43 protein-coding genes, 1 riboswitch and 1 other annotated feature are annotated in these 45,599 nt (G+C 31.8%); of the genes, 39 read left to right on the top strand and 4 right to left on the bottom strand.

Features of this window, described 5'->3' with window-relative positions; all coding sequences use genetic code 11:
- Positions 1-415, bottom strand: a 415-nt coding sequence (locus GMA06_RS05100; protein ID WP_163561909.1) for a helix-turn-helix domain-containing protein, incomplete at its 3' end; no start/stop codon positions are given.
- A 175-nt stretch (positions 416-590) separates the two neighbouring features.
- Here GMA06_RS05100 and GMA06_RS05095 point away from each other — a divergent pair.
- The 17 genes from GMA06_RS05095 (at position 591) to GMA06_RS05015 (ending at position 15,346) form a co-directional block, all read left to right on the top strand.
- Complete coding sequence (locus GMA06_RS05095) at positions 591-1,886, top strand: helicase-related protein (RefSeq protein ID WP_163561908.1); 1,296 nt, start codon at positions 591-593, stop codon at positions 1,884-1,886.
- A gap of 173 nt (positions 1,887-2,059) precedes the next feature.
- Entirely contained in the window at positions 2,060-2,359 is a 300-nt protein-coding gene (locus GMA06_RS05090) for a hypothetical protein (RefSeq protein ID WP_163561907.1), read from the top strand.
- Positions 2,346-2,870, top strand: coding sequence for a hypothetical protein (locus GMA06_RS05085; protein WP_163561906.1), 525 nt, complete (start codon positions 2,346-2,348; stop codon positions 2,868-2,870). Before GMA06_RS05090 ends, GMA06_RS05085 begins: the two co-directional genes overlap by 14 nt.
- A 96-nt stretch (positions 2,871-2,966) precedes the next feature.
- The gene (locus tag GMA06_RS05080) at positions 2,967-3,311 is read left to right on the top strand and encodes a GNAT family N-acetyltransferase (protein WP_345940875.1); all 345 of its coding nucleotides are present in this window, start codon (positions 2,967-2,969) and stop codon (positions 3,309-3,311) included.
- 73 nt (positions 3,312-3,384) lie between these two features.
- Positions 3,385-4,074, top strand: a complete 690-nt coding sequence (locus GMA06_RS05075) for an adaptor protein MecA (protein WP_163561904.1) — start codon at positions 3,385-3,387, stop codon at positions 4,072-4,074.
- 20 nt (positions 4,075-4,094) lie between these two features.
- Positions 4,095-4,475: a VOC family protein gene (locus GMA06_RS05070; protein ID WP_163545170.1), complete on the top strand. Its 381-nt coding sequence runs from the start codon at positions 4,095-4,097 to the stop codon at positions 4,473-4,475.
- 220 nt (positions 4,476-4,695) lie between these two features.
- A complete protein-coding gene (locus tag GMA06_RS05065) occupies positions 4,696-5,421 on the top strand; it encodes a hypothetical protein (RefSeq protein WP_163561903.1) in 726 nt (241 codons plus the stop codon).
- A 9-nt stretch (positions 5,422-5,430) separates the two neighbouring features.
- Positions 5,431-6,168, top strand: a complete 738-nt coding sequence (locus GMA06_RS05060; protein WP_163561902.1) for an MBL fold metallo-hydrolase — start codon at positions 5,431-5,433, stop codon at positions 6,166-6,168.
- A gap of 13 nt (positions 6,169-6,181) precedes the next feature.
- The gene (locus tag GMA06_RS05055; protein ID WP_163561901.1) at positions 6,182-7,201 is read left to right on the top strand and encodes a lipoate--protein ligase; all 1,020 of its coding nucleotides are present in this window, start codon (positions 6,182-6,184) and stop codon (positions 7,199-7,201) included.
- Positions 7,202-7,466: 265 nt separating this feature from the next.
- Positions 7,467-7,838: a hypothetical protein gene (locus GMA06_RS05050; protein WP_163561900.1), complete on the top strand. Its 372-nt coding sequence runs from the start codon at positions 7,467-7,469 to the stop codon at positions 7,836-7,838.
- A complete protein-coding gene (locus GMA06_RS08620) occupies positions 7,828-9,381 on the top strand; it encodes an ABC transporter ATP-binding protein (protein WP_163561899.1) in 1,554 nt (517 codons plus the stop codon). The genes GMA06_RS05050 and GMA06_RS08620 overlap by 11 nt, the downstream gene beginning before the upstream one ends.
- A 149-nt stretch (positions 9,382-9,530) precedes the next feature.
- Positions 9,531-10,439 (top strand): tyrosine recombinase XerC, encoded by a 909-nt coding sequence (gene xerC / locus GMA06_RS05040; RefSeq protein ID WP_163561898.1) that lies wholly within the window; start codon positions 9,531-9,533, stop codon positions 10,437-10,439.
- 1 nt (position 10,440) lies between these two features.
- On the top strand, positions 10,441-10,971 hold the full coding sequence (gene hslV, locus GMA06_RS05035; RefSeq protein WP_163545163.1) for an HslU--HslV peptidase proteolytic subunit: 531 nt from the start codon (positions 10,441-10,443) through the stop codon (positions 10,969-10,971).
- Complete coding sequence (gene hslU / locus GMA06_RS05030; RefSeq protein ID WP_163545162.1) at positions 10,971-12,368, top strand: ATP-dependent protease ATPase subunit HslU; 1,398 nt, start codon at positions 10,971-10,973, stop codon at positions 12,366-12,368. The genes hslV and hslU overlap by 1 nt, the downstream gene beginning before the upstream one ends.
- Positions 12,369-12,389: 21 nt before the next feature.
- Positions 12,390-13,199 carry a GTP-sensing pleiotropic transcriptional regulator CodY gene (gene codY / locus GMA06_RS05025; protein ID WP_345940874.1) on the top strand — a complete coding sequence of 270 codons (810 nt, stop codon included), beginning with the start codon at positions 12,390-12,392 and terminating at the stop codon, positions 13,197-13,199.
- A gap of 93 nt (positions 13,200-13,292) precedes the next feature.
- On the top strand, positions 13,293-14,573 hold the full coding sequence (tig, locus tag GMA06_RS05020; protein ID WP_163545160.1) for a trigger factor: 1,281 nt from the start codon (positions 13,293-13,295) through the stop codon (positions 14,571-14,573).
- A gap of 65 nt (positions 14,574-14,638) precedes the next feature.
- Positions 14,639-15,346, top strand: a complete 708-nt coding sequence (locus GMA06_RS05015; RefSeq protein ID WP_163561897.1) for a phenylalanine--tRNA ligase beta subunit-related protein — start codon at positions 14,639-14,641, stop codon at positions 15,344-15,346.
- A gap of 58 nt (positions 15,347-15,404) precedes the next feature.
- On the opposite strand, the gene GMA06_RS05010 is transcribed toward GMA06_RS05015, so the two are convergent.
- Positions 15,405-15,968, bottom strand: a complete 564-nt coding sequence (locus tag GMA06_RS05010) for a class I SAM-dependent methyltransferase (protein WP_163561896.1) — start codon at positions 15,966-15,968, stop codon at positions 15,405-15,407.
- Positions 15,969-16,132: 164 nt separating this feature from the next.
- Between GMA06_RS05010 and GMA06_RS05005 the strand changes: the two genes are divergently transcribed.
- The 6 genes from GMA06_RS05005 to GMA06_RS04980 all read left to right on the top strand — a co-directional run bounded on the left by GMA06_RS05005 (position 16,133) and on the right by GMA06_RS04980 (position 25,244).
- Positions 16,133-17,629: a LysM peptidoglycan-binding domain-containing protein gene (locus tag GMA06_RS05005; RefSeq protein WP_163561895.1), complete on the top strand. Its 1,497-nt coding sequence runs from the start codon at positions 16,133-16,135 to the stop codon at positions 17,627-17,629.
- Positions 17,630-17,671: 42 nt separating this feature from the next.
- Positions 17,672-17,866, top strand: a binding site (T-box leader).
- 61 nt (positions 17,867-17,927) lie between these two features.
- Positions 17,928-20,339: a leucine--tRNA ligase gene (gene leuS, locus GMA06_RS05000; RefSeq protein WP_163561894.1), complete on the top strand. Its 2,412-nt coding sequence runs from the start codon at positions 17,928-17,930 to the stop codon at positions 20,337-20,339.
- Positions 20,339-20,578, top strand: a complete 240-nt coding sequence (locus tag GMA06_RS04995; protein ID WP_163561893.1) for a DUF1294 domain-containing protein — start codon at positions 20,339-20,341, stop codon at positions 20,576-20,578. The genes leuS and GMA06_RS04995 overlap by 1 nt, the downstream gene beginning before the upstream one ends.
- Positions 20,579-20,648: 70 nt before the next feature.
- Complete coding sequence (priA, locus tag GMA06_RS04990; protein ID WP_163561892.1) at positions 20,649-23,024, top strand: primosomal protein N'; 2,376 nt, start codon at positions 20,649-20,651, stop codon at positions 23,022-23,024.
- A gap of 92 nt (positions 23,025-23,116) precedes the next feature.
- The gene (gene clpX / locus GMA06_RS04985) at positions 23,117-24,355 is read left to right on the top strand and encodes an ATP-dependent Clp protease ATP-binding subunit ClpX (protein ID WP_163561891.1); all 1,239 of its coding nucleotides are present in this window, start codon (positions 23,117-23,119) and stop codon (positions 24,353-24,355) included.
- A gap of 31 nt (positions 24,356-24,386) precedes the next feature.
- Complete coding sequence (locus tag GMA06_RS04980) at positions 24,387-25,244, top strand: DUF4300 family protein (protein WP_163561890.1); 858 nt, start codon at positions 24,387-24,389, stop codon at positions 25,242-25,244.
- 329 nt (positions 25,245-25,573) lie between these two features.
- Here GMA06_RS04980 and GMA06_RS04975 read toward each other — a convergent pair whose 3' ends face one another.
- On the bottom strand, positions 25,574-26,413 hold the full coding sequence (locus GMA06_RS04975; protein WP_163561889.1) for a MerR family DNA-binding transcriptional regulator: 840 nt from the start codon (positions 26,411-26,413) through the stop codon (positions 25,574-25,576).
- Between the two features lie 157 nt (positions 26,414-26,570).
- On the opposite strand from GMA06_RS04975, the gene GMA06_RS04970 reads away from it, so the two are divergent.
- The gene (locus tag GMA06_RS04970; RefSeq protein WP_163561888.1) at positions 26,571-27,602 is read left to right on the top strand and encodes a dihydrodipicolinate reductase; all 1,032 of its coding nucleotides are present in this window, start codon (positions 26,571-26,573) and stop codon (positions 27,600-27,602) included.
- 131 nt (positions 27,603-27,733) lie between these two features.
- Positions 27,734-29,557 (top strand): translation elongation factor 4, encoded by a 1,824-nt coding sequence (gene lepA / locus GMA06_RS04965; RefSeq protein WP_163561887.1) that lies wholly within the window; start codon positions 27,734-27,736, stop codon positions 29,555-29,557.
- A gap of 40 nt (positions 29,558-29,597) precedes the next feature.
- Here the strand turns inward: lepA and GMA06_RS04960 are convergent, their stop codons facing one another.
- Positions 29,598-30,206 carry a Pr6Pr family membrane protein gene (locus GMA06_RS04960; RefSeq protein ID WP_163561886.1) on the bottom strand — a complete coding sequence of 203 codons (609 nt, stop codon included), beginning with the start codon at positions 30,204-30,206 and terminating at the stop codon, positions 29,598-29,600.
- A 147-nt stretch (positions 30,207-30,353) separates the two neighbouring features.
- On the opposite strand from GMA06_RS04960, the gene GMA06_RS04955 reads away from it, so the two are divergent.
- The 14 genes from GMA06_RS04955 (at position 30,354) to GMA06_RS04890 (ending at position 45,362) form a co-directional block, all read left to right on the top strand.
- Positions 30,354-31,562, top strand: a complete 1,209-nt coding sequence (locus tag GMA06_RS04955) for an FtsW/RodA/SpoVE family cell cycle protein (RefSeq protein ID WP_163561885.1) — start codon at positions 30,354-30,356, stop codon at positions 31,560-31,562.
- Positions 31,558-34,989: a pyruvate carboxylase gene (locus GMA06_RS04950; RefSeq protein WP_163561911.1), complete on the top strand. Its 3,432-nt coding sequence runs from the start codon at positions 31,558-31,560 to the stop codon at positions 34,987-34,989. The genes GMA06_RS04955 and GMA06_RS04950 overlap by 5 nt, the downstream gene beginning before the upstream one ends.
- A 10-nt stretch (positions 34,990-34,999) precedes the next feature.
- Positions 35,000-35,272: a YlbG family protein gene (locus GMA06_RS04945; RefSeq protein ID WP_163545784.1), complete on the top strand. Its 273-nt coding sequence runs from the start codon at positions 35,000-35,002 to the stop codon at positions 35,270-35,272.
- Positions 35,273-35,302: 30 nt separating this feature from the next.
- Entirely contained in the window at positions 35,303-35,860 is a 558-nt protein-coding gene (gene rsmD / locus GMA06_RS04940) for a 16S rRNA (guanine(966)-N(2))-methyltransferase RsmD (protein ID WP_163561884.1), read from the top strand.
- A 10-nt stretch (positions 35,861-35,870) separates the two neighbouring features.
- The gene (coaD, locus tag GMA06_RS04935) at positions 35,871-36,365 is read left to right on the top strand and encodes a pantetheine-phosphate adenylyltransferase (RefSeq protein ID WP_163545786.1); all 495 of its coding nucleotides are present in this window, start codon (positions 35,871-35,873) and stop codon (positions 36,363-36,365) included.
- Positions 36,362-36,841, top strand: a complete 480-nt coding sequence (rlmH, locus tag GMA06_RS04930; RefSeq protein WP_163545787.1) for a 23S rRNA (pseudouridine(1915)-N(3))-methyltransferase RlmH — start codon at positions 36,362-36,364, stop codon at positions 36,839-36,841. Before coaD ends, rlmH begins: the two co-directional genes overlap by 4 nt.
- A 9-nt stretch (positions 36,842-36,850) precedes the next feature.
- Entirely contained in the window at positions 36,851-37,609 is a 759-nt protein-coding gene (locus tag GMA06_RS04925) for a class I SAM-dependent methyltransferase (RefSeq protein WP_163561883.1), read from the top strand.
- Positions 37,610-37,745: 136 nt separating this feature from the next.
- Complete coding sequence (locus tag GMA06_RS04920; RefSeq protein WP_163561882.1) at positions 37,746-38,765, top strand: S66 peptidase family protein; 1,020 nt, start codon at positions 37,746-37,748, stop codon at positions 38,763-38,765.
- A gap of 170 nt (positions 38,766-38,935) precedes the next feature.
- Positions 38,936-39,025, top strand: a riboswitch (TPP riboswitch).
- Positions 39,026-39,110: 85 nt separating this feature from the next.
- Positions 39,111-39,866, top strand: a complete 756-nt coding sequence (locus GMA06_RS04915; RefSeq protein ID WP_205426234.1) for an ABC transporter permease — start codon at positions 39,111-39,113, stop codon at positions 39,864-39,866.
- A gap of 13 nt (positions 39,867-39,879) precedes the next feature.
- Positions 39,880-40,863: an ABC transporter substrate-binding protein gene (locus GMA06_RS04910; RefSeq protein WP_205426231.1), complete on the top strand. Its 984-nt coding sequence runs from the start codon at positions 39,880-39,882 to the stop codon at positions 40,861-40,863.
- On the top strand, positions 40,844-41,551 hold the full coding sequence (locus GMA06_RS04905; protein ID WP_163561881.1) for an ABC transporter ATP-binding protein: 708 nt from the start codon (positions 40,844-40,846) through the stop codon (positions 41,549-41,551). Before GMA06_RS04910 ends, GMA06_RS04905 begins: the two co-directional genes overlap by 20 nt.
- Positions 41,552-41,750: 199 nt before the next feature.
- Entirely contained in the window at positions 41,751-42,098 is a 348-nt protein-coding gene (locus tag GMA06_RS04900) for a hypothetical protein (RefSeq protein WP_163561880.1), read from the top strand.
- Positions 42,099-42,180: 82 nt separating this feature from the next.
- On the top strand, positions 42,181-42,831 hold the full coding sequence (locus GMA06_RS04895) for an ATP-binding cassette domain-containing protein (protein WP_163545798.1): 651 nt from the start codon (positions 42,181-42,183) through the stop codon (positions 42,829-42,831).
- On the top strand, positions 42,828-45,362 hold the full coding sequence (locus GMA06_RS04890; RefSeq protein ID WP_163561879.1) for a hypothetical protein: 2,535 nt from the start codon (positions 42,828-42,830) through the stop codon (positions 45,360-45,362). Before GMA06_RS04895 ends, GMA06_RS04890 begins: the two co-directional genes overlap by 4 nt.
- Positions 45,363-45,599 lie beyond the last annotated feature (237 nt).

The raw sequence follows: 45,599 nt of genomic DNA, 5'->3' as shown, positions 1-45,599 counted from the left end.
CCGTATGTACAGATACATTGTGTTGTTTAGCGATGTAGGTTTCTGAAATGGTTTCTGTTAAAGTATCCATTATCTTTTGTTTTAAACGGTTTGTGATAAAACAATGCTTATCCACAATAGGTGTTTCAGCTGTAAATGATGATTGACAGGATTTACAATAAAAACGTTGTTTAGTGAGTGATAAATAGGCGTTTAGTCCTGAAATTTGGCATAAAGACAGTCGTGATTGACGTGTCCCATTTTTTACAATGCCATTGGTTGTGTGACAATTTGGGCAACAATCTGGTGTATAGGTTAATTTACCGTATAAGACTAATGATTTTTTATGTCGAATGTCACACTCTGATACGTTTTCATGATCAAATGTGATGTTTTTATCCTTTAATTGTAGTAAGATTTCTGTTATATTAGACATAGGCAATTTCTCCTTATTATTTGGTGGTACTTTTAATTTAAGAGAAAATTGCCTTTTTGTCTACATAAAATTAGGGTTGCTGGCTTATGCCATCAACCCTAAAAATTATACAGCCTTTTTATTGTAGAACAAAGATTTTGTCATAAATGGCATATATTATCAATAGGTGATAAATATGAAAGAAAATGCTTATGGACGTGAGATAGTTATAAAAAAGAAAGATTTATCTCAATTCAAGTCTTTTATTTGTATACCAGCTGTGTCTAATCGAAAATGCTGTCGCTGTGATATGCCTATTAAGTATCAAACACCTTGTTCAATATGTCTGCAATTTTGTGGTTATTGTGTTTCTTGTATAAATTTAGGTCTATTAAAAGAGTGCGACTATCTTGTTTCTTATCCAGAACCAAAAAATAAACATAGACATGTTGTCTTTGATTTTAAGGGTACCTTGTCCAATGAACAAGAAAAACTATCTAAACGTATTGAGCAAGCAGCACTATCCAATGAACAATTACTCGTCTATGCTGTAACAGGTGCAGGAAAAACAGAAATGATTTATAACGGTATTCATCGTATTCTTGAGGAGGGTGGGAGAGTTTGTTTATCTGCACCTAGAGTAGATGTATGTATTGAATTATCTCTTCGCTTAAAAAAAGTTTTTCCTGATGAAAATATTGCTGTTTTATACGGAGCAAATTCCGAATCTTATCGTTATAGCAAATTGGTGATTTGTACCACACATCAATTATTGCGATTTAAACATGCGTTTGATTTATTGTTTATTGATGAAGTAGATTCATTTCCTTTTAGCAATAATCCTATATTAACCAATCGTATTGAGAAAGTATTAAAAGAAAAAAGTAGTTTAATTTTGTTAACAGCAACACCTAGTAAAGATCAACTTAAAAAAATAAAAAAAGGAACCTTATCTTGCGTGACATTACCCGCAAGGTATCATAAGCACCCACTTGTTGTGCCAAAAAGTATGTATATTGGATTTTGGAAGAAAAAACCTAAAGTATTGTTTTCTATTTTGCATCAATTTATAAATAAAAATCAACCATTTCTCGTCTTTTTGCCCAATATTGACGATATGCATGTTTTAGAAAAACAGTTAAAAAAAGCATATCCCAATTTAGCTATTGCATCCGTACATGCACAAGACAGTCATCGCTATGAAAAAATCCAATCCATGCGTGACAATCAATACGACTGTTTGTTGACCACAACCATTTTAGAACGAGGTGTGACCTTTAAACATATTCATGTCATTGTTGTAGATGCACACCAACCAATATTCACAACAGCTAGTCTTGTGCAAATTGCCGGTAGAGTTGGACGAACAGTTGATGCACCAAGTGGTCTTGTATATTTTTTACATAATGGTGCATCACGATATTTAAAAAAAGCGATAAAAGAGATAGAACATATGAATAAACTCGCAAAGGAGAGAGGATTGATTTTATAATGTTGTGTCTTATATGCCAAAAAAGAATATACGAGAAAATAGATATCTTTTCTTTTTCACAAAATAAAAAACAATGGCTATGTGCGGAATGTACCAATAAAGATAAAATAGATGACTTTCATGAACACTACATTGTACAAAACGATTATAGATATCGTTTTGCATTTGCCAGTGTGTACGAAAAAATATTTATTATTTATCGTAAACATCTTGTTTTAACCTTTTATGATAATCAAAGTGTGGTAGACTATACAGCTGGTATTGTTAAAGAAAAGTTACCACAGTGTTTTTCTTTACAAAAGCATGCTGTTAGTATTGTGCCTTATTTTAAATATTGTCTAAGAGAATACAAAAAAATAGTCGTTATTGATTATCATGGATTAAGCGAAGAAATGTATCAATATATACAACATCACAATCATACTACAATAGAGCGTTTAACACTATGGAGGAAATTAGATGGCTACTTTTAAAATAACTGAAAAACAAAATCGAGTATATCTAACACTAATATTAGAACCTCTTGAAGAATATGTTTTCTTTTCAACAGCTGCTCCAGTTTTATCTATGAACCAACTGTCACAAAAAGAATATACTGGAGAATATGTAAACTGTATTTCATTAAAAACATATTTATCTCAAGGTGTTTCTACATATATGTTTTTTGATGTTCTTTTTCAAGTAGTGAATATATTAAAACAATTAGAACATGACTATATAGATACTCATTTTATTTTATGGAATATCAATCAATTTGTGTACCATCAAGATAAAGAATGTATTGCCTTTATTGGTATCAGATTGATTGGAAAAGAGAATACATACAATTTTAAAAAATTAATTTTAGATTGTTTAAAAAATAGTCAATTTTTTAAAGAGGAACCATTAAACAATTTTATTAATATGATTCAAGACATCATACAAGCAGAAGATTGTCAGCAACGAGTACTTGACTATAAAAAGGAAATGGAAGATAGAAGATGATATTTATAGGATTAGTCATTTTTTGTATATATGTATTTCTTTTATATAAAAGAAAGAAAAAGAGCATATTTCATCAAAAAGTGTGTATAAAATGTTATACTATTTATACGACAAGGTATAGAACATGCCCCATTTGTAAAAAGAGAAAGTATTGGAGGATTTATAATGGAATTTGTAAAAAAAGGAAATAGTTTTGTTTATGAAGTTGACGGACAGTTATTAGGAGAAATAACATATGCTTTTGTGAAAGATAATGTGATTGATGTTAATCATACATATGTATCAGAAACATTAAGAGGACAAGGCATTGCTAAAAAATTGGTAGATACAGTTGTTGCATACGCTAAGGAAGAACAGTTAAAAATTATTCCAACATGCCCGTATGTTGTGGCACTTTTTGAAAAAGATGATGTCTATCAAGAAATAATGTTTAAAGAATAGATATATCTTACTTTACAAATAATGAAATTGTTATAAAATATTCATTATAATTTATATAAAAGAGGTGATACGAATGAAAATGGAACACATAAATGAAAATACAATAAAAGTGATGATTGCTAAGTCTGATTTAGAAGAACGAGGTATTACATTTTTTGACTTATTAGGAAGTCAAAAGAAAGTTGAAACATTCTTTTATAGCATTTTGGATGAAGTTGGTATGCGTCATGAATTTGAAGGTATTGATTCTGTGACATTTCAAGTAGTGCCTAAAAGAGACGGTTTTGACTTATATATTACAAAAGGAATGGTCGATAATTTTAAAGAGCACTTAAAAGCATCTATTCAAGATATTGATTTTGATAGTAATAACCCGCTTGATAAAATGATTCAATATTTAGAACAAGAATCAAATGAAGAAAAAAAAGAAAAAGCAATATCTCAAAAACAACTGTTTGAAAAAGAAGAATTAAAAAAAGAATCTACTAAATCACTTGTTTTTGTATTTGAAAAAATTGCTGATTTTGTTTCTTTTGCCAAATATATAAAAGTGGAACATTTAGAAAATCATTTATATGATTATAATGGAGAATATTATTGGGTTATAACATGCTCAACAGCAAATGAGCGTCAACATGTGTTGCACATAGCATTAGAATACGGAGAAATGGCAAAAGTATCACAAGTATTTTTAAATGAACACGCAAATCTTATTATTGAATCAAACGCTTTAGATGTGACAAAAAAATATTTTATCAATTAATATTGTGAGGGATAATATAAATGAAACAACAAATGGTACATACGTGCTATCGTGTCAAAAATTTAGAAGAATCTATTAAATTTTATACAGAAGCATTTGATTTTAAAGTGTCTCGATTAAGAGATTTTCCAGAAAATCAATTTACACTAGCTTATTTAACATTGCCTGAAAGTGATTATGAATTAGAATTAACTTATAATTATGGACATGGTGCGTATGAGTTGGGAACAGGATATGGTCATATTGCAATTGCTGTAGAAGATCTTGAAGCACTACATGAACAACAAAAAAATGCTGGCTATAATGTAACAGACTTAAAAGGATTACCAGGTATACCACCATCTTATTATTTTATTATTGATCCAGACGGATACAAAGTAGAAGTCGTTAGAATGAAATAACAAATAACTATAAATAGGGTCCCCCTATTTATAGTTATTTGTGTTTATTTTTGTGTCTAAAAGTAGAAAACTTGATATATTAAGGGTTTTCTCATATAATGTAATTTGGGTACATGTTGTATTCATATTTTATAAAGGTTAGGGTAATGATATGGATTTAAATACATTTATAAAGCAACTTAAATATTTTGCAAGTCATCCAGTTATAAAATTGTTTATTATGCCATTAACATTGATTTTATTTGGAACATCATTTGGTTCTAAAGGTAATCCTTTGAATTTAGTGGGAGCTATTGTTTTTTATTTCTTTATGTTAATGATGCAATTTATTGAGCAATATTTATTTATCAATGTATCTAAGCGTGGCTATGTAAAATGGCAACCCTTATATATGTTTGAGCTAATTATTCTTATTTTTTTAGTATTACTGTATTATATAACGAATATTATTTTTACAATACTTGCATTTTTATACGTTGTAAGTACGCATTTGATGTATGCACCGTTCAAGTTAAAAGGTACGATTTATTACATCATATTACAAGTATTTTTAAAAGGATTGGTCGTAACGATTTTAGCTTCATTTATTCAAGTAAATTTAATTACTATGAATTTATTTGTAGCCATTTTACCTCTTGTTAGTGGACTTTTAGTATATTACGCAGAATCAGAGAAACTAGACATTGTTAAATATGGAATGGTTGCTTTACCAAAAAATTTATTACGTTATTTATCTATTGCAGGGCTTATTGGTATGGCTGCATTTCCTTTTGCAATAGGAAGAGTGGCATTAACGAATATATTATTTGATGTTTTACTAGTTGGTATTGTTGGATTATTTATACAATTTATGTTTAAAAATAAACATTATTTAAATACTGGAAAAAGTAAAAATTATTTATCAAGTTTATATACATTATATGTGCTTTTGTTAAGTCTATTTTAGGAGGTTGCTATGAAATTAACCATTTTAGGTTGTATGGGAGCCTATCCAACACCGACACAAGCAACATCGTCTTATTTATTAGAGGCAGACGGATTTAAATTACTTGTCGACATTGGAAGTGGCGCTTTTCAACATCTTGCTTCTATTATGGAACCGACAGATATTGATGCATTGCTGATTACGCATTACCATGCAGATCATATTGCAGACTTAGGTGTGTTGCAATATGCTTATCAATTAAAGCCTGCACTAGAACATTTGCCTAAAAAAATATTAAAAATTTATGGACATCAGCATTCAGAAGAATTTTCTAAATTGACGATGCAAAATGTGAGTGAGGGAATTGTTTATAATCCAGAGGAAATTTTAAGAGTAGGTCCTTTTAAAATAACATTTTTAAAAACCATTCATCCAGTTGTGTGTTATGGGATAAGGGTTGAAGATAAAAACACTAAAAAAGTATTTGTTTTTACAGCAGATTCTGGGTATTTAGCAGACTTTATTACTTTTGCAAAAGATGCAGATTTATTACTTGCAGATGCAATGTTTATGAATGGTTCAGAAAATAGTACCGTGCATATGACAGCAGGAGAAGTCGGAAAGATTGCAGATTTAGCGAATGTTAAGCAATTGGTTTTAACGCATTTACCTGTGAATTATCAAAGCGTTTTAAAACAACAAGCAGAAGAAATGGTTGAACATATTCCAGTTTATTTAGCAAAAGATTTTGATACATACGAAATTTAAAGGAGGATATGTCATGTATTTTGTAGATAATAAAGAGATTACAGATCCACGTGTCAATATTGCTTTAGAAACATATTTAGTAGAAAATAAGTTAGTAGATGAACCGATTTTATTATTTTATATCAATGAACCGTCTATTATTATTGGGCGTAATCAAAATACAGCTGAAGAAGTTAATCAGTCGTATATTGATGAAAAAGGTATTCACGTCGTTCGCCGTATGTCCGGTGGAGGAGCTGTTTATCATGATTTAGGTAATTTTTCTTTTTGTTTTATTAAAGATGATGATGGTTCTTTTAGAGATTTTGGCAAATTTACAAAACCTGTTATTGACGCACTTCATAAAATGGGTGTTTCTGGGGCAGAGTTACAAGGTAGAAATGATTTGTTGATTGACGGAAAGAAATTTTCTGGAAATGCTATGTACGCTAAAAATGGTCGTATGACAGCTCATGGTACAATTTTGTTTGATGCTGATTTAGATGCTGTCACGAAAGCATTAAAGCCAAGAAAAGAAAAAATTGAATCTAAAGGTATTAAATCTGTTCGTTCACGTGTTACAAACATTAAACCTTATGTATCAGCACAATATCAAAATATGACAACTCAAGAATTTCGTGACAGTTTATTATTAGAAATTTTTGGTGTATCATCACGTGACGACGTAAAAGAATACCATCTAACAGATAAAGACTGGGAAGGTGTTTATAAAATTCGTGATGAACGCTTTGGAAATTGGGACTGGAATTATGGACATTCTCCACAATTTTCAATGGCTTGTCATCATAAATTCCCATTTGGATTAGTCGAATTTAAATTAAATGTATCAAATGGACACATTGATGACATTAAAATTTTTGGTGATTTCTTTGGTTTAGGTGACATTGTAGATGTAGAAGCAGCATTACGTGGAACTAAATTTGATAAGGAACATGTTCAAAATGTATTTGATACGATTGACGTGAAAAAATACTTTGGAAATATATCATCAGAAGAATTAACCCAATTACTTGTTTTCGGAACAGTTGAATAAGATTGAAAGGAAGATGTTTCTTAGCGTCTTCTTTTTTGTGTGATGTACATGTCGTTCCTCCAGATGATTGGATGTCATATAATATCACACTTTACGTTATTAACAGATTGATATATCAATTTTAAAGATTTATTTTATGAACATAAACAGTGATTATTCACTTTGTGTTAGTTGAGAATAAGGATTATCATATAGGAGGAAAATTTATGAATACAAAAGATGATATATTGACTAGTAAAAAATATGAATAGAAAATGAATGGTATTTGTCAAATAAAGAATACAAAATTTTGTCTCAAAAAATGTTGGAATTACAACATAAGTATTCAAAATATATATCTATAGCTTTATGGGAAGAAAATAGTTCTAAAAAAATATTGAAAAATCTTTCTGAAACAGGCTTAAGTTGTGGAGCAGGTTTAACAGAATGGACAATTACTGAACAAGGTTTTATCAAGCCATGTTCATTTTTTCCTGATAAGTATTTCACTCAATATTTTTATAAAAATTTTCAGGATATTCTTTTAAAGAAAAAGACTAATTCTGCTGTAGAATGTATCATATCATGGGAAAAAGAATTAAATAGTGTAGGTTTAAGCACAAAAAATATTTGTGAGGTGATATATCGTGCCATTTAAAAATAAGTATTTTTATCTTAGTTTAGTATGTCTATTCTTCGTAGCATTGATGAATATTTGTTTTAGTGTGTTAACCAAATTTATTGTAGACACACTGCTCGAACACAATATATCTCAATTTTATCATTTCGTGATTTTATTGGTTGGAGCTACGTTAATTTTATTGATAGCAGAATACGGGCAACAACTCTTTCGTCAAAAATACATCAATAGTATGGGAGAATACTTACACGAAAAAGCCATTTATCAATTATTACATTTACCACATGACACTCTAGGAAGTGACTATATATCAACCATTTCTAACGATATTGAAATGATCAAAGAACTGTATTATGAGGCTCAATTATCGTTGTGGCATGGTTTAATGTCGTTTTTATTTGCGGTTATCGCTATTTTTTCATTAGATTTTATGACGGCATTATTTATACTAACATTATCGCTTTTACCGATTATTATTCCGTATGTATTGAAAAGTCATTTATCAAGATTGCAAAGTGTTATTTCTAAAACAAAGTCGGAGTATACAGTGCAATTATCAGATATTATTGAAGGAGTCGTTATTATAAAGAATAGTTTTTCTCTAGCTCATTTTAAAGAAAAGTTATTCAAAAAATATCATGCGATTAGTCAAGATATTGATGCCAAAACACGTATTGGTAGTATGGGAAATGTGCTGATTGGTTTTTCTTTTTATGCAACAACAATCATGATTTTATGGATAGGAGGGTACCAAGTTTTAAGTGGTGCCATTACTGTTGGTACTATTGTGGCAATTTATTCCATTTCAACAGAGTTAGTACATCCTATCAATTTAATCGCATCTTCATTATCTGATATTAAATCTTCACAAGATATTCAACAAACATTTCTGAAAACAGAGATATATGAAGATAACTTAAATATACAATCAGATTTTCATCATATCATTTGTCATGATTTACAGTATCAACTAAATGATACAAGACTTCTTGATTTTTCTAAACAAATACTTCAATTTGATAAAGGAAAACACTATCTTATAACTGGAAAAAATGGTAGTGGTAAGACGACATTGATAGAGTTATTAACGAAAAATAAAGAGTATACACAAGGAGATATTTTGATAGATAATATTTCAATCCAAAATATGAGTTATCAAAAAGTACAATCTTTCTTTGCTTATGTACCACAAAAACCAATAATGTTTCACGATACCATTTTACATAATATCACTTTATATCAATGTTATGACAGTGAATACATGCTTTCTTTACTAGACATTTTTAGATTAAAAGACCGTTTTCCAACACTAGATAGTTTAGATGAACGTTTCGACCAAAAGAGTACATTGTCTGGGGGTCAACAACAAAAAATCGCATTGATAAGAGCACTCTGTCAAAAGAAACCTATTTTAATTTTAGATGAATCATTAAGTGCAATGGATGAGCAATCTTCCAAAGAGATAGAACAGTATTTACTGTCTTTATCTCATCAAACAATTATTCATATTTCACATAGAAGTCAACCTGAACAGTATGATAACTGTATTCACTTATATTAGTATTATAGAGTGAAAATGACGAGGCGAACCACACTATCAAATTGGTGGTTCGCCTCGTTTTAGTATAATATGTCAGAATTGTACAAAAAAATGCAACAATTTTGAAAATTCTAACTAATTAAGATATAATGGTCTTTGGAGGCGATTTAATGGAACAACATATTATGGATTTTTTAGACATGTTACAGCGTGAAAAAAGATATTCCCTTGCGACAATTCAAGCATATAGACGTGATATTGAAAAATTTGTTTCTTTTTTAAAGCAAGACAAAGAGTCAGATATACTAAATGTAACGATTAGAGATGCTAAGTACTATTTAGCGTATTTGACTGAGCAAGAGTATAGTAAAAATAGTATTTCTCGCTTATTATCGAGTTTACGTGTTTTTTATCAATATCTATTAAGTTTAGACTATGTTGAAGAAAATCCATTTGTATATGTTACCTATAAAAAAAGAGAAAAACGCTTGCCAAAATTTTATTATGAACCTGAAATGGAAAAAATTATCGAGGCGACAAAAGGAACTGAACCACTTGATTATCGTAATATGGCATTGGTAGAACTATTATATAGTTGTGGATTACGTGTGAGTGAATGTGTTTCTGTTACATTAAAAGATGTCGATTTTCGTGCAAAACTTATTTTTATTCTTGGCAAAGGTGGAAAAATGCGTTACGTTCCTTTTGGAGAGTGGGCAGAAGATACATTGCAAGACTATTTGGAAAAAGGACGTCCTGCACTGATGCAAAGACAAAAACATGATGTGTTATTTGTAAATCATTTAGGAGAACCTTTGACACCTGCTGGTGTATCTTATATTTTAAATCAAATCATTAAAAAAAGTAGCTTGACTTTTAATATACATCCTCATATGTTACGGCATACATTTGCAACACATTTATTAAATAATGGAGCAGATATACGTACTATTCAAGAGTTATTAGGACATGATAGTTTAAAAGCAACAGAAGTTTATACACATGTTACAAAAGAAAGTTTGTATCGAAATTATCAACAATTTCATCCTCGTGCAAAAAGAAAAGATAAAGGAGAATAATATGACAACAATTTGTGCAGTAAGTAAAAATGGACAATTTGCAATGGCTGGAGATGGTCAAGTGACAATGGGTCAAAGTGTCATCATGAAAGGCAGTGCAAAAAAAATTCGTCGTTTGTACCAAGATAAAGTTGTTGTAGGATTTGCTGGTTCTGTTGCAGATGCTATTACATTAGAAGAAAAATTTGAAGAAAAATTAGAACAATATAAAGGAAATTTACAAAGAGCAGCTATTGAGCTAGCAAAATCATGGCGTAGTGATCGTATGCTTCAAAAATTAGAAGCGTTATTGATTGTGATGAATGATAAACAAATGTTATTGGTATCTGGTACAGGTGAAGTCATTGAACCTGATGACGGTATTTTAACGATTGGGTCTGGAGGAAATTATGCACTTGCTGCAGCAAGAGGTCTTATGAGAACGGACAATACACTTTCAGCTGGGCAAATCGCTTATGAAAGTTTGAAAATTGCATCAGAAATTGATGTATTTACAAATGACAATATTATTGTAGAGGAGTTGAATGCTTAATGGTAAAAGCATTGGGAAAAACACCCCGTGAAATTGTTAAAGAATTAGACAAATATATTATTGGACAAGATAATGCTAAAAAAGCGGTTGCTGTTGCATTAAGAAATAGATATAGACGTTTGCAATTATCTGCGGATATGCAACGTGATGTGACACCCAAAAATTTAATGATGATTGGTTCTACTGGTGTTGGAAAAACAGAAATTGCAAGACGATTAGCAACATTGGTAAAAGCACCATTTATTAAAGTAGAAGCAACAAAGTTTACAGAAGTAGGTTATGTTGGACGTGATGTAGAGTCAATGGTTCGTGACTTAGTAGATGCGGCTATTCAATTAGTTGATAAAGAAAAGAAAAAAGGTATTTACCAAAAAGCAGAAAAAGAAGCCATTAAACGTATTGCTGCTGCGTTAAAACCAGGAATTTTCAAAAAGAAACAACAATCTTCTGATTTAAGTGCTCTTCAAAATATGTTCCAAGGATTAGGAATACCGAACCATGAAGAAGTGGAAGAAGTGACACCAGAAATTGCAGCAGATAGACGTGTGTTAGAAAAACAAATCCAAGATGGTTTATTGGATAGTAAAGAAGTGACTATAAAATTATTAGAACGTGAAAAAGAAGTTTATGGTGGCGGGCCTGCTATGGAACAACTATCTGCAATGCAGTCGATGATTGGTTCTATGACACCGCGTAAGAAAATCACACGTACCGTAACGGTTTTAGAAGCAAAAGAATTGCTTATTCAAGAAGTTAGTGAAGAGTTGGTCAATAAAGATGATATTCAGTCAGAAGCATTAAAATTAGCGGAGTCTTCAGGTATTATTTTTATTGATGAGATCGATAAAATTACATCAAAATCAGATAATGGTGGACAAGTATCAAGAGAAGGTGTTCAAAGAGATATTTTACCAATCGTTGAAGGAAGTCAGGTGATGACTAAATATGGTCCTATCAAAACAGATCATATTTTATTCATTGCATCTGGAGCCTTTCATGTGGCAAAACCAACGGATTTAATTCCGGAGTTACAAGGACGTTTTCCTATACGTGTTGAGCTTGTTGACTTAACACAGGAAGATTTTGAACGTATTTTAAAAGAACCAAACAATTCATTGTTGAAACAATATACAGCATTATTAGAAACAGAAAATATTGAATTGATTTTTACGCAAGAAGCGATTGCTAAAATGGCAGAGATTGCGTATCAATTAAATGATGAAACGGATAATATTGGTGCTAGACGTTTACATACTATTTTAGAAAAATTATTAGAAGATTTACTATTTGAAGCACCAGATATGCCTGGAGGTACGATTACCATTACACAAGCATACGTTGAAGAAAAAGTTGGCGTTATTTCACATGATGATAAATTAAAACATTATATTTTATAATGAATGGTTGGGGGAATGATAGTGGAACAAGTTTTAAGTAAATTAAGAGAATTGATGACATTACTTCAAACAGACCGTGATTTCAGTGACATCGAAAATATAGCACAAACGTATAAAGATTTACCTTTCAAACGAGTGGCTAAAATTTTATCAGGTATTACAGACTCAAATATTTATATCGTGGATAATAACGGTATTATATTAGGTTATGATGAACTTTATACAATGGATAGCCCACGTTTTACAGCTTATTTAGAACAAAGACAGTTTCCTGATTTTTACATTCAAGAATTAAATAAGATTACAAAAACATATGAAAATATCACAGTTGACGAGTCGTATACAGCTTTTCCCGTTGAGAATAAGGATATTTTTGGTAATGGTGTGACGACCATTATTCCAATTTTTGTATCAGGAAAAAGACTTGGAAATCTTAGTTTGGCACGAATTGGAAAATTGTTTGAAACGAGTGATCTAATTTTAGCAGAGTACAGTGCAACGGTAGTTGGATTAGAATTGTTATACTATATTAACCACAAAGAACAAGAAGAAATTAGAGAGAAAGAGAGAATTTCTTTAGCGATAAGCAGTCTTTCGTATAGTGAAAAGGAAGCAATTCGTTGTATATTCAGTACCATTTCAACTTTAGAAGTACGCATCACAGCATCTAAAATTGCAACTGATTATAATATTACGAGATCTGTTATCGTAAACGCGTTAAGAAAATTAGAATCAGCAGGTTTATTAGAAGCTCAGTCTTTAGGGATGAAAGGAACACATATCAAATTAAAAAATAATACTATTTTGGAAGAATTAAAATATATGATGTAAACAAAAACAAAGACAGACAAAGAAACTAATTTACTTTAACGCTATTTTAGTGTAATATAAAAAAGTATTGAAATATTTTGTGGAGGAAGAAACATGACAGCAAAATGGGAAAAAACAGGCACAAATAATGGTGTGCTAACATTTGAGATTTCTCAAGATAAAATCAAAGAAGGATTGGATAAAGCGTTCAAACGTGTTCAACCAAAATTAAACGTTGCAGGATTCCGTAAAGGTAAAGTGCCACGTACAATTTTCAACAAACAATTTGGTGAAGAAGCATTATATGAAGACGCATTAAATATTTTATTACCAGATGCATATGATAATGCTATTGAAGAATTAGCATTATTCCCAGTAGCTCAACCAAAAATCAATGTAAAATCTATTGAAAAAGGACAAGATTGGGTTATTGAAGCAGAAGTTGTTGTAAAACCTGAAGTAAAATTAGGTGATTACAAAGGCTTAACAGTTGAAAAACAAGATCGTACAGTAACTGTTGAAGATGTTGAAAATGAATTAGCTAAAAAACAAGAACAATTTGCTGAATTATCTGTTAAAGAAGGTAAAGCAGAAAATGGCGATACAGTTGTGATTGACTTTGAAGGCTTTAAAGACGGTGTTGCATTTGCAGGTGGAAAAGGTGAAAACCATTCATTAGAATTAGGTTCAAACTCATTCATTCCAGGTTTTGAAGATCAATTAGTTGGTACATCAGCAGGAGATGACGTAGAAGTTAATGTGACATTCCCAGAAGAATATCACGCAGAAGACTTAAAAGGTCAACCAGCAACATTTAAAGTAACTGTAAAAGAAGTAAAATCAAAAGAATTACCAGCTTTAGATGATGAGTTTGCTAAAGATGTTGATGATTCTGTTGAAACATTAGCAGAATTAAAAGATAAATTACAAGAATCATTACAAAAAGCAAAAGATGAAGCAGCACAAACAGCTGTAGAAGATGCAGCATTACGTCAAGCTGTTGACAATGCAGAAATCGTTGAATTACCTGAAGAAATGGTACACGCAGAAGTGCATCGTCAAATGGACTTCTTCTTAAACAATATGAAACGTCAAGGTATTTCAGAAGAATTATACTATCAATTAACTGGAACAACTCGTGCAGATTTACATAAACAAATGGAAAAAGATGCGGATGTTCAAGTGAAAACAAACTTAGTATTAGAAAAAGTAGCAGAAGTTGAAAACTTAGATGCAACTGAAGATGATATGAACAAAGAAATCGAAGAATTAGCAGCAACATACGGTATGGAAATTGATGCTGTTCGTAACGTGTTAAATGCAGAAATGTTAACACACGACATTAAAATGAAAAAAGCAATGGCTGTTATCGTGGATAGTGCTATTGAAAAATAATCAATAAAACCAAGCGATAATTGTTTCGCTTGGCTTTATTTTATAAATAAAAGGAGAAATAGTATATGAATGTTATTGTTGATAAAGAATTTTTTAATCTTTTCCCTAATGGAAGTTTATTTGTATTAAGTCTAAAAGGCATTGACAATCATGCTAAAGAAGATAAATATGACTTTTTCAAAAATAAATTAGATAGTGCAACTGTTTCAGCAAAACAATTTTTAACAGAAGATACATTTACACAAAATGAGGTTATAAAAGAATGGCGTGAAGCATTTGCCACTTTTAAAACAAAAAAAGGTGCAAGAAGTTCTATTGAGGCTCTTTTAAAACGTGTTAGTCAAGATAGAGAATTTACACCAATTAACCCACTAGTTGATTTATATAATAGTGTATCTTTATCTTATGGTGTCCCTTGTGGCGGAGAAGATATTGCCCGTATTCAAGGTGATTTACATTTAGGACAAGCAAAAGGTGGCGAACCATTCTTTCCTTTAGGTGCCGAAGAAGACTCTCCTGCTTTACCAGAAGAATTGATTTACTATGACAATGAGGGTGCCGTATGCCGTAGTTTAAACTGGCGTGAAGCACAAAGAACGATGTTAACAGAAGAAACACAACATGCTGTTTTTATCATGGAAGCAATCAATGAACATCAAGCAAAACGTTGTCACGAAGCCATTCATGCTTTAAACGATTTATTGCAAGAATATTTTGGTAAACAAGGTGATATTGCTGTTTTAACAAATGAGCAACCTGAAGTAGCTATTTAAGATATCATGTTTAAAAAGGCTTGAAAGTCACATTCTTATGACTTTCAAGCCTTTTATATTAACGCTTTTGTATCGCAATAAGCTGTGGTGGGTTGTTTTGTTGGTTTAAAAAGTGATAGTGTAATACGTGATATTCTTTTTGTGGGAGTGAAGAAGTATAATTTATCACACTTTCTTTTTCTTCTAGTCCTCCTGTATGTCCATCGTATAAAACTAAAATGATAAGTCCATTTTTTTGTAAATGTGGAAGTATCTGTTTGATAGATTGAAGTGTTGTATCTCCATTTGTAATAATAGTTTTATCAGCCTTTGGCAAATAACCTAGATTAAAAATAGCGGCTGAAATAGACATATTATTGTTTAAAACTTGATAGATATTTGCGTGATTTAATAAATGTAATTCGCATTGATCTAAGGCACTATGTTCTTGTAGTAATTGTGTTGTATTTTGTAATGCTTGTTCTTGAATATCTAAAGCAATTACTTTTCCTTGTTTACCCACAAGTTGCGCTAAAAATAATGTATCATGTCCATTTCCCATAGTGGCATCAATCACAAAGTCATTTGGTTTAACATATTGAGTTAGTAGGGTATGGCTAAAACGTTGTGCCGAGTCTAACAAAATAATCACTCCTTTTTATTTATATAATATATTTCCGTTTCATTCATATTATTACACAAAGATTACATATTTTAAATCAAAACAACACTGTGTCATGCCCTCTTTTAAAACTGGTTTTTATACTCTATAATCAAAAGTAATCAGATTTGGAGAGGGAATTATTCATGAAATTATTAAGAAGACAAACAAAGCGTTTATATGAACAACAAAAGTTGAAAAATAGTAAATTAAAACAAGCATCTGCAACTGTAGGGGCAACACTTGCGGTATCAAGTGTTGCCATTACGAGTGTACAGACAGCACATGCAGAATCAGCACAGCAAAATTTTATCAATACTATTGGACAATACGCCCAACAAATTGCTAGAGAAAATGATTTATATGCTTCTGTGATGATTGCTCAAGCGATTTTAGAAAGTAATTGGGGAACAAGTCGATTAGCTACGGCACCAAATTATAATTTATTTGGTATTAAAGGTCACTATAATGGACAATCTGTTGTAATGAAGACAATGGAAGATAATGGAAAAGGTGAATTGTACCAAATCAATGCTGGTTTTAGAAAATACCCATCTTATTACGAATCTTTACAAAATTACGCTCAATTATTAAGAACAGGTGCAATGGGCAATAGTCAATTTTATGCTGGTGCATGGAAAAGCCGTACGAATTCTTATCAAGATGCAACAAAATGGTTAACTGGACGATATGCGACGGATACAAAATACGCGGCAAAACTAAATAGTATTATCGCAACATACGGATTAACACGATACGATAGTCAAACAACTGTACCAGTGTCTACATCAAATTCTGTTAATGTATTGGCAAATATTTCAGCAAACGGTCAATATGTGGTTCAAAAAGGCGATACATTATTGGCGATTTGTCGTCGATATGGTATGGACCTAGCAACATTAAAAGCAATAAACAATTTAACGTCAGACACTATTTATGTGGGACAAATATTAAAAGTGGCAGGTCAAGTATCTGAACCAACTACTCCAGTTGTAAAAGAAGTTATCAAACAAGAAAATACAGTATCAAAACCAGAGGTTGTAACAATAGTAAATAGTGGAACATATACAGTTAAAGCAGGTGATACATTATACCGCATTGCAAAAAATAATGGTACAACTGTTGAAGCACTTAAAGAGGCAAATGGATTATCAAGTCATTTAATTTATGTAAACCAAGTGTTACGCTTATCCGCATCACAAGCATCAAACCAAGTTGTTGAAAGCCAACCAAAAGTGTCCCAGCCAGAAACAGTTAAACCTGTTGTTGAGAGTGCACCACAACAAGTAGAAACTAAAGTAGAACAATCTGTAAAATCTGTGTCATCACAATCTACACATACTGTACAAAAAGGTGATACATTATATCGTATTGCGAAAAATAATGGATTAACAGTATCAGAACTAATGCGTTTAAATGGCTTAAATTCTGCGTTAATTCGTGTAGGACAAGTGTTGACATTATCTGGTCAATCTACAACAACATATGTGACTCAAGAAATAGGTGTTACACATAAAGTCAAAGCAGGTGACACATTATACCGTATTGCAAAAAATAATGGGACAACTGTTGAAGCTTTAAAAGCATTAAATCATTTGACATCTGATTTAATTTATGTAAATCAAACATTAAAAGTGAAATAATTGACATTTTTTGTAATTCATCTTAAAATGTAACAAAATGATTGATAAACGATGATTAGGAGTAGTAGAACGTCGTCTTTGATAGAGAGTGTTCGGTTGGTGGAAGAGCACAAAGAAACGGTTTGAACTCGCCTATAAGTTACTTTTTTGATATGTAGAAAAAGTCGGATCGCTACCGTTATCGGCATGATGAGTATAAAATAGGTGGTACCGTAATTATAGATAATTACCCTATATGGCTATATTAGTCATATAGGGCTTTTTGTTGTCAATCAAATCACTAATAAAGGAGATATGTATGAATTTTAATCACAAAGATATTGAAAAAAAATGGCAAGATTATTGGCAGGAGCATCAAACATTTAAAACAACAGAAGATGATAATAAACCATATTTCTATGTACTTGATATGTTTCCATATCCGTCTGGACAAGGATTGCATGTTGGGCATACAGAAGGGTATACAGCAACAGATATTTTAGCTCGCTTTAAGCGTGCACAAGGCTATAATGTTTTGCATCCAATCGGTTGGGATGCCTTTGGATTACCCGCAGAGCAATATGCCATTGATACAGGAAATGACCCTGCTGAGTTTACTTATAAAAATATTGCGAATTTTAGACGTCAATTAAAAGAGCTAGGGTTTAGTTATGATTGGGAACGTGAAGTAGACACAACAGATCCAAACTATTATAAATGGACACAATGGATTTTTGAAAAATTATGTGAAAAAGATTTAGCATATGAAGATGAAATTCTTGTAAACTGGTGCCCTGCTTTAGGAACAGTATTAGCTAATGAAGAAGTTATCGACGGAAAAAGTGAACGTGGTGGACATCCGGTATATCGTGTACCAATGAAGCAGTGGGTATTGCGTATTACTGCTTATGCAGACCGTTTAATTGATGATTTAGATTTAATTGATTGGCCTGAAAATTTAAAAGAAATGCAACGTAATTGGATTGGACGTTCACACGGTGCACAAGTGACGTTTAGTGTAGCAAACACAAAACATACCTTTGACGTATTTACAACTCGTCCAGATACATTATTTGGTGCAACATATGTTGTATTAGCTCCTGAACATCCACTTGTTAAACAGATAACAACATCTGAACAACAAGAAATAGTAGATGCTTATTTACAAGACGTTTCTTTAAAATCTGATTTAGAAAGAACAGACTTAGCAAAAGATAAAACAGGTGTCTTTACAGGAGCTTACGCTATCAATCCAATGACACAACAAGAAATTCCAATTTGGGTTGGGGACTATGTTTTGATTGGTTATGGAACAGGTGCAATTATGGCGTGTCCTGCTCATGATCAACGTGACTTTGATTTTGCTACAAAATTTGAATTACCAATTATCCCAGTATTAACAAGTGGACAAGAAGATACATTGCCATTTTTACAAGACGGTATTCATATCAATTCTGATTTCTTAAATGGATTGAATACACAAGATGGTATTGATAAAGCGATTAAGTGGTTAGAAGAACATCAAGTTGGAAAACAAGTGACATCCTTTAGACTAAGAGACTGGATATTCTCAAGACAACGTTATTGGGGTGAACCAATTCCTGTTATTCATTGGGAAGATGGCACATCAACATTGGTTAAAGAAGATGAGTTACCACTGTTATTACCAAAAACGGATAATATTAAACCAAGTGGTACTGGAGAATCTCCACTAGCAAATATAACAGAATGGGTAAATATTGTTGATGAAAACGGACGTAAAGGACGTCGTGAAACAAATACAATGCCTCAATGGGCAGGTAGCTCATGGTATTTCTTACGTTATGTAGATCCAACCAATACAGAGCAACTTGCTGACCCAGAAAAATTGAAAAAATGGTTCCCGGTAGATATGTATATTGGTGGAGCAGAGCACGCTGTATTACATTTATTGTATGCACGATTCTGGCATAAATTCTTATACGATATTGGTGTTGTTCCAACACCAGAACCATTCCAACGTGTGTTTAATCAAGGGATGATTTTAGGACCTGACGGCAATAAAATGTCAAAATCTAAAGGGAATGTCATAAACCCTGACGATGTTGTCAAAACATTTGGTGCAGATACATTACGATTATACGAAATGTTTATGGGACCTTTAGATGCGTCAAAACCATGGAGTGAAACAGGTCTTGAAGGCTCTCGTCGTTTCTTAGATAGAGTATGGCGTTTGATGATTGATGACAATGGTAAATTAAGAGATCGTGTGACAACGTTTAATGACGGTAAATTAACAAAAGTATATCATCAAACAGTGAAAAAAGTGACAGAAGATTATGCTGTAATGCATTATAATACAGCCATTTCACAAATGATGGTCTTTGTCAATGAAGCTAATAAAATGGATGCTCTTCCAGTAGACTATATGAGAGGCCTTGTTCAATTATTAGCACCAATTACACCACATATTGCTGAAGAATTATGGGAAAAACTTGGTGGTAAAGAGTCTATTTCTCATGTTGCATGGCCGCTTTATGATGAAAAAGAACTTGTTGAAAATACTGTTGAAGTGATTTTCCAAGTAAATGGTAAAATTAAAGCACGTCAATTTGTTGAAGTTGATTTAGATAAAACAATATTGGAAACATTGGCAAAAGAACATGAAGACGTGAAGCAAGCCATTTCTGGTAAGGAAATTGTAAAAGTTATAGCTGTGCCAAATAAACTTGTTAATTTGGTGATTAAATAATGTACCATTTATGGCTATTCTTTTTCTACAATTTATTTGTGTTTTTGTTAATGGGAATAGATAAATATAAAGCGGTGTACAAAAAATATAGAATTTCTGAAAAAATATTGTTACTATTATTTCTTTTTGGTGGCGGTATAGGTGGTTTGTCAGGAATGATTATGTTTCATCATAAAGTTAGAAAATGGTATTTTTATCTTTGTGCTAGCATTGGTGTTTGTACAGTATTCCTTTTGTAAAATAATCGAGGTTTTTGAACCTCGATTATTTTTATTGTATAATGTAGAAGATGAAGAAAAGAGGTGTGCTATGGATGAAATTGCTAAAGTGATTGTCGATGTGTCAAGTAGTCAAACAGATCAAGCGTATGACTATCTTATTCCAGACAATTTAAAAAATCAGCTTTCGATTGGTTATCGTGTCAAAGTACCATTTGGTACTCGATTTGTACAAGGATTTGTTGTCGATATAACGTATACCACTGGAGTAGATTATGAACTAAAATACATATCTGATATTTTAGATGCCGAACCTGTGTTAACACCTGAATTAGTCGCTTTAGGAGATTATTTATCTCAAACCGTTTTTTCGTTTAAAATGAGTTGCTATAAAACCATGCTACCTAATTTTTTAAAAGCAAATTATCATAAAGAAGTGGAATGGATAGACAACACATGTTGTCCTCCTTTATTTGAGAAACAAAAAAGAATTTCTTGGAAAATGATTGAATCTTTAGGCATGACACACGCTGTTTTAAAATGGAAAAAAGAAGAAAAGGTGATTGTTCATTATCTTGTTGAGGATAAAATTACACATAAAACACAGCGTTTTGTTTCCTTAGTAAAACCGATAGAAAGCATTCCAATTAGGGCCAATGCACATCAACAAAAAGCGTTGCTTGACTATTTAAGTCAATCTTCAAAAGTATCTACTAAAACATTAGCAGAGGCAAATATTTCATTAAAAACACTCCAATCAGCAAAACAAAAAGGATGGATTGAGATAACAGAAGAAGTGATTGAAAGAAATCCTTATGAGCATATCACATTTGAAAAAACAATGCCTTTGACGTTAAATGAAGAACAAAAAACTGTGTACACTCAAGTAAAAGAAAGTATTTTAAAACGTGAACCAAAGACATTTTTATTAGAAGGTGTTACAGGGAGTGGTAAGACGGAAGTATACTTGCAGTTAATCTCTGATGTTATTCAAAATGGGCGAACCGCTTTATTACTTGTTCCAGAAATAGCTTTAACACCACAAATGGTAAAACATTTTAAAGGTCGTTTTGGTCAGAGAGTGGCTGTGTTGCATTCTGGATTATCTGAGGGAGAGCGTTATGACGAATGGCTAAAAGCAAAAGAAAAAAAAGCAGATATTGTTGTTGGAGCTAGATCATCTATTTTTGCACCGCTTGATAATATTGGACTTATTATTATAGACGAGGAGCATGAAACGACCTATAAACAAATGGATACGGTAAAATATCATGCAAGAGATGTGGCGATATGGCGAGGACAATATCACCAATGTCCTGTTGTTTTAGGCAGTGCCACACCGTCACTGGAGTCACGCGCTAGAGCACAAAAAGGAAATTATACCTTTTTAACGTTAACAAAACGTGCCAATGATAAACCATTGCCCCACGTGCAAATTGTCGACATGACTACAGAGAAAAAAGTCGGTAATTTTGACTTGTTTTCAGATATCTTAAAATTAGCAATCGAAGATAGATTGCAAAAAAAGGAACAAGTCGCTTTATTATTAAATCGAAGAGGCTATGCCTCATTTTTAATGTGTCGAGATTGTGGACACGTCATGCAATGTCCAAATTGTGATATTTCTTTAACACTTCATAAAGATACACATAAAATGAAATGTCATTATTGTGGATTTGATACATCTATTCCAACAGAGTGTCCAAATTGTTTTAGTGATAAAGTGCGTTCATACGGTGTAGGTACACAGCGTGTGGAAGAAGCTTTATACCAATTATTCCCACAAGCTAAAGTTGTACGTATGGATGTTGATACAACAAGTAAAAAAGGGCAACATGAACGTTTATTAAATATATTTGGCTCAGGAGAAGCAGATATTTTATTAGGAACACAAATGATTGCCAAAGGATTAGACTTTCCAAATATTACTCTAGTTGGTGTAATTAATGCTGATACATCACTTTATCTATCCGATTTTAGAGCCTCTGAAAAAACATATCAGTTATTAACGCAAGTTGCTGGACGTGCTGGTCGAGGAACTCTATCAGGTGAAGTCATTATTCAAACATATAATCCAGAACATTATGTGTTACAACTTGCTCAAACGCAACAATACGAAGAATTTTATAAACGTGAAATGTACAGTCGTTATATGGGACATTACCCACCTTATGTATATACGACAACCATTACCATTACACATCACTTTGAATCCACCGCTTTGAAAAGTGCCTATCAAATTAAACAAATTTTAGAACAATCACTTGGAAAAGATGTCGTGCTACTTGGACCAAGCGCAAAGTCCATTGCACGTATCAATAATAAATTTTATTTCCAAATATTATTAAAATATAAAAATATAAAAGCTGTTGAAAAAGTGTTATACCAAATTACAAATGATAGTCAAGAACTTGCAAAAGAAAAAATATATGTGTCAATTGATGTCAACCCGGTGAATTTTATTTAATCACTTTAAAAAGGCAAAATGTTTGTACTTATTGTGAGAATATGCTATCTTTCAGTATGCGATATTTAAAATTATAGGAGAAGGAAATAGAAATGATGGATAAAACAATAGAACCACGTTGTTCGTTTTGCGGAAAAAATCATGATGAAGTAAATCAGATTATTTCAGGACCAGATGTTTATATTTGTAATGAATGTGTTGCACTATGTGATGCCATTCTAGGAGAAGAACAAAATGACTCTTTAGAACATTTTATTGGAGAAATCCCAACACCTACAGATATTTTTAAACATTTAAATGAATACGTGATTGGTCAAGATTACGCCAAGAAAAATTTAGCTGTTGCTGTATATAATCACTATAAACGTATTTTTTCTCAAGTGAAAGAAGATGTTGAATTACAAAAAAGTAATATTTGTTTAGTTGGTCCAACTGGTTCAGGAAAAACATTTTTAGTACAAACATTAGCTAAAATGCTAAATGTACCATTTGCGATTGCTGATGCAACAACATTAACAGAAGCAGGATACGTTGGAGAAGATGTTGAAAATGTTTTAGTTAAATTGGTTCAGGCTGCCGATTATGATATTGATCTTGCAAGTCGAGGGATTATTTACATTGATGAAATTGATAAGATTGCTCGTAAAAGTGAAAATGTATCTATTACAAGAGATGTCAGTGGCGAAGGTGTTCAACAAGCACTTTTAAAAATTTTAGAAGGAACAGTATCTAATATTCCACCTCAAGGAGGGCGCAAACATCCTCATCAAGAATTTTTACAAATTGACACAACCAATATTTTATTTATTGTAGGTGGTGCTTTTGACGGTATTGAAAATATTGTGAAAGAACGATTGGGAGCTAAAATTATTGGTTTTGGAAGTTCGACAAAAGTTTTAGATGAAAAAGAAAGTTTAATGAAACATATTATTCCAGAAGATTTATTAAAATTTGGTCTAATTCCAGAATTTATTGGTCGTTTACCAATTATTGCCACATTAGATAAATTAACTGTTGATGATTTAGTACGCATTTTAACGGAACCCAAAAATGCATTAGTTAAACAGTATGCGTATTTATTAGGCTTAGATAATGTAGAACTAGATTTTTCAACAGAAGCATTGGAAACAGTTGCTAAACAAGCAATTGAGCGTAAAACGGGAGCTAGAGGATTACGTGCAATTATTGAAACAGTGATGTTGGATGTGATGTTTGATATACCAACCAACAAACAGATTAAAAAATGCGTTATTTCTGTTGAACAAGATACACTTGTTCCTAAATTATATAACGCAAAAGGGAAAGAAATTGTGTTAAAATCAGCTGTATAAGGCCAAATGAATGAGAGGGAGAGGGAAAAAGATGAGAAAAACAATTTTTTTGGTGGGAAGTGCCTGTCTTTTACTTGTAGGATGCACAGCATCAGAACAAAAAATGACAGAAGAAAGTGTGACGACAACTGTCGAAAATATTTCTAAATTTACTATGTCAAATATGGCAGATACAAATAGTCAAGAAGAAGTAAACAAAGCATTAGTACAATATTTAGATGCACAAGATGTGAATACATTTATGTCTTTTGTGAAAGATTATAATGAAACCATTGAACATATATCATTAGCAACAGGTTTTCAAAAAGAAATGCCTATTTATGATCAAGAAAAAATAGATACATTATGGGCACAAAAGAAAAATACTTTTCCTGGTACAAATTGTCGTATTAACACATTTGCTCTACTAAAAAAACAACTATCTTTTTCTGATAATATTAAAGAAGACTCTCAATTATTGTTTATAGACAATGATTCTATTGATATGGAAAATCTATTCACAACAGAAGAAAAAGCATATTTCAATCAACTTTTTTCAAGAGTACAAACAACACCGTCAAAAGACGTACATGTTCATGCTAAAAAAATGGAAGAGCATTTAAGTCATGTGCAATTTACACAAAACAATGCGACAATGCTTTCCGTTGTTTTTCATGATAATTTAGACGGCGATTACCTGTTTATTGGACATGTGGGCGTTCTAGTCCCACATGATAATGGTTATTTGTTTGTTGAAAAATTATCATTCCAAGAACCTTATCAAGCACTTAAATTTAAAGAAAAAACAGATGTGTATGATTATTTAATGAAAAAATATAACACAAGTTATGATCAAGATACAGCACCTGCATTTTTAATGGAAAATCAAACATTTATTAATTATCAATAGTCTTATAAAAACGGCTCTTTGTTAATTGTGTTGGTGGTGAATGGCTAATGCCATTCACCACCTTTTTTACTTTCATTTTCTGCCCTGAGAATGATGTTGTATGATTAAAAGATGAAATCTAAAATAAGAAAAGTGTCTATAACCATAGAAAATCCGTTTGATAGCTTTAATCATTCTGTGATATTGTTTGCATAAGGTGTGATAAAAGCATGATAAATACTATTCTGATAGGTTTTAAAAATATCAAATTCCTTTCTAAAGACTCTATCATAAATCGTGTTAGTAGCAACACGATTTATGATAATTATCTTAAAATGTGAAAGTATTGTTTAAGATGACGCAAGAGATACTGGAACTTGCATACGAATAAATAATTGTCTTGGAGATAAATCTGTTTGAAATGTTTCAAAAATGACTTCACAAATATAATTTCCCGTTATTTTATAACCTAATGTATCTAATTTTTTTCTAAAAATAGGAAGCATTTGAATTTCGTCTTCAAAAGATTGACAATAGAAAATAGCATAAGTTGTTTCTTCTAAATCTGTCGTATGCTGAGAAGATGTAGGCATTACAGCAAATAATGTATGCGATACAAAATGAGAGTGTTCAAAAGAATCTTTTTTGATAATAGAACCAATTCGATAAAATAAACTATTATCAATTTGTTCTTGTTCAACAAAACTTTGTTTAAAGCGACGTAAAGTATGTTCATATTCTTCAGTCGTCATATCATAAATATTTTTATGACAAGGAAAAAGTGTAATATGTCGTTTTGGTAATGTGATTATTTCAATATCCGTTTTATACCGTTTGTCTTGATATACATGTAAACTTTCACGAAACGAACTTAATTCATACATTTGTTGATGAAGTCTTTTTTTAACTTCTTCTAGTTCTTTTTGTTTCTTTGTGATGAGAGTATCTACAATATCTATATTGTTTGGATGTGAAAAAATTGATTTAATGTCCTCAAGAGAAAAATCAAACTGTTTTAAATAGTGTATTGCATCAACCATTGATGATTGATAAATGTGATAATAGCGATATTTAGATACATCATCAATATAGGCAGGCTTTAATAAACCAATTTGTTCATAATAACGAAGTGTTTGAATAGAAATATGATTTTGCTTAGCAAATTCACCAATCTTTATTTTTTGATACATATTTTCCTCCAATTAAAATATAAGTCTTGACTCTATAGTTAGTATAGACATTATACTATTTGTGTAAAAGATAACAAAAAAAGATGTTTTGTGATAAAAAGCATATTTTTATTATAATATAAAAAGTGATTTTTTTCACATGATATAGGAGGTTTTTATGATGAACGAAAAAATTAGAGTGATTCAATATGGTTGCGGTAAAATGTCAAAAGTATTGATTAAATACTTATACGATCATGGAGCAGAAGTAGTAGGTGCCATTGATGCAAACCCAGAGATTATTGGACAAGATTTAGGAGAATTTGCTGAATTAGGTTTTAAAACAGGAGTAACGATTCAATCCGATGCACAAGCTGTGTTAGATAGTTGTGATGCAGACATAGCTATTGTGACAATTTTCAGTTATATGTCTGATATGTATCCATTTTTTGAACAATGTGCTAAAAATGGTGTTAATGTTATTACAACATGTGAAGAAGCTATTTATCCTTGGACAACAGCTCCATCAGAAACAAATCGTTTAGATAGATTTGCCAAAGAAAATGGTATCACAATTACTGGTTCAGGTATGCAAGATATTTACTGGATTAATATGCCTGTATTGATGATGTCTGGTATGAATCACATTACAAAAGTAAAAGGTGCCGTTAGTTATAATGTAGAAGATTATGGATTAGCACTTGCAAAAGCACACGGAGCTGGCTATGATTTAGATACTTTTGATAAAGAGATCGGAAGTGCAGAAAGTTTCCCATCTTACATGTGGAATGCAGCAGAAGGAATCTGTGCGAAAATGAATTGGACGATTAAAGATATTTCACAAAAAAGCGTTCCATTTACATTGGAAGAAGACATTTATTCAGAAACATTAGGTCAAACAATTAAAGCAGGTCATGCAATTGGGATGTCTGCAGTGACCACTATTCATACACATCAAGGTATTGAATTAGAAGTTGAATGTATTGGTAAAGTATATCGTGAAAACGAAGGAGATATGTGTGACTTTGAAATTATTGGTGAGCCAAATATGGTCTTTTCTGTAAGTAAACCAGATACAGTGGCACACACATGCGCAACTGTTGTGAATCGTATTCCGTCAGTGTTAATGGCTCCGGCAGGATTTATTACACCTGAAAAATTGATGGATCCAAGTTATTTAACATATCCAATGAACACATATATGAATTAAAAAATTAAAGCGAGTTAAGCAAATTAACTCGCTTTATTCTATGTAAAGCACTGTTTTTTTCTTTGTATTTTGTGATATAATGTGTCAGATAACGTTTGTCCAAATGGAATAAGGAAGAAAGTGAGTTATATATGCATAAAGAATACATGAGAGAACGACAAAAAAAGATTAGGAATTTTTCGATTATTGCCCATATTGACCATGGGAAATCAACATTAGCCGATAGAATTTTGCAAGGAACAGGCACAGTGGCTGAACGTGAAATGCAAGATCAGTTACTCGATTCTATGGACTTGGAACGTGAACGTGGGATTACGATTAAATTAAATGCTGTTGAATTAACATACAAGGCACAAGACGGAGAAGAGTATATTTTCCATTTGATCGACACTCCTGGACACGTCGATTTTTCTTATGAAGTATCACGTAGTTTGGCAGCTTGTGAGGGAGCTATTTTAGTAGTTGATGCTGCACAAGGTATTGAAGCGCAAACCTTAGCTAATGTTTATTTGGCATTAGATAATGACTTGGAGATTATCCCTGTAATTAACAAAATTGACTTACCTGCTGCTGATCCAGAGCGTGTCCGTACAGAAATTGAAGATGTTATCGGTATTGATGCCAGTGAAGCTGTCTTAGCAAGTGCAAAAGTTGGAATTGGTATTCCTGAAATATTGGAACAAATCGTAAGTATGGTGCCTGCTCCACAAGGGGATATTGATGCACCTTTACAAGCACTTATTTTTGACTCTGCCTACGATAGTTATCGTGGTGTTGTTTTAAATGTTCGTGTGAAAAATGGAATTGTTAGACCGGGTGATAAAATTCAGTTAATGAGTAACGGAAAAGAATTTGATGTGGTAGAAGTGGGGATTTTTTCTCCAAAACCAATTAAACGTGATTACTTAATGGTTGGAGATGTTGGGTATATTACAGCAAGTATTAAAACCATTCAAGATACACGAGTAGGGGATACGGTAACTTTAGCAAGTAACCCTGCCAAAGAAGCACTATCTGGTTATCGTAAAATGAATCCTATGGTCTATTGTGGATTATATCCAACAGATTCCTCTAAATATAATGATTTACGTGATGCTTTAGAAAAATTACAATTAAATGATGCTGCTTTACAATTTGAGGCTGAAACATCTCAAGCATTAGGATTTGGTTATCGTACGGGATTTTTAGGATTATTGCACATGGACGTTATTCAGGAACGTTTAGAACGTGAGTTCAATTTAGACTTAATCACGACAGCACCGTCTGTTATTTATCATGTAAATAAAACAGATGGTTCTCAAGTGATTGTTGATAATCCGTCAGCAATGCCAGACCAAACGATGATTGACAGTATTGAAGAACCTTATGTAAAAGCAAGTATTATGGTGACTAACGATTATGTTGGAGCGGTTATGGAAATTTGTCAGCGGAAGCGTGGAACATTTGTAACAATGGATTATTTAGATGAGTTTCGTGTGAATGTGATTTATGAATTACCATTATCAGAAATTATTTTTGATTTCTTTGATAATTTAAAATCAAGCACAAAAGGTTATGCATCACTTGATTACGATATGATAGGGTATCGTGCAAGTAACCTTGTGAAAATGGATATTTTATTAAATGGTGATGTGATTGATGCCTTTAGTGTGATTGTGCATAAAGAATTTGCACAAAATAGAGGACGTGCTCTAGTTGAAAAATTAAGAACATTGATTCCAAGACAATTATTTGAAGTGCCAATTCAAGCAGCAATTGGAAATAAAATTTTAGCTCGTACCAATATTAAAGCACTTAGAAAAGACGTTACAGCTAAGTTATACGGTGGAGATGTATCACGTCGTAAAAAGCTTCTTGAGAAACAAAAAGAAGGTAAAAAACGTATGAAACAAGTTGGTAGTGTAGAAGTACCACAAGAAGCATTTATGGCTGTTTTAAACTTAAGTGAAGAATAAAAAAACCGGAGTGACTCAAACACTCCGGTTTTTTAGATATTTATTTTTTTAATCGTTTGACAAAAACCATAATATAGCCTAAAAGAATATATAAAACTAAAATAGCAGTAAAATAAGTGAAAAAGCCATTCCAACCGTATTTATCAATATTGATAAAGAAATAAGGATACGGACTATGTGGTTCTTCTGGGATAGGAATATGAAAAACAAAACCTTTTATCAGTGAAAAAATACAATAGATTAAAGGAACAATTGTCCATAAAAAAGGATCACTTTTTTTGTATTGTCCTTTTTTGTCACTAATTAACCAATCAAAAATGGTTAAAATCGGTACAATATAATGCAAGGTAAAATTTTTAATATGATAAAAATCTTCTGGTTTTGCTTTTGGTGCTAATAAAATAGCATAGACTAAAAATGTTAAAGTAATACAAATCGTGATACCACCTTTTAAACGCCATATTGTTTGTGAATACGGTTTGTTACCTAAATACAATAGATACATATAAAATAGGACGACCAATAAATTGGAAATATTTGTATAGTACGTAAATTTATATAATTTATCGGGCAATAAAAAGGCCAAACCAATTATACCGGATAAGATAATAGCTAAACGCAATAAAAATAGTCCTTTTTGTTTTGTCATGATACAACTCCTTTTATTAAGATGACGTTTATTTTAAACGAAGTTACTTTGAAAGTCAAACTAAATAGTTTCCTTAATAAATTTACAGTATTTTTCAATGTTTTATGGTATAATAATCTAGGTATTTTAGTGCTTAGGAGTATACAAATGAAGAAATTGGAACAAAGTCAATTACTAGAAATTTTTATTTTTGCGATTGCGATGATTTTATCAGTAATTGGTATTATGTCTGTTTATACAGCAGGAAGTTATGTAGCATCTATTGTGATACAAGATCCATTTTATTATGTGAAACGACAAGCTATGTTTTTAGCGCTAGGATTAGTCATTTGTGTCGCCACAATGACCATTAAATATCGCTTTTTTACAAATGTAACGCTACTGAAACGTTTTGCTGGTGGGATTATGATTATCTTGATTGGCTTGCTTTTCTTTGGGACACCTGTTAATGGAGCGAAAGGTTGGTTGAATTTAGGGCTTTTTAATTTTCAACCACTTGAAATTGCTAAATTAATTTTAATTTGGATGACAGCTTTTTATTTTGCTGAAGGAAGATACTTACCAGAGTTACCCATTCCAGAACAAGCTAGTAAAGGTATAAAATTTTGGTGCCAACATCATCAAGAAGTAACACTAGGGCTTGTTTATTCAGGTATTTTATTAACCGTATTATTACAACCCGATACAGGTGGTTTTGCTATTATGTTAGGAACACTGATTTTAATCTGGTTGTCTAGTGGCATATTTCCTTGGAAAAAAGCATTAAAATGGTTAGGCATTGGCTTTGCAGCATTGATTTCTTTTGTGGTGTTATTAGCCAACACGATAGGAACGTCTGATTATCGTGTTTTACGTATTTTGGTGTTTTTAAATCCATTTAATAGTTCTGCGGATGCTTCCAGACAAATTCGTAATTCCTTTTACGCTTTAGCACGTGGTGGTATAACGGGCGTTGGTCTAGGAAATAGCGTTCAAAAAACAGGCTATTTAGCCGAGTTTCATACCGATTTTATTTTATCTATTATTGGAGAAGAATTAGGTATTTTTGGTGTTATTTTCGTCACAGTGCTATTATTTATTCTTGTTTATTTGATTTTTAAAAGAAGTTTAACCGTAAAACGTGTTTTTGATAAATTTGTTTTATTAGGTATTGCCATTTTATTCATGATACAAATTTCTTTAAATATTGCTGGTGTGACAAGTATGGCGCCTTTAACGGGTGTTACTTTACCTTTTATTAGTTATGGTGGCTCGAGTTTGATTGCGTCGTTTATTTCCATAGGTATTGTCTTAAAAATTTCAATGTATGATAGAAAAAATAACAGGGAGTCTATAAAATATGATGAAACAAATTAAAACTATTTTAGTTGCCAATCGTGGTGAAATTGCCATTCGTATTTTCCGTGCAGCCAATGAATTAGGCATGCGCACAATAGCTATTTATGCAAAAGAAGATGAGCATTCTGTACACCGATTTAAAGCTGACGAAGCTTATTTAGTCGGAGAAGGAAAACGTCCGATTGACGCCTATTTGGATATAGAGTCTATTTTAGAAATTGCAAAAAAAGCAAATGTTGATGCCATTCATCCTGGTTATGGCTTTTTATCTGAAAATAGCCATTTTGCTAGACGTTGTGAAGAAGAACAAATTATTTTTATTGGTCCAAAAGCAGAACATTTAGATATTCTTGGAGATAAAGTAAAAGCAAAAGAAGCAGCTTTAAAAGCAGGTTTACAATCCATTCCGGGAACAGACGGTCCTGTACAGTCATTAGATGATATTTACACATTTGCACAAACGTACGGTTATCCTGTCATGATTAAAGCTTCACTAGGTGGTGGCGGACGTGGTATGCGTATTGTTCGCTCTGCGCATGATGTAGAAGAAAATTATTTACGTGCATCAGGAGAAGCAAAAGCTGCATTTGGTTCAAGTGATGTATACGTTGAAAAGTATATCGAAAATCCAAAACATATTGAAGTACAAGTGATTGGAGATGCTTATGGGAATGCGGTTCACTTGTTTGAACGTGATTGTTCTGTACAAAGACGTCATCAAAAAGTCGTAGAAGTAGCTCCATGTATCTCTATGACTGAAACAATACGAGAAAAAATTTGTACAGCAGCACGAGATTTCTTACAATCTATTCATTATGAAAATGCAGGAACTGTTGAATTTTTATGGACTGGACAAGAAGATTTTTACTTTATCGAAGTCAACCCTAGGGTACAAGTAGAACATACGATTACAGAATTAGTAACAGGTTTTGATATTGTACAAACACAATTAAAAATTGCACAAGGCGAAACTATTTATGATGCTTTGCATATTGAAAATCAATCTGATATTTGTTTAAACGGTTCTGCCATTCAATGCCGTATCACAACAGAAGATCCAGAAAATCACTTTATTCCAGATACGGGACGTATTAATACTTATCGTTCTCCAGGTGGTTACGGTATTCGTTTAGATGCAGGAAATGGTTTCCAAGGAAATGTCGTAACACCTTATTTTGATTCAATGTTAGTAAAATGTTGTACATATGGACGTACATTTAAAGATGCCATTACAAAAATGAAACGTGCACTCGTTGAATTTCGTATTCGTGGTGTAAAAACAAATATTGCCTTTATGCAAAATGTAGTTGCTCATCCGATTTTTGAAACTGGCGAAGCGAAAACAACATTTATTGATACAACTCCAGAACTATTTGTCTTTTCAAAATTAAGAAATCGAGGCAATAAAATGTTACACTACTTAGGAGATGTAACAGTAAATGGGTTTGCAGGTATTTCAAAACATGAAAAACATGCTTATCATCAAGCATTATTACCAACAAAATTACATGAACGTTCTGTTTTTGACTATCCAAAACATATTTTAGATACAAAAGGTCCAGATGCTCTAGCAAAATGGATTAGTGAACAACACGAATTACTTTTAACAGATACTACTTTTAGAGATGCTCATCAAAGTTTATTGGCAACACGTATGCGTACACATGATATGGTTAAAATCGCACCATACTATAAAGAATATTTGCCAGAATTATTTGCTGTGGAAGCGTGGGGTGGTGCAACCTTTGATACAGCTTATCGTTTCTTATTAGAAAATCCGTGGGAACGTCTAGCATTATTACGTAAAGAAATGCCACATACACTATTGCAAATGTTAATTCGTGGAGCTAATGCTGTTGGGTATCAAAATTATCCAGATAATGTCGTTGAAGAATTTATTAAAGTATCTGCACAAAATGGTATTGATATTTTCCGTATTTTTGATTCTTTAAACTGGCTACCGCAAATGGAAAAAAGTATTCAAGCTGTGCGAGATGTTGGAAAAGTTGCTGAAGTGGCAATGTGCTATACAGGAGATTTATTAAATCCGAATAGACCAAAATATAATTTAGCCTACTACATTGATTTTGCTAAACACATTCAAAATAGTGGGGCACATATTTTAGCAATTAAAGATATGGCAGGTTTATTAAAACCGCAAGCTGCCTATACATTGATTAGTGCTTTGAAAGACGAAATCAATATTCCAATTCACTTACATACACACGATACAAGTGGCAATGGTATTTATACGTATGCTGCAGCAACCAGAGCAGGTGTGGATATTGTCGATGTTTCTATGGGGGCTTTCTCAGGTGGAACAAGCCAACCAAGTATGAGTACTTTAATGTACGGATTAGCCGATACAGAAAGAGTACCAAATGTATCCTTAGAAAATATCGAGAAAATCAATCATTATTGGTCGGGCGTACGTCAATATTACGATGCTTTTGAAACAAAATCCCAACTTGGCTCACATACAGCCGTCTATCAACACGAAATGCCTGGTGGACAGTACACCAATTTACAACAACAGGCGAAAGCAACAGGAATTGATGACACAGAGTGGGAAAGCGTTGAAAAAATGTATGCTGACGTCAATCAATTATTTGGAGATATTGTCAAAGTGACGCCATCATCAAAGGTCGTTGGCGATATGTCATTATTTATGCTTAAAAATAAATTAACAGTCGATAATATTTTTGAAAAAGGAGAGCACATTGATTTCCCAGCTTCTGTAAGAGCCTTTTTCAAAGGAGATTTAGGGCAACCCGTTGGAGGATTTCCAAAAGCATTACAAAAACTTATTTTAAAAGATGAACAACCATTTACCGTCAGACCGGGGTTATTAGCAGAGGCAATTTCTTTTGATGAAGTAGGTGCTTTGTTACGTCAAGAATTAGGCTATGAACCAACTCAAGAAGATATATTAAGTTATATTATGTATCCTCAAGTTTTTTTAGACTATATGAAAGCAACTGAAAAATATGGAGATGTGTCACACATTGATACACCTACATTTTTCCATGGAATGCGTGCAGGTGAAGAAATTTCTGTTGAAATTGAAAAAGGTAAAACTTTGTCCATTCGTCTTGTGCAAATTGGAGAACCTGATTCAGACGGGAATCGTCCAATTTACTTTAATTTTAATGGACAAAACCGTGAAATTTTAATCAAAGATTTAAGTGCCAATCAATCAGTTTCAGTTCGTAAGAAAGCAGAACCGTCTAATCGTAAACAAATAGGTGCAACCATGCCGGGAACGATTGTGAAATTACTTGTTCAAAAAGGTGATAAAGTTGAAAAAGGAACACCTCTTGTTGTGACAGAATCAATGAAAATGGAAACCATGATTCAAGCTCAAGAAAGTGGTGTCGTAGATCAAATTTATGTGCATGAACAAGATTTGGTTGATTCAAGAGATTTATTGATTGAATTACAGTAAGGAGAAAGACATGAATGAAGTAAAAAGACGAGGACTTATCGTTAAAGTTTATTCATTGCGTAATTTAACCGGATTAAAACGTTTCGGTCATATTTATTATACATCAAAACGTATGCACTACGTTGCCATGTACGTCAACGACGAGCAAATAGAAAGCGTCATGGAAAAAATAAATAAATTACATTTTGTGCGATCTGTTGAAATGTCCTACTTACCAGATATTGATATGACATTTGAACATGCACTTGAAAAAAGTTTAGAGAAAACAGAAGAATTAGCTTAATTCTTCTGTTTTCTAGATTAGGAGAAAAATATGCGCATTATTTCTGGTGAATATGGTGGTAGACATCTCAAAGCATTAGCAGGCGATATTACAAGACCAACAACAGATAAAGTAAAAGAGTCTATATTCAATATTATCGGTCCTTATTTTGACGGTGGTATCTGTCTTGATTTATATGGTGGAAGTGGTGGTTTATCTATTGAAGCCGTATCTCGTGGTATGGATTTTGCGATATTATTTGAAAAAGATAGAAAAGCACAAGCCATTATTCAAGAAAATATCGCCATTACAAAAGAACCTGAAAAATTTCACTTAATAAAAGGAGATTGTAAAAAACTAGGGTATAAATTCAATAAACCTGTGCATCTTATTTTTTTAGATCCTCCTTATAAACAACAAACGATTGAACAAGATTTATTAAAGCTAATCGACCAAGGCATTGTAACAGAAGATACGCTTGCTGTTTGTGAAACGGACAAATCTATTTATTTACCAACTACTATTGGTTGTTTATCACAGTGGAAACGGCAAGAATATGGTACCATTGCTGTAACATTTTATCATGTTATCACGAATGACAAAGAGTAAGGAGTAGTGTATGGAAAAAATAGCAATATTTTCAGGAAGTTTTGATCCAATTACCAATGGTCACTTAGATATTTTAAAAAGAGGACTTTCGTTATTTGATAAGATTATTGTTGTCGTATCAACAAATGAACAAAAAACATACACCTTTTCTTCAAAAGAACGTATCACACTCGTGAAACAAGTTTGTCAATCATTAGACAATGTATATGTTATTGGACATACAAAAGGATTACTTATTGATGTCGCTAAGCATTATCAAGCAATAGCTATTTTAAGAGGTGTACGCCAAACAGCAGATTTATTATATGAACAAACCATGTCTTGTTATAATCAAGATATCGAAACCGTCATTCTATTAACGAAACCAGAGTATTCTCACATTAGTTCAAGTGGCGTTAAAACATTTTATAAATTAGGTGGCGACATAAAAGCTATGGTGCCACCAGTTGTACATCATGCTTTACGTGAACGATTGCTTATAGAAACATTGGAGATGACAGAGTGAATATAAAAATTATTGCCGTGGGTAAACTTAAAGAAAAATATTTAAAACAAGCTATCGACGAATACAGCAAACGATTAGGAGCCTATTGTAAATTTGACATTATAGAAGTACCCGATGAAAAAACACCAGATAACATGAGTGAAAAAGAAAAAGAACTTGTAAAACAAAAAGAGGGCGACCGTATCCTATCTAAAATTAGTGAACAAGATATTGTCATCACTTTAGCCATAGAAGGACAATTAGTCACATCTGAAACGATTGCTGAAAAAATAGAACAGTATGCTCTTCATGGGAAAAGTCGGTTATCTTTTATTATAGGTGGCTCTCTTGGGTTAAGTGATGACGTCAAAAAAAGAGCTAATGAGCTTTTTTCATTTGGAAGAATTACAATGCCTCATCAACTCATACGTGTTGTATTAAGTGAACAAATTTATAGAGCATATCGAATTATCAATAATCAAGCGTATCATAAATAGGAGGTATCCATGTCTTTTATTATTACAACTTCCGTTGAAACAACGAATACATTAAATCAAAAAGCTAAACATATTGCACACATATTTGATGTAACATATTTTCCTAGACAAAAAATGACCTTGAAATCGTTATGTCAACAATTTTCTCATGTACTCGTTGTTTATAAAGATAAACTCATGTATACCACATCAACATCACAGTTCTTTTTTCACCCAAATACAGCCATAATTCGCATTAAACAACAAAAAGAGCCTCTACTTGAGCTAATTGGAAGTGCTCCTAAACGTGTTTTAGATACGACAATGGGACTAGCTAGTGACAGTATTGTATTAAGCTATTTTGGCTACGATGTCGTTGCTTTGGAAGATAATCCACTCATCCATTTTATCATTGAGGATGGCTTAAAAACGTACGATACACATCATACATCTATTAACCAAGCAATGAAACGTATTAACACACATTGTATACACAGCTTAGATTACCTCATGCAGTGTAACGATAAGGCATTTGATATTGTATATGCCGATCCTATGTTTCGTTATGCGATTGATGAATCAAAAAATTTAGAAGGTTTAAGTTCTTTAGCGAATAAAGAAACCATAACAACTGAATGGATAGAACAAGCAAAACGTGTTGCTAAAGAAAAAGTGATTATAAAAGCGCATTACAAAGATACACTTTTTGAAACATTTGGTTTTACTCGACTTGTACGAAAGCATGCTCAATTTCATTATGGGTATATAGATGTTGGGTATTTGGAATAGAAAACAATTTTTATGACCATGGATATACTTAGCGAAATCATAAAACTTCTCTAATATTTGAAGAAAAGATATATAAAAAACAAAGAACTATATTATCAACTCCAATTAATTAGAGTAATGAGAGAGTAGGAGATGTTTGTTTAGAACACGAGAAATACTCTGCACTATAAAAGGAGATGAAAGAATTATTAAGATTATTTTCAATAGAGTAAAAAATGAAAGAGATATCAAATCAATTGGTATTTGTTCTCCATCTTATCCAGGAACGTTTCATTATCCAAAACGATATAAGAGAGGCATAGAATTTTTAAAAAATAAAGGTTTTACTGTAGTAGAAGGAAATTTAACCGAAAAAGAAGGCTATAGAGGTGAAATTTCTGGAGGAGCAAGAGACAGAGCTGAAGAATTTAATCAACTCATTCCTCATGTGGATGTCATCATGACTTCTATAGGAGGATATAATTCTAACTCTATATTGAAGTATGTAGACTATGAGTTATTTGAACAGAAAGCACCTATTTTTATTGGATATTCCGATACAACAGCACTTGCTTTAGCTCTATATAAAAAGACTGGATGTATAACTTACCTATCTCAGAGTGTCATCTCTAATTTTGGAGAGTTTGAACCATTTAATGAATTGAATTATTCTTATTTTAAATCAATGATTTTTAGTAAGCAAAGAACAGTAGAATTACAAATGTCAGATATTTGGACAGATGACTGGATAAATTGGGAAAACTATGAAAGAGCCAAAAAAGTAAATAAAAATGAGTGGATTATTTTCAATGAAGGTGAATATAGTGGTACATTGATTGGGGGGAATCTAGATACCATTATAGGAATAATAGGAACGGAGTATATGCCAGAAATAACAGAAGATACCATACTTTTGTTAGAAGATGTGTATACAGATTTAGGTAGGGTATATAGAAATTTCACAACGCTAGCATTACATGGTGTTTTTGATAAAATAGGCGGACTTATTGTCTCAAAATTTGAAACAATAGGAGAAGATAGTGATGTTATTAATGATATTATTAATGAATTTGTAGGGCATAGAAATATTCCTATTTTATTGAATTTTGATTGTGGTCATACCCATCCTAGTTGTTTAATACCTATTGGTAGTAACATTACGTTGAAGTTAAACTAAATGACGTAGCATATGAACAATAGAGAAAATAAGTTAAAGGGTTTTTATGATATTTTTGAAGAAAAAATGATAATTAAGTAAATTGATTTATATCGATAAAGAATTATATATCTGAACGATTATGAATCTATAGTATTTGACACCTCCTTGAATTTAGATTATGATAAAGTTGTAACACAAAGGGGTGCCTTTAATGGCTGAGATGATACCCTTCGAACCTGTTCGTTAGTACGATTGTAGGGATTGTGAAAAACAAGGTATATTTATGAATATTTACCTCGTTTCTTTGTGCTGCTATGCATAAAGAAACGAGGTTTTTTATGATTGAAAGGAGTGAAACCTGTATTGAAAAAATTATCTGCATGGAGTAGTGTGTGCGTTATCGTTACTGTCATCATCATTTGGGAAATTGCTAGTCGATTGCAGTGGGTACCCGAATTTATGTTGCCAAGTTTTACAAAAGTCACACAAGCATTTCTATCAGATTTTTCATTATTACAACAACATTTTCAAACAACATTATATGAAGCACTTATTGGATTGTTTATCAGTACATGTTTAGGTGTCCTATTAGCTTTCTTAATGGACTATTCAACATGGATACAGCATAGTTTATATCCAATATTAGTATTATCACAAACAATTCCTACAATTTCTCTAGCACCTTTACTCGTTTTATGGTTTGGGTATGGTTTAATGCCAAAAATTATTTTAATCACCCTCGTTTGTTTCTTTCCAATGACAATGAATGTCTTTACAGGACTAAAGTCGATTGATACCGATTATTTAACATTATTAACAACAATGCAAGCAACACACTGGCAAAAAATGAAATATGTCAAAATTCCATTTGTGTTACCTGCCTTTTTTACAGGATTGAAAATAGCAACGTCTTATGCGGTTGTAGGAGCTGTTATATCCGAATGGCTAGGTGGCGATAGCGGGTTAGGTGTATATATGACTCGAGTGAGAAAGTCATTTGCTTTTGATAAAATGTTTGCAGTTATTTTGTTAACAAGTATTTTCAGCTTGTTATTAGTTGGCATCGTGACACTCATTGAAAAGAAGGTGTTACACTATCAAAGAAAGAGTGGGGAATAGTATAATGAAAAGAATGACAAAATTACTATGTGCATGTATGGTGTTTATATTGTGTGCATGCCAACAACAAAAAGTAGAAGAAACAAAAAAAGAAGAAGCATTAGAAAAAGTAACCATTGTATTGGACTGGACACCAAATACAAATCATACAGGTATTTATGTAGCAAAAGAAAAAGGTTATTTTAAAGACGCAGGTTTAGATGTTGATATTGTTCAACCTGGAGAAGACGGAGCAGAGATTACTGTCGCAAGTAATAAAGCAGCATTCGGTATTGGTTTCCAAGATTCTCTTATTGGAAGTTTAGTAGAGGGACTTCCAATTAAAGCTATTGCAGCTATTGTTTCTCATAATACATCAGGGATACTATCCTTGAAAGAAACGGGTATTGATAGTCCAAAAAAATTAGAAGGTAAACGCTATGCCACATGGGGATTGCCACTTGAACAAGCTATGATGAAACATATTGTTGAAAAAGATGGTGGAGATTCAAGTAAAGTCAACATGATTCCTACAACAGTGACAGATATTGTGTCTGCATTAAAAACAAATATAGACGCTGTTTGGGTATTTGAAGGTTGGGACAGTATTGCTGCAAAACAACACGGTGTTGATACAAATTATCTTGCTTTTAATCAATTAAATCCAGTCTTTGATTATTATACACCTGTACTGATTAGTAATGATGAAACAATCAAAAATAAAGCCGACATGGTAAAACGTTTTGTACAAGCTCTATCCAAAGGATATACATATAGTGCAGAGCATCCAGATGATGCAGCTACTATTTTATTAAAAGCAGCACCAGAATTAGACGAAAAATTAGTAAAAGAAAGTCAAAAATTTCTTTCTACGAAATATATTGATAATGGACATAAATGGGGCTATATCGACTCAAAAAGATGGAACGCTTTCTATCAGTGGGTAAATGAGCAAAAATTACTTGAAAAAACATTAGAAAATAATACAGGATTTACAAATGCATTTATTGAAAATTAACCATATTTCAAAACATTATGGTCAACAAGAAGTTTTAAAAGATATTGATTTTAAAGTAAACGAATATGATATTACATGTTTGTTAGGGAAAAGTGGTAGTGGAAAAACAACTCTTTTTAATCTGATTGCCAATATAGAAACAGCAGATTCTGGTTTTATAGATTATCATCAAAAAGCCAAAAGAATTGCTTACATGCAGCAAAAAGATTTGTTATTGCCTTATCAAAAAATCATTGATAATGTGATGATGCCTATGTTAATTAAAGGCGTTAAAAAAGAAATTGCCAAAGAGAGAGGAATAAATTTATTACGGCAAGTAGGATTGGAAGGTGTCATCAATAAGTATCCAGGTCAGCTATCAGGAGGCATGCGTCAAAGAGTGGCGTTTGTTAGAACATTGATGACAGAATCCAAACTTGCCCTATTAGACGAACCATTCAGTGCGTTAGATGCTATGACACGCTTACAATTACAGCAATGGTATATGGATATGGCACGTGAGTATGGTTTGACGACTTTACTCATCACACACGATATTGACGAGGCTCTTTTATTAGCAAATAATATTTTTGTATTGAAAGACGGTGTTATTGTATTTCAAAAAATATTGCCAAAAGATAAAACGTCATACATTAAGAGCACTGACTTTTTAAATGATAAATATGAATTATTGCATGTGATTGGGTGAATAAACGAGGTAAGTCTAGTATTTAGAACTTACCTCATTTTATTTAATTGAATCATGAACACACAATGATAAACACATATAAAAATCTAAAATCACTTGACTTATATATAAAAATATGATATACAACAATTAGAACATCATTAAAAAATGGTGTTTTCGGTTATATAGGAGGTTTCTTTATGAAAAGGGAGGAAACAAAATGAGAGCAAAACAAATATTAGTATCGATAATTTTATTCTTCGGTTTAATGTATACTGTAAGCGGTTCAGTTGATGCGGCTAGAGGAAATGTACTTCTGTATCACGGGGAAGAAGACAAACAGGCAATGGCAAAAATGACATCCACTCAAACAGAAGCAAGAATGGAAATAAGATTATATGTCACATACGATGATAATAGCAATGTTGAAAGAACAGGTGTGAGAAATAATACAACAGAATTAAAAGTACTTTCTGGATTTGCATGGTGGAAAGGTGGAACAAGTACCGCTTCATATTATGTAGATTTTGTGCATGTAGGGGATACTCTAGCACCATACCGTTTTTAATATTAAATAATCATTAAAAATAATTTATAAAAGAAACCTTTTATATAATCTGTATTTTTATTAAAGAAAGGGGTAGTAAAATATGTATCAATTAGAAAATGTTAACGTTTCTTTTGGCAAAACAACAATTTTAAAAAATGTATCTTTGGCGATACAGAAACATCAACTTGTCACACTAGTTGGAAAAAGTGGTTCTGGAAAAAGCACACTTTTAAAAGTATTAGCCGGTTATTTAGAAACCTCAAATGGTGCCATTTGGTTAAATCAAAAAAATATATGTGTGATGAAACCAGAACAAAGACTTCTCTATTGTACAGATATTTTGTCATTTGTATGGCAAGATTTTAAGTTAATTAAAGAAATGACTGTAAAACATAATATTCTGTTACCTTTATTTATTCATAAAAAAACATTAGACAAAGTTTATTTCAAAAAAATAGTATCTATGCTTGGTATAGAACATTTATTAAACAAAATGCCTCAAGAGATTTCTGGAGGAGAACAGCAACGTTGTGCGTTGGCTAGAGCACTCATCACAAAACCACGTGTCATGATAGCTGATGAACCTACAGGAGCTTTAGATAGTGCCACATCCCAAAAATTAGTAGAACTTATACAATTATGTCTCCAAGAATTTGTCGAGACTGTTATTATTGCAACACATGATACAGAATTAGCTAATATAGGTGATATGAAACTAATGATTCAAGATGGGCAGGTGTTGTCTATATGAGAAAAAATCTATTTATTTTAAGTGCTATTTTACATCGTCGAAATAAAGTGTTATGGACAATTATCACAGCGTTAGCTATTTCTATTGCAACGCTTTTTTGTGTATGCGTTTTATCAAATAGTTATTTAAAGACAATTCAAAAAGAAAAAGAAGCTATTTATGGTGGATTTTCACATATTATTTATAAAGATAATACTATAAAAAAAGACATTCCTTTTGGTATCATGACAGTTGGGCATATTCAAAATGAAAAAGAAGAAAAAAATCTTATTGCTATTGGTAGCATGAATGAAAAAGCAAATGCAGTTAGTCTACGAAAAGAAAATGTGATACATTTAAAACCACATCATACCGTATTAACAGAAAGCTTAGCTAATTTGTATCACGTAAAAGAAAATGATACCTTTCAATTAGCCAATCAAACTTGGACAGTCGAAGATGTCATCAAAGATTATGGTCAATTTTGGATAAGAGGAAAAGAAGAGGAAAGTAGACAGTATACACCACCTCAAATGATTATTTCATCAGAAGACTTGAATGCATTGATTACCTCAAAAATATTCTTGTCTGTTTATTCTATTGTATTAAATCATCCTACGTTTTTTCCAACTAATAATTTAGCTTTTTTTAATATTGAAGGAGCACAATATCGAAATGATGCTATTGATGTATTCAGAGAACGTCACTATGGTTTTTCAGAAAACTTTAATATTATTTTACTGACTGTTGTTATTTTTGTAACTATCGTTTTATTGTACACGTATAAAAAAAGTATCACAGAACGCTATCGCATTTATGCGTTACTTGGACAAACAAAATTAAACCATTTGTATCAGTTAGAAATTAGCTTATTAGTAGGATGTGTAGGAATAATAAGTATTGTATTAAGTTTACTATCATCATGTTTATTAGCAAGTTTAAGTTATCAAAAGCTAACTTTTCCAGATACTACAATTTTTTTCTCTGAAGGCATACGTTATATAATTGCTTATTTTTTATCTTTTATTTTATTTTTGATAATGAATCCATACATTGACAAAGCACATAAAAAAGGAAAGGCATTTAAAACAAAAATTCCTTTATCAAAAAAAGTATCTATTTATATTGGTACCGTATTCGTATTTACAAGTGCTATTATGCTATTGTTAACTAATTTTTTCTTATATTATTATGAAACAGACACCGCCAATCATCAAACCATTGTAGGAAGAATGGCACAACAATTTGATTATGAAGTACAACCTGTACCAACAATTCGAGATACATCAATCAAACAAGCTTTTTATGACGGAAAATGGCACGATAATAAAGGTAAAGAAGGTGTTTATTTAAGTGATTTACATCAACAAAACCTATTATATGATGTGCAAAAATCATTGACAAGCAAGTCAATTCAAACAAAGAATAATAAATTTTATATTGAACCTAATCAAACTTATTTATTTGCAAATCAAGAATTACTTCAACAACCGTATATTCAAGAAAAGCATCGCCGTTATGTAAATGAACAAAAAATTTTATCTCGTCTTTTTGAGACAGAATATTTATTAAATATTCAATTAACGGCTTATCCAGAAGAAGATTTAAAATGGTTGGCTCAAGAAACTGGTCAAAATGATACTCTTCATGATGTGCTCTCAGGAGAGAAAGCATGGATTATTGCTATTCCATATACTGTTCAATCATTAAGTGATGATGTTTCAGTAAGTAAGCAATTTAAATTATCCTCTATGCAAGACCCAAATAATATTCATGATACCGTGTTATCGACTGGCAAACCACAAACGATAGGTATTTTAGAAAGTTGTAAGACTTCAGCCTATGGATATTTTACAGAAGAAGATATTCAAAAATTATTTACGGTAAAAAAAATAGATGTATCTATTGCAGGTATTATTTATCAAAATATAGGATGGTTTGATGCTTATGAAAAAGGTGGAGCTTATCGTTTCGTTGTATCAAATAATTTTTTCGAAAAACATCATTTAAAAAATACACCAACACGGTATCGTTTTTCTTTAATCAATGCAGAAAATTCTTTAGAACATGAAAAAGTGAAACAAGTCATCTCATCATATGGAAATATTGATTTATTGGATAAAACAAGTACTCAAAAAATATTAACACAATATGACCGTATGCAAAATGGTTTTAAAGTACTCTTGCTCAGTGTGTTTATCATTCTATCAGTTGCCATGATGTATAGTTTTATACAAGCTTATCTATTAGACAGTCACGATTTATTTTCTATTTATTTATTGTTAGGATACTCGACAAATAAATTATACAAAAAAGCAATAATTCCACTTATACTAAGTATTTTAAGTGCTTTTTTATTCACAACGATTAGTGTTAGTGTTTTCTTTTTTGATACAGAATTTTATTTGAATCTCACATCAAAATTACCCGTATATGTCGTTTATTTAGGTATATTTTATGGAACATATCTATGCCTTTTTATTACTGTATTTTATGTTCTTATTAAAAAATATGGAAAACAAGTATATCAAGACAGTATAGATAGAACATAAAAGAAAATCATGAATGATATATCTTTTCACTTGTCATAACAATACTTTAAATTCAGTGTCAATCATCTTAAAAATAGTAATTTATCTGTGAATTATTTTATAAAAAAATCCTCCAATTGTAAAGTAAAGTGCAAAAAAACAGATAATTACTTTCTCTTTTGCGGGGTTAATAACCAAACAATAAAAACAAAGGTTTTCTAGTCAAGGCGAAAAACAAAGTGTGCCTTGACGGGAAAC

The sequence above is a fragment of the Granulicatella sp. zg-84 genome (assembly GCF_010892375.1).
Taxonomy (GTDB): domain Bacteria; phylum Bacillota; class Bacilli; order Lactobacillales; family Aerococcaceae; genus WM01.
The sequence above is the reverse complement of the archived record's forward strand: the minus strand, read 5'-3'. Positions and strand labels throughout refer to the sequence as shown.

Coding starts and splice junctions, on each gene's coding strand:
- GMA06_RS05085 (WP_163561906.1), top strand. CDS start 2,346: ATGGCTACTTTTAAAATAACTGAAAAACAAAATCGAGTATATCTAACA.
- GMA06_RS04945 (WP_163545784.1), top strand. CDS start 35,000: ATGAATGAAGTAAAAAGACGAGGACTTATCGTTAAAGTTTATTCATTG.
- GMA06_RS04995 (WP_163561893.1), top strand. CDS start 20,339: ATGTACCATTTATGGCTATTCTTTTTCTACAATTTATTTGTGTTTTTG.
- GMA06_RS04905 (WP_163561881.1), top strand. CDS start 40,844: ATGCATTTATTGAAAATTAACCATATTTCAAAACATTATGGTCAACAA.
- GMA06_RS04955 (WP_163561885.1), top strand. CDS start 30,354: ATGAAGAAATTGGAACAAAGTCAATTACTAGAAATTTTTATTTTTGCG.
- coaD (WP_163545786.1), top strand. CDS start 35,871: ATGGAAAAAATAGCAATATTTTCAGGAAGTTTTGATCCAATTACCAAT.
- GMA06_RS04960 (WP_163561886.1), bottom strand. CDS start 30,206: ATGACAAAACAAAAAGGACTATTTTTATTGCGTTTAGCTATTATCTTA.
- GMA06_RS04970 (WP_163561888.1), top strand. CDS start 26,571: ATGATGAACGAAAAAATTAGAGTGATTCAATATGGTTGCGGTAAAATG.
- GMA06_RS05015 (WP_163561897.1), top strand. CDS start 14,639: ATGAATGTTATTGTTGATAAAGAATTTTTTAATCTTTTCCCTAATGGA.
- GMA06_RS05055 (WP_163561901.1), top strand. CDS start 6,182: ATGTATTTTGTAGATAATAAAGAGATTACAGATCCACGTGTCAATATT.
- hslV (WP_163545163.1), top strand. CDS start 10,441: ATGACAACAATTTGTGCAGTAAGTAAAAATGGACAATTTGCAATGGCT.
- GMA06_RS05070 (WP_163545170.1), top strand. CDS start 4,095: ATGAAACAACAAATGGTACATACGTGCTATCGTGTCAAAAATTTAGAA.
- GMA06_RS04910 (WP_205426231.1), top strand. CDS start 39,880: ATGACAAAATTACTATGTGCATGTATGGTGTTTATATTGTGTGCATGC.
- GMA06_RS05060 (WP_163561902.1), top strand. CDS start 5,431: ATGAAATTAACCATTTTAGGTTGTATGGGAGCCTATCCAACACCGACA.
- tig (WP_163545160.1), top strand. CDS start 13,293: ATGACAGCAAAATGGGAAAAAACAGGCACAAATAATGGTGTGCTAACA.
- priA (WP_163561892.1), top strand. CDS start 20,649: ATGGATGAAATTGCTAAAGTGATTGTCGATGTGTCAAGTAGTCAAACA.
- GMA06_RS04975 (WP_163561889.1), bottom strand. CDS start 26,413: ATGTATCAAAAAATAAAGATTGGTGAATTTGCTAAGCAAAATCATATT.
- GMA06_RS04980 (WP_163561890.1), top strand. CDS start 24,387: ATGAGAAAAACAATTTTTTTGGTGGGAAGTGCCTGTCTTTTACTTGTA.
- GMA06_RS04895 (WP_163545798.1), top strand. CDS start 42,181: ATGTATCAATTAGAAAATGTTAACGTTTCTTTTGGCAAAACAACAATT.
- hslU (WP_163545162.1), top strand. CDS start 10,971: ATGGTAAAAGCATTGGGAAAAACACCCCGTGAAATTGTTAAAGAATTA.
- clpX (WP_163561891.1), top strand. CDS start 23,117: ATGATGGATAAAACAATAGAACCACGTTGTTCGTTTTGCGGAAAAAAT.
- GMA06_RS05075 (WP_163561904.1), top strand. CDS start 3,385: ATGAAAATGGAACACATAAATGAAAATACAATAAAAGTGATGATTGCT.
- GMA06_RS05095 (WP_163561908.1), top strand. CDS start 591: ATGAAAGAAAATGCTTATGGACGTGAGATAGTTATAAAAAAGAAAGAT.
- GMA06_RS05065 (WP_163561903.1), top strand. CDS start 4,696: ATGCCATTAACATTGATTTTATTTGGAACATCATTTGGTTCTAAAGGT.
- GMA06_RS04900 (WP_163561880.1), top strand. CDS start 41,751: ATGAGAGCAAAACAAATATTAGTATCGATAATTTTATTCTTCGGTTTA.
- xerC (WP_163561898.1), top strand. CDS start 9,531: ATGGAACAACATATTATGGATTTTTTAGACATGTTACAGCGTGAAAAA.
- leuS (WP_163561894.1), top strand. CDS start 17,928: ATGAATTTTAATCACAAAGATATTGAAAAAAAATGGCAAGATTATTGG.
- GMA06_RS05005 (WP_163561895.1), top strand. CDS start 16,133: ATGAAATTATTAAGAAGACAAACAAAGCGTTTATATGAACAACAAAAG.
- GMA06_RS04925 (WP_163561883.1), top strand. CDS start 36,851: ATGTCTTTTATTATTACAACTTCCGTTGAAACAACGAATACATTAAAT.
- rsmD (WP_163561884.1), top strand. CDS start 35,303: ATGCGCATTATTTCTGGTGAATATGGTGGTAGACATCTCAAAGCATTA.
- GMA06_RS04890 (WP_163561879.1), top strand. CDS start 42,828: ATGAGAAAAAATCTATTTATTTTAAGTGCTATTTTACATCGTCGAAAT.
- lepA (WP_163561887.1), top strand. CDS start 27,734: ATGCATAAAGAATACATGAGAGAACGACAAAAAAAGATTAGGAATTTT.